Source organism: Myceligenerans cantabricum (assembly GCF_054777735.1).
Window position 1 is genome coordinate 1 of sequence record NZ_BAAHAJ010000009.1, and the last position, 56,080, is coordinate 56,080.

The 56,080-nt window shown below is 72.9% G+C and carries 52 protein-coding genes and 1 pseudogene (1 of these 53 cut by a window edge); 23 read left to right on the plus strand and 30 right to left on the minus strand.

The window, feature by feature from the left end:
- The first annotated feature begins 673 nt into the window (after positions 1-673).
- A complete protein-coding gene (ltrA, locus tag ACYU96_RS09160; RefSeq protein ID WP_460751983.1) occupies positions 674-1,795 on the plus strand; it encodes a group II intron reverse transcriptase/maturase in 1,122 nt (373 codons plus the stop codon).
- Positions 1,796-2,261: 466 nt separating this feature from the next.
- Here the strand turns inward: ltrA and ACYU96_RS09165 are convergent, their stop codons facing one another.
- On the minus strand, positions 2,262-3,302 hold the full coding sequence (locus ACYU96_RS09165) for an SGNH/GDSL hydrolase family protein (protein WP_460751986.1): 1,041 nt from the start codon (positions 3,300-3,302) through the stop codon (positions 2,262-2,264).
- Between the two features lie 221 nt (positions 3,303-3,523).
- Here ACYU96_RS09165 and ACYU96_RS09170 point away from each other — a divergent pair, with 221 nt between their 5' ends.
- On the plus strand, positions 3,524-5,116 hold the full coding sequence (locus ACYU96_RS09170; RefSeq protein WP_460751988.1) for a catalase: 1,593 nt from the start codon (positions 3,524-3,526) through the stop codon (positions 5,114-5,116).
- Positions 5,117-5,168: 52 nt separating this feature from the next.
- On the opposite strand, the gene ACYU96_RS09175 is transcribed toward ACYU96_RS09170, so the two are convergent.
- Both ACYU96_RS09175 and ACYU96_RS09180 read right to left on the minus strand, forming a co-directional pair.
- Positions 5,169-6,641 (minus strand): dihydrolipoyl dehydrogenase family protein, encoded by a 1,473-nt coding sequence (locus tag ACYU96_RS09175; RefSeq protein ID WP_460751991.1) that lies wholly within the window; start codon positions 6,639-6,641, stop codon positions 5,169-5,171.
- A gap of 1 nt (position 6,642) precedes the next feature.
- The gene (locus ACYU96_RS09180; protein WP_460751994.1) at positions 6,643-7,203 is read right to left on the minus strand and encodes a hypothetical protein; all 561 of its coding nucleotides are present in this window, start codon (positions 7,201-7,203) and stop codon (positions 6,643-6,645) included.
- Between the two features lie 154 nt (positions 7,204-7,357).
- On the opposite strand from ACYU96_RS09180, the gene ACYU96_RS09185 reads away from it, so the two are divergent.
- Complete coding sequence (locus ACYU96_RS09185) at positions 7,358-7,948, plus strand: TetR/AcrR family transcriptional regulator (RefSeq protein WP_460751996.1); 591 nt, start codon at positions 7,358-7,360, stop codon at positions 7,946-7,948.
- Positions 7,949-8,011: 63 nt separating this feature from the next.
- Here the strand turns inward: ACYU96_RS09185 and ACYU96_RS09190 are convergent, their stop codons facing one another.
- From ACYU96_RS09190 to ACYU96_RS09200, 3 genes are all read right to left on the minus strand, one after another.
- Positions 8,012-8,260 (minus strand): hypothetical protein, encoded by a 249-nt coding sequence (locus ACYU96_RS09190; protein WP_460751998.1) that lies wholly within the window; start codon positions 8,258-8,260, stop codon positions 8,012-8,014.
- 80 nt (positions 8,261-8,340) lie between these two features.
- The gene (locus tag ACYU96_RS09195; RefSeq protein ID WP_460752000.1) at positions 8,341-8,991 is read right to left on the minus strand and encodes a class I SAM-dependent methyltransferase; all 651 of its coding nucleotides are present in this window, start codon (positions 8,989-8,991) and stop codon (positions 8,341-8,343) included.
- Positions 8,988-10,001 (minus strand): NAD(P)/FAD-dependent oxidoreductase, encoded by a 1,014-nt coding sequence (locus tag ACYU96_RS09200; RefSeq protein ID WP_460752003.1) that lies wholly within the window; start codon positions 9,999-10,001, stop codon positions 8,988-8,990. Before ACYU96_RS09200 ends, ACYU96_RS09195 begins: the two co-directional genes overlap by 4 nt.
- Before the next feature lie 72 nt (positions 10,002-10,073).
- On the opposite strand from ACYU96_RS09200, the gene ACYU96_RS09205 reads away from it, so the two are divergent.
- On the plus strand, positions 10,074-10,634 hold the full coding sequence (locus ACYU96_RS09205) for a helix-turn-helix domain-containing protein (RefSeq protein ID WP_460752006.1): 561 nt from the start codon (positions 10,074-10,076) through the stop codon (positions 10,632-10,634).
- A gap of 81 nt (positions 10,635-10,715) precedes the next feature.
- Here ACYU96_RS09205 and ACYU96_RS09210 read toward each other — a convergent pair whose 3' ends face one another.
- The 3 genes and pseudogenes from ACYU96_RS09210 to ACYU96_RS09220 form a co-directional block, all read right to left on the minus strand.
- Positions 10,716-11,732, minus strand: a complete 1,017-nt coding sequence (locus tag ACYU96_RS09210) for a hemolysin family protein (RefSeq protein WP_460752009.1) — start codon at positions 11,730-11,732, stop codon at positions 10,716-10,718.
- Positions 11,725-13,122 (minus strand): hemolysin family protein, encoded by a 1,398-nt coding sequence (locus ACYU96_RS09215; protein WP_460752013.1) that lies wholly within the window; start codon positions 13,120-13,122, stop codon positions 11,725-11,727. Before ACYU96_RS09215 ends, ACYU96_RS09210 begins: the two co-directional genes overlap by 8 nt.
- A gap of 157 nt (positions 13,123-13,279) precedes the next feature.
- Positions 13,280-13,513, minus strand: a pseudogene (locus tag ACYU96_RS09220) (Rho termination factor N-terminal domain-containing protein); the annotation flags it as partial.
- 21 nt (positions 13,514-13,534) lie between these two features.
- On the opposite strand from ACYU96_RS09220, the gene ACYU96_RS09225 reads away from it, so the two are divergent.
- The 6 genes from ACYU96_RS09225 to ACYU96_RS09250 all read left to right on the plus strand — a co-directional run bounded on the left by ACYU96_RS09225 (position 13,535) and on the right by ACYU96_RS09250 (position 17,688).
- Entirely contained in the window at positions 13,535-13,954 is a 420-nt protein-coding gene (locus tag ACYU96_RS09225; protein WP_460752016.1) for an Hsp20/alpha crystallin family protein, read from the plus strand.
- A gap of 188 nt (positions 13,955-14,142) precedes the next feature.
- Positions 14,143-14,472, plus strand: a complete 330-nt coding sequence (locus ACYU96_RS09230; RefSeq protein WP_460752019.1) for a nuclear transport factor 2 family protein — start codon at positions 14,143-14,145, stop codon at positions 14,470-14,472.
- Positions 14,473-14,580: 108 nt separating this feature from the next.
- A complete protein-coding gene (locus tag ACYU96_RS09235; protein ID WP_460752021.1) occupies positions 14,581-15,108 on the plus strand; it encodes a toxin-antitoxin system HicB family antitoxin in 528 nt (175 codons plus the stop codon).
- A gap of 94 nt (positions 15,109-15,202) precedes the next feature.
- The gene (locus tag ACYU96_RS09240) at positions 15,203-16,045 is read left to right on the plus strand and encodes a DUF4097 family beta strand repeat-containing protein (protein ID WP_460752024.1); all 843 of its coding nucleotides are present in this window, start codon (positions 15,203-15,205) and stop codon (positions 16,043-16,045) included.
- 120 nt (positions 16,046-16,165) lie between these two features.
- Positions 16,166-16,939 (plus strand): ABC transporter ATP-binding protein, encoded by a 774-nt coding sequence (locus ACYU96_RS09245; protein ID WP_460752027.1) that lies wholly within the window; start codon positions 16,166-16,168, stop codon positions 16,937-16,939.
- A gap of 2 nt (positions 16,940-16,941) precedes the next feature.
- A complete protein-coding gene (locus tag ACYU96_RS09250) occupies positions 16,942-17,688 on the plus strand; it encodes an ABC transporter permease (RefSeq protein ID WP_460752030.1) in 747 nt (248 codons plus the stop codon).
- Between the two features lie 82 nt (positions 17,689-17,770).
- Here the strand turns inward: ACYU96_RS09250 and ACYU96_RS09255 are convergent, their stop codons facing one another.
- Positions 17,771-18,739, minus strand: a complete 969-nt coding sequence (locus ACYU96_RS09255; protein ID WP_460752033.1) for a hypothetical protein — start codon at positions 18,737-18,739, stop codon at positions 17,771-17,773.
- 213 nt (positions 18,740-18,952) lie between these two features.
- Positions 18,953-19,387 (minus strand): winged helix-turn-helix transcriptional regulator, encoded by a 435-nt coding sequence (locus ACYU96_RS09260; RefSeq protein WP_460752035.1) that lies wholly within the window; start codon positions 19,385-19,387, stop codon positions 18,953-18,955.
- Between the two features lie 110 nt (positions 19,388-19,497).
- Between ACYU96_RS09260 and ACYU96_RS09265 the strand changes: the two genes are divergently transcribed.
- Entirely contained in the window at positions 19,498-20,355 is an 858-nt protein-coding gene (locus ACYU96_RS09265; RefSeq protein WP_460752039.1) for an SDR family oxidoreductase, read from the plus strand.
- A 23-nt stretch (positions 20,356-20,378) separates the two neighbouring features.
- Here the strand turns inward: ACYU96_RS09265 and ACYU96_RS09270 are convergent, their stop codons facing one another.
- The 6 genes from ACYU96_RS09270 to ACYU96_RS09295 form a co-directional block, all read right to left on the minus strand.
- On the minus strand, positions 20,379-21,359 hold the full coding sequence (locus tag ACYU96_RS09270; protein ID WP_460752042.1) for an NAD(P)/FAD-dependent oxidoreductase: 981 nt from the start codon (positions 21,357-21,359) through the stop codon (positions 20,379-20,381).
- Complete coding sequence (locus ACYU96_RS09275; protein WP_460752045.1) at positions 21,356-22,444, minus strand: glutamate-cysteine ligase family protein; 1,089 nt, start codon at positions 22,442-22,444, stop codon at positions 21,356-21,358. Before ACYU96_RS09275 ends, ACYU96_RS09270 begins: the two co-directional genes overlap by 4 nt.
- Positions 22,445-22,523: 79 nt before the next feature.
- Positions 22,524-24,176 carry an ATP-dependent DNA ligase gene (locus ACYU96_RS09280; protein ID WP_460752047.1) on the minus strand — a complete coding sequence of 551 codons (1,653 nt, stop codon included), beginning with the start codon at positions 24,174-24,176 and terminating at the stop codon, positions 22,524-22,526.
- 57 nt (positions 24,177-24,233) lie between these two features.
- Positions 24,234-25,112, minus strand: coding sequence for a metal ABC transporter permease (locus ACYU96_RS09285; RefSeq protein ID WP_460752050.1), 879 nt, complete (start codon positions 25,110-25,112; stop codon positions 24,234-24,236).
- Complete coding sequence (locus tag ACYU96_RS09290) at positions 25,109-25,861, minus strand: metal ABC transporter ATP-binding protein (protein WP_460752052.1); 753 nt, start codon at positions 25,859-25,861, stop codon at positions 25,109-25,111. The genes ACYU96_RS09285 and ACYU96_RS09290 overlap by 4 nt, the downstream gene beginning before the upstream one ends.
- The gene (locus ACYU96_RS09295) at positions 25,858-26,811 is read right to left on the minus strand and encodes a metal ABC transporter substrate-binding protein (RefSeq protein ID WP_460752055.1); all 954 of its coding nucleotides are present in this window, start codon (positions 26,809-26,811) and stop codon (positions 25,858-25,860) included. The genes ACYU96_RS09290 and ACYU96_RS09295 overlap by 4 nt, the downstream gene beginning before the upstream one ends.
- A gap of 258 nt (positions 26,812-27,069) precedes the next feature.
- Between ACYU96_RS09295 and ACYU96_RS09300 the strand changes: the two genes are divergently transcribed.
- Positions 27,070-28,362: an ABC transporter substrate-binding protein gene (locus tag ACYU96_RS09300; RefSeq protein ID WP_460752058.1), complete on the plus strand. Its 1,293-nt coding sequence runs from the start codon at positions 27,070-27,072 to the stop codon at positions 28,360-28,362.
- 160 nt (positions 28,363-28,522) lie between these two features.
- Entirely contained in the window at positions 28,523-29,299 is a 777-nt protein-coding gene (locus ACYU96_RS09305) for an HAD-IIA family hydrolase (protein ID WP_460752061.1), read from the plus strand.
- 40 nt (positions 29,300-29,339) lie between these two features.
- On the opposite strand, the gene ACYU96_RS09310 is transcribed toward ACYU96_RS09305, so the two are convergent.
- From ACYU96_RS09310 to ACYU96_RS09320, 3 genes are all read right to left on the minus strand, one after another.
- Complete coding sequence (locus ACYU96_RS09310; RefSeq protein WP_460752064.1) at positions 29,340-30,392, minus strand: aldo/keto reductase; 1,053 nt, start codon at positions 30,390-30,392, stop codon at positions 29,340-29,342.
- A 28-nt stretch (positions 30,393-30,420) separates the two neighbouring features.
- The gene (locus ACYU96_RS09315; protein WP_460752067.1) at positions 30,421-31,593 is read right to left on the minus strand and encodes a MarP family serine protease; all 1,173 of its coding nucleotides are present in this window, start codon (positions 31,591-31,593) and stop codon (positions 30,421-30,423) included.
- A 169-nt stretch (positions 31,594-31,762) separates the two neighbouring features.
- Entirely contained in the window at positions 31,763-32,521 is a 759-nt protein-coding gene (locus tag ACYU96_RS09320) for an SDR family NAD(P)-dependent oxidoreductase (protein ID WP_460752070.1), read from the minus strand.
- 251 nt (positions 32,522-32,772) lie between these two features.
- Between ACYU96_RS09320 and ACYU96_RS09325 the strand changes: the two genes are divergently transcribed.
- Positions 32,773-33,417: a choice-of-anchor P family protein gene (locus ACYU96_RS09325; RefSeq protein ID WP_460752073.1), complete on the plus strand. Its 645-nt coding sequence runs from the start codon at positions 32,773-32,775 to the stop codon at positions 33,415-33,417.
- Positions 33,418-33,419: 2 nt separating this feature from the next.
- On the opposite strand, the gene ACYU96_RS09330 is transcribed toward ACYU96_RS09325, so the two are convergent.
- The 5 genes from ACYU96_RS09330 to ACYU96_RS09350 form a co-directional block, all read right to left on the minus strand.
- Positions 33,420-33,683, minus strand: coding sequence for a hypothetical protein (locus ACYU96_RS09330; protein WP_460752075.1), 264 nt, complete (start codon positions 33,681-33,683; stop codon positions 33,420-33,422).
- Positions 33,644-35,734: a glycoside hydrolase family 2 protein gene (locus ACYU96_RS09335; RefSeq protein WP_460752078.1), complete on the minus strand. Its 2,091-nt coding sequence runs from the start codon at positions 35,732-35,734 to the stop codon at positions 33,644-33,646. The genes ACYU96_RS09330 and ACYU96_RS09335 overlap by 40 nt, the downstream gene beginning before the upstream one ends.
- An 86-nt stretch (positions 35,735-35,820) precedes the next feature.
- A complete protein-coding gene (locus ACYU96_RS09340; RefSeq protein WP_460752080.1) occupies positions 35,821-36,744 on the minus strand; it encodes a carbohydrate ABC transporter permease in 924 nt (307 codons plus the stop codon).
- Position 36,745: 1 nt separating this feature from the next.
- Entirely contained in the window at positions 36,746-37,675 is a 930-nt protein-coding gene (locus tag ACYU96_RS09345; protein ID WP_460752083.1) for a carbohydrate ABC transporter permease, read from the minus strand.
- On the minus strand, positions 37,672-39,054 hold the full coding sequence (locus ACYU96_RS09350) for an ABC transporter substrate-binding protein (protein WP_460752085.1): 1,383 nt from the start codon (positions 39,052-39,054) through the stop codon (positions 37,672-37,674). The genes ACYU96_RS09345 and ACYU96_RS09350 overlap by 4 nt, the downstream gene beginning before the upstream one ends.
- Positions 39,055-39,198: 144 nt before the next feature.
- Between ACYU96_RS09350 and ACYU96_RS09355 the strand changes: the two genes are divergently transcribed.
- Positions 39,199-40,209, plus strand: coding sequence for a LacI family DNA-binding transcriptional regulator (locus ACYU96_RS09355; protein ID WP_460752088.1), 1,011 nt, complete (start codon positions 39,199-39,201; stop codon positions 40,207-40,209).
- 106 nt (positions 40,210-40,315) lie between these two features.
- On the opposite strand, the gene ACYU96_RS09360 is transcribed toward ACYU96_RS09355, so the two are convergent.
- Positions 40,316-42,778 (minus strand): hypothetical protein, encoded by a 2,463-nt coding sequence (locus tag ACYU96_RS09360; RefSeq protein WP_460752090.1) that lies wholly within the window; start codon positions 42,776-42,778, stop codon positions 40,316-40,318.
- A gap of 303 nt (positions 42,779-43,081) precedes the next feature.
- On the opposite strand from ACYU96_RS09360, the gene ACYU96_RS09365 reads away from it, so the two are divergent.
- Positions 43,082-44,422, plus strand: a complete 1,341-nt coding sequence (locus tag ACYU96_RS09365) for an Nramp family divalent metal transporter (protein ID WP_460752092.1) — start codon at positions 43,082-43,084, stop codon at positions 44,420-44,422.
- 502 nt (positions 44,423-44,924) lie between these two features.
- Here the strand turns inward: ACYU96_RS09365 and ACYU96_RS09370 are convergent.
- A complete protein-coding gene (locus ACYU96_RS09370) occupies positions 44,925-45,161 on the minus strand; it encodes a hypothetical protein (RefSeq protein WP_460752095.1) in 237 nt (78 codons plus the stop codon).
- 177 nt (positions 45,162-45,338) lie between these two features.
- On the opposite strand from ACYU96_RS09370, the gene ACYU96_RS09375 reads away from it, so the two are divergent.
- Entirely contained in the window at positions 45,339-46,913 is a 1,575-nt protein-coding gene (locus tag ACYU96_RS09375; RefSeq protein ID WP_460752098.1) for a phytoene desaturase family protein, read from the plus strand.
- Between the two features lie 189 nt (positions 46,914-47,102).
- On the opposite strand, the gene ACYU96_RS09380 is transcribed toward ACYU96_RS09375, so the two are convergent.
- Positions 47,103-47,687 (minus strand): multicopper oxidase domain-containing protein, encoded by a 585-nt coding sequence (locus ACYU96_RS09380; protein WP_460752100.1) that lies wholly within the window; start codon positions 47,685-47,687, stop codon positions 47,103-47,105.
- Positions 47,684-48,112 carry a hypothetical protein gene (locus ACYU96_RS09385; protein WP_460752103.1) on the minus strand — a complete coding sequence of 143 codons (429 nt, stop codon included), beginning with the start codon at positions 48,110-48,112 and terminating at the stop codon, positions 47,684-47,686. The genes ACYU96_RS09380 and ACYU96_RS09385 overlap by 4 nt, the downstream gene beginning before the upstream one ends.
- 159 nt (positions 48,113-48,271) lie before the next feature.
- Between ACYU96_RS09385 and ACYU96_RS09390 the strand changes: the two genes are divergently transcribed.
- From ACYU96_RS09390 to ACYU96_RS09410, 5 genes are all read left to right on the plus strand, one after another.
- Entirely contained in the window at positions 48,272-49,462 is a 1,191-nt protein-coding gene (locus ACYU96_RS09390; protein WP_460752105.1) for a sensor histidine kinase, read from the plus strand.
- Positions 49,459-50,124: a response regulator gene (locus tag ACYU96_RS09395; RefSeq protein ID WP_460752108.1), complete on the plus strand. Its 666-nt coding sequence runs from the start codon at positions 49,459-49,461 to the stop codon at positions 50,122-50,124. The genes ACYU96_RS09390 and ACYU96_RS09395 overlap by 4 nt, the downstream gene beginning before the upstream one ends.
- Positions 50,125-50,169: 45 nt before the next feature.
- Positions 50,170-51,444 (plus strand): AI-2E family transporter, encoded by a 1,275-nt coding sequence (locus ACYU96_RS09400; RefSeq protein WP_460752111.1) that lies wholly within the window; start codon positions 50,170-50,172, stop codon positions 51,442-51,444.
- Between the two features lie 131 nt (positions 51,445-51,575).
- On the plus strand, positions 51,576-54,215 hold the full coding sequence (locus tag ACYU96_RS09405; protein ID WP_460752113.1) for a LuxR C-terminal-related transcriptional regulator: 2,640 nt from the start codon (positions 51,576-51,578) through the stop codon (positions 54,213-54,215).
- Between the two features lie 94 nt (positions 54,216-54,309).
- Complete coding sequence (locus ACYU96_RS09410; RefSeq protein ID WP_460752116.1) at positions 54,310-54,534, plus strand: hypothetical protein; 225 nt, start codon at positions 54,310-54,312, stop codon at positions 54,532-54,534.
- Between the two features lie 17 nt (positions 54,535-54,551).
- Here the strand turns inward: ACYU96_RS09410 and ACYU96_RS09415 are convergent, their stop codons facing one another.
- Positions 54,552-55,064 carry a DUF6069 family protein gene (locus ACYU96_RS09415; protein ID WP_460752118.1) on the minus strand — a complete coding sequence of 171 codons (513 nt, stop codon included), beginning with the start codon at positions 55,062-55,064 and terminating at the stop codon, positions 54,552-54,554.
- A 257-nt stretch (positions 55,065-55,321) separates the two neighbouring features.
- Between ACYU96_RS09415 and ACYU96_RS09420 the strand changes: the two genes are divergently transcribed.
- On the plus strand, positions 55,322-56,080 hold the beginning of the coding sequence (locus ACYU96_RS09420) for a SulP family inorganic anion transporter (protein ID WP_460752121.1). Its footprint extends 981 nt past the window's final position; the window shows 759 of its 1,740 coding nt (coding positions 1-759); the start codon lies at positions 55,322-55,324; its stop codon lies beyond the right edge, outside the window.

The following is a 56,080-nucleotide window of genomic DNA, read 5'->3' on the forward strand; positions in this document are numbered from 1 at the left end:
GCCACGAGAACATCGCCGCCGCCCACCGTCACATGATCAGAGACGAAACCCGACCACTCACACTCCTACAGGCATGACTTTGCCGTGACGTGTGCCATGAACGACGAACGGAGTGGCCTATGTAGGTGAGTGACTTCGGAGTCGATGCTGTGCGAGAGATGAGGGTTGGCCCCTCGGAGCCGCTGTTCGGGCGGGGGCTTGAAACCGCCACCTGCTGCGTTGGCTGAAGACCGTCGTGGTGAGCGAGGTGGAAAAGGCGCCGGAGGAGGCGTCAGGTGGGGACCAGGAAGATGAGTGACCCCGAACCGCTGTTGACGTGTCGTTACAAACGAGGTGGCATCAAAACCGTGGCCATGTTTCGGGCTGCGGGAGCAGGGCCTGGCGGGCGTCCCGATGACTGGCCAGGTGGTGCCCGGCATGGAGGCGGCATGAGCCTGGTCTGCGGCTCTCGCACGGAACATGGGAAGGCGCGTCCCGACACCGGTCGACGTGGCCGACAGGGAGTGGTCGCCGGGCTTGGGCCTGGTGGCGTGAGTACCGTCGCGGGGCGCGCTGGCGGACCGGATCGTAGTAGCGGCGAAGCGCCTGTAACGGGCGTGGAGCGAAGGGCCCGGGCTGTCCGTAGTGAGTTCGTCCGGTCAACTCCGGCCTTCGGGTCGGGGGAGGAGCTGTGGTGAGCGATCTGAAAGCAGCAGGGAAGCCGTTCAGCATCTCGAAGGAGGAGGTCTGGAAGGCGTACGAGCAGGTCAAGCAGAACAAGGGCGCGCCCGGCATCGACGGGGTGACGATCGAGGCGTTCGAGGAGGATCTGCGGGGCAACCTGTACAAGATCTGGAACCGGATGTCCTCGGGCAGTTACTTCCCGCCGCCGGTCGCGCAGGTGCTGATCCCCAAGCCGGATGGCGGTCAGCGCGCGTTGGGTGTCCCGACGATCGGGGACCGGATCGCGCAGACCGTCGTGGCCCGGAGGCTGGAGGCGCAGGTCGAGCCTGTGTTCCACCAGGATTCCTACGGGTATCGGCCGGGTCTGTCGGCGTTGGATGCGGTCGGGGTATGTCGACGCCGCTGCTGGAAGTACGACTGGGTCGTGGACCTGGACGTCGAGAAGTTCTTCGACTCCGTCCCGTGGGACCTTGTCGTCAAGGCGGTCCAGGCGCACACCGACCAGCCGTGGATCGTGCTGTATGTGAAACGGTGGCTTGCCGCTCCCGTGCAGCGGCCCGACGGCAGCCTGGTCGAGCGAGACCGGGGAACCCCGCAGGGGTCTGCTGTCTCGCCGGTCCTGGCGAACTTGTTCCTGCACTACGCGTTCGACACGTGGATGGCCCGGGAATTCCCGGGCGTCCCGTTCGAGCGTTACGCCGACGATGCCGTCGTGCACTGCGTCAGCCAGGCGCAGGCTCGGCTCGTGCGGCAGGCCATCGAGGACAGGATGGTCGAAGTCGGGCTGCGGCTGCACCCGGCCAAGACCCGGATCGTGTACTGCAGAGACGGCCGACGCCGTGGTGAGCACGAGACCACGTCGTTCACGTTCCTCGGGTACACGTTCCGCGCTCGCGCGGCCCGGGATCGTCAGGGGAACGTCTTCACGTCGTTCCTGCCGGCGATCAGCAAGGACGCCCTGAAACGGCTGAGTCGCACCGTGCGGCAGTGGAGACTCCACCGCCGCACCGGGCTCAGCTTCACCGACATCGCCAAGACGATCAACCCGATCGTCTCCGGGTGGATGCGGTACTACGGGGCGTTCTATCCCTCAGCGCTCTACACCCTCTGGCCCGGATCAACACCTACCTGATCCGCTGGCTCCGCAAGAAGCACAAACGGCTCCGCGGCCAGCGCCGAGCACGCGAGGCATGGGAGAACGCCGTCCAGCGCACACCCCGATACCTCGCGCACTGGGCCTGGGTCACGCACCCCCTGATGACCAGGACAGCAAGAGCCGTGTGACGGGAGACCGTCACGCACGGTTCCGTGGGAGCCGGGAGGTGCGACCCCTCCCGGCTACCCGACCCTGGGGCCCGCCCTGACTTCGAGTCGGCGATCGAGGCCGCGAACACCGCCGCCAGAGGCGCATAGCTCTCGTGCGGCGCCGAGCACGCGACGAGCCCCGCGCCCGCCGAAGCCCGCCGAAGCCCGCGAAGCCACCGTGCGCTTCACCGTGGCCCCCGCGCTCTCGGCGACGCGGTCCGGCACCAGCGGATCCTGGTGCCGGACCACGTCACCGCGTGCCGTCCTGGCAACGATGCGTGCGATGCGCGGAACTACCTCGCCGTCGCATCCGACAGGGAGGGGGCACCGCGCTTCAGCCACCAGGCGTCGAAGTCGACACCTCGTTCCTTCGCCAGCTCTCGCAGACGGGCCTTGGTCGGGGGCTGGAAGAGCTTCGGCTCGATCGTGCGGTCGACGGCGGCGTACTTGCGCTGAAGCTTCGCCTGCTCGGCGGCCCTCTCCTGCGACTCGGCGAGCACCGCGCCGGTCGCCGTGACGCTCGTGCCGGTCAGTACGCCGCTGACCAGCGGCGTGTAGCCGCCTGAGTGACCGAGCCGGTTGGGGTGGTAGGACTCCCGGACGGGGTTCGAGAACCCGTTGATCCACTCGGTCGAGTCGCACACGGCGTGGCCGGTGAACCGGCTGACCGGGTTGACGAAGGTGAACCCCTCGGCGGAAGCGGCCGCCGAGGTGACCGAGTTGATGAGCGAGACCGCGTTGTTGAGCGCCGTCTGGTCCGCCGGGCTGAAGAAGGTCACCAGGTTGCAGTCCTCGCCCATGAAGATCTTCGGGTAGCCGACGACGACCACCTTGGCGCCCGGCGCCCTCGCCCTGATGGAGGCGTAGAGCGAGCTGAGCCGGCCGGGGAGGGTGTTGGAGATGAACGCGCGTCCCGCGGCGACCGCGCCGGCGCAGTCGCTGGCCCACGACGGGAGGGCGCACTCGGTGAGCACGTCGGTGAATCCGGCGTCGTTGCCGCCGACCGAGACGGTGACGTACCTCGTGCTGGAGCTCAGAGCGCCCAGCTGGTTGTTCGTCACGTCGGCCACGACCGCTCCCGAGCAGGCGCGGAAGTTGAGGCTGTAGTCCTTGGCCGCCGCGGTCAGGCTGGCGTAGGCGTAGGTCGAGCGCAGGCACTGGGTGCCGTCGTCGATGTAGGACCTGGTGCCGGTGCCCGAGGCGTAGGAGTCGCCGAGGGCGACGTAGGACTCGCCGGCGGCGTACGACGGCAGGGCCGGCGTCGTCACCAGCCCGACGGTGGCAAGGCTCGTCGCGGCCACGGCGGCGACGATGCGCAACAGACGTTGCTTCATGGGGCAGCTCCCGAAGGTTCGCCGAGCCGCTCCGGTGCGACTCGATCGCTCCCTTTATAGGCGTTTCCCCTCAACCGTGCAATGTCGGGTAAATGAACATATATAGGCGGAGTGGGTGTGCGAGGGTGGGAGCCTGAGCAGCATCCCGCCGCGCGGTCCCGGGCACTCTGCGTGACCCTGGAGTCGTGCGACGAGTACCCGATCGAGGAGGCGCACGAACCATGCCTGAGCTCCCGCAGCCGAACGACGGCACATCCATCAAGGCGGCCCCGTCCCAGGAGGCCGCGCTCGGTTCCACGACCGACACCGGTGCGCCCGCGCCGAGCGACCGGAACTCGATGACGGTCGGCGCCGACGGCCCGATCGTGCTGCACGACACGCACTTCCTGAACCAGATGGCCCACTTCAACCGGGAGCGCGTCCCGGAGCGGAACGTGCACGCCAAGGGGTCCGGCGCCTTCGGCGTCTTCGAGGCCACCGAGGACGTGTCCGCCTACACTCGGGCCGGCCTGTTCCAGCCGGGAGTCCGGACCGAGATGCTGGCCCGGTTCTCCACCGTCGCGGGTGAGCAGGGGTCGCCCGACACCTGGCGCGACCCGCGCGGCTTCGCGCTGAAGTTCTACACGCAGGAGGGCAACTACGACCTGGTCGGCAACAACACCCCCGTCTTCTTCATCCGCGACACCATGAAGTTCCCGCACTTCATCCGCAGCCAGAAGCGTCGCGGAGGCAACGGCCTGCGGGACAACGAGATGCAGTGGGACTTCTGGACGCTCAACCCCGAGTCGGCCCACCAGGTCACCTACCTCATGGGCGACCGCGGCATCCCGCGCACCTACCGGCACATGAACGGCTACGGTTCCCACACCTACCTGTGGGTCAACGCCGCCGGCGAGAAGCACTGGGTCAAGTACCACTTCCACAGCGACCAGGGCGTCGAGGGGCTCACCGACGAGGACGCCACCCGGATCGCCGGCGAGGACGCGGACTTCCACCGTCGCGACCTGTCCGAGGCCATCGACCGCGGGGACTTCCCCTCCTGGACGCTGTCCGTGCAGGTCATGCCGTACGAGGACGCGAAGACGTACCACACCAACCCGTTCGACCTCACCAAGATCTGGCCGCACGGCGACTACCCGCTCATCAAGGTCGGCACCATGACGCTGAACAAGAACCCGGACAACTTCTTCGCCCAGGTCGAGCAGGCCGCGTTCGAGCCGTCCGCGCTCGTGCCGGGCATCGGGTTCAGCCCGGACAAGATGCTGCTGGGCCGTGCGTTCGCCTACTCCGACACCCATCGGCACCGCATCGGGCCGAACTATCTCCAGCTCCCGGTCAACCGGCCCCGGGTGGAGGTCAACACCTACACCCAGGACGGTGCCATGGCCTACGAGCACCGTGGCGACGCCCCGGTCTACGCGCCCAACTCCTTCGGACGCGGCTACGCCGACCTCACCGGCGAGGTCGACCCCTCCTGGGAGACCGACGGCGCCCTGGTCCGGCAGGCCTACACGCTGCGCGAGAACGACGACGACTTCAGCCAGCCCGGCGCCCTGGTCCGTGAGGTGTGGGACGACGCGCAGCGGGAGGTGTTCGTCAGGACCGTCGCCGGGCACCTGCTCGGCGGCGTGACGGGCGACGTGCTCGAGCGTGCCTTCGACTACTGGAAGCGGGTCGACGCCGACACCGGCGCCGCGATCGAGGACCTGGTGCGAGCCGGGGCCGACCTCGGAGCGCCGGGCGCACGGCCCGGCGACGCCGGGGGGCACGCCGCCGAGCCGATCGTGGAACCGCGGACCAACGCCGAGACCTGACCGGCGGCCCGCGGCCGCGAGCACCCGTCCCGGCAGGCCCGGCGGCGTCTCTCTAGCCCGTCCTCCCGTGGGTCTGGTCCGTCCTCCCGTAGGTCTCCAGGAGGCGGAGCCAGACCTCGCTGACGGTGGGGTAGGCGGGCACGGCGTGCCAGAGGCGGTCGATCGGCACCTCACCCGCGACGGCGATCGTCGCGGCGTGCAGGAGCTCGGCGACGTCTGGGCCGACGACGGTGAACCCGACGAGCACCTTCCTGTCCTCGTCGACGATCATGCCGGCCCGCCCGGTGTACCCGTCGGCGTGCAGGGCGGCGCCGGCGACGGCACCGAGGTCGTACTCGACGGCGCGCACGCGCAGGCCTGCGGCCTCGGCGGTGGCGGCGGTGTGGCCGACGGTCGCGACCTCGGGGTCGGTGAAGATCACCTGAGGCACGGCGCGCTCGTCGGCCGTGGCCGCGTGCCGGCCCCAGGGGGTGGTGTCGACGGGGGTGCCGTGGGCGCGGGCGACGATCGTGTCGCCCACCGCACGGGCCTGGTACTTGCCCTGGTGCGTCAGCGGCGCGCGGTGGTTGACGTCGCCGGCGGCGTAGAGCCAGTCGGGGGCCGGCGTGCTGTCACCGTGGACGACCCGCAGGGACTCGTCCACGTGCAGCCGGTCACCGGGGGCGAGCCCGACGTGCTCGAGGCCGAGGTCGGTGGTGTTGGGCCTGCGGCCGGTGGCGACCAGCACCTCGTCCGCCTCGAGCGTCGTGCCGTCGGTGAGGGCGAGGTGCACGGTCCCGCGATCGTCGCGGCGGACGCTCTCCGGCTCGGTGTGCACGTGCAGCGCCACGCCCTGCGCCGTGAGGGTCTCGGCCACGAGGTCGCTCGCGAACGGCTCCACCTGGGGCAGCAGCCCGCCGCGGGCGATCACCGTCACCCGCGCACCGAGGGCCGCGTAGGCGGTGGCCATCTCGGTCCCCACGACACCGCCGCCGATGATCGCGAGGCGGCGGGGGACGGCCTGGGCCGCCGCGGCCTCCCGGCTGGTCCACGGCGCGGCCTCGGCCAGCCCGGGCACGGGCGGGACGGCGGCGCTGCTGCCGGTGGCGACGACGACGGCGTGCCGGGCGTGCAGCACGACCACACCGCCGTCCGCGCCGGTGACCTCGACGGTGCGTGCCGCACCGATGCGCCCGACGCCGCGGACCAGGGTGATCCCGGCGCCCTGCAGCCAGGCGACCTGGCCGTCGTCGTGCCAGTGCGAGGCGAACGCGTCCCGGCGGCGCAGGACGGCTGCCGGGTCCAGCTCGCCGGTCACGGCGGCTCCTGCTGCGGGCAGGCCGCGTACGGCACGCAGCGCGGCGGCGTCCCGCAGGAGCGCCTTGGTCGGCATGCAGGCCCAGTAGGAGCACTCTCCGCCCACCAGCTCGCGCTCCACGACCGCCGCCGTCAGGCCACCCTCGACGACGCTGCCGGCGACGTTCTCGCCGACCGGGCCCGCGCCGATGACCACCACGTCGAAGACGTTCTCGCTCGTCCCGGTCATGTCAGCTGCCCTTCTTGGCCACGGAGTGCAGGCGCAGCGCGGAGGCGGCGAAGAAGATGCCGCCGAGGGTCGCGTACCCGGCCACCGAGGCCAGCGCGGCGCCCGGCCCGCCGGCCATGGCGATGAAGCTCGACCCGGCCAGCACGGAGATGCCGCCGCTGAGGATCATGGCCCACTGGCCACCCAGCCGGTAGCGGCCGGTCGCCACGACGAGCTGCACGATCCCGGCGGTGATCGCCCAGGCGCCCCAGACACGGAGCACCGCGGGGATCCCCGACGTGACGGCGACGGCCAGCCCGATGGTGGTGAGCAGGCTCAGGGCGATGTTGACGTACAGGCCGACCGCGGGCCGTGCGGCCTTCGAGGACCGGAGGTCGACGACGGCCGCGGCCACGTCGAACAGCGGGTACAGCACGAGCAGCGTCACGGTGGCCGGGCCGAGGCTCGCCCCGACGACGAACATCGCGACCGCCCAGACGACTGCGAAGCCGAACCGGACCAGGTACAGGTTCCGCAACGAGGTGGCGGTGACGACGGCGGGGGATGCCGTGGTGGTGGACATGGAGATTCCTTTCGACGGAGACCGGCGGCACCGCAGGGCGTGCCGGCCCGGTTGCTTGCCCGGAGGCAAGGTAGAATGACTAGTCACTCTACCAACGGCGACAGTACACACCGGCGGCCGTCGGGCGCAAGGGTGGGCACGAGAGGAGCAACGTATGATCGCGACCGTGCAAGGGTCGATGCGAGAACGCCTCCTCGAGGCGGCGAACGAGCTGTTCTACGCCCGGGGGCTGCGCGCGGTGAGCGTGGACAAGGTCATCGACCGCGCCGGGACGACGAAGGTGACGTTCTACCGCCACTTCCGGAGCAAGGACGACCTGATCGTCGCCTACCTCGAGTCCCGCGCGGAGGGTGAGCGCAACGGCGTCGACGCGGCCGTCGCCCACGGCGCCGGCGACGTCGACGCCACGCTGGCCATGATGGCCGAGCACACCGGGACGGCGGCGTGCTCCGCCGGCTTTCGCGGGTGTCCCTTCATCAACGCCGCCGCCGAGTACCCGGACCCCGACAGCCCGGTCCGCAGGATCGTCCACGCCCATCGTGCCTGGTGGGCGAGCGCGCTCGAACGGCTCGTCGCACCGCTGGGACCGGCCGACCCCGCCGCGGTCGCCGACGACCTGATGCTGCTGCGCGACGGGGTCATGGTCGCCGGCTACCTCGGGGACCCGACCAGGATCGCGGCCTCGTTCCTCCGCGGCTGCCAGGCCGTGGTCCACGCCGCGCCCCGGGCGTCCGCGCGGTCGTGAGCACCACGAGCGCCGCGGCGGGCGAGCAGCCGGTGGTGATGCCGTAGGTCTCCGGGCGCCGGCTCACCAGCCGTCGTCGCGCCTGCCGGCCGGGTCCTGGTCGACGCCGTCGCGCTCGGCCGCGTCGGTCGTCCGGCGGACGATGCCGCGCCACAGCCAGACACCGCCGAGGACGATGGCGGCCACGCCCCAGAGGATCGCGGGATCCGCCCGCGTGATCGCGGCGAACTGCAGGATCACGGGGACGAGCAGCGCCAGGATGACCACCCAGCCGAGGACGAGCTTCGTGGTCCGGGACGACCTGATGGACACTCGCAGCTCCTGAGGTAGACGTTCGACAGGAGGAGTCTGTCACGTCCTGCCGCACCGGCCGCGACGCCGCCCGGGCGCGGTCATGCGCCGGTGGCGGTTCCGGTGCGGTGGACCAGCACCACGCTGTCGAGCAGCGTCGCCGGCTCACCGTCGGGGCTTGTGGTGGTGCGCTCGCGGGTCTCCGCCGCGAGGACCGTCCAGCCGGGGCCGAGCGCGAGGGCGGCCAGGTCCCCGTCCGGGTCGGGGAACGGGTAGCCGTGCACCATCTCCGGCGGCGCCCAGGACGGGGCCGCCGCGTGGGCGACGGTGAGCAGCCTGCCGCCTGCGGCGACGAACGTGGCTGCCCGCCGCAGGATGTCGGCGCGCGGGATCTCCACGGGCCACGACTGCAGGAACGACGCCGAGACCAGGTCGTACGTCCCGTCGGGGGCCCAGGTGGCGAGATCGGTGGCGACGAGCTCGAGCCGGTCCCGCGGGATGCAGGCGGCGGCCGCGGCAGCCCGTCCGCGGGCGACTGCGGTGGGGGAGAGGTCGACGCCGGTGACCGTCCAGCCGTGCCGGGCGAGCCAGACGGCGTCACCGCCCTCGCCGCAGCCCAGGTCGAGCGCGCGGCCGGGAGGCAGCTCGCCGGCGATGTCGGCCAGCACCTCGTTGACCCGCCCCGACCAGACCTTGCCGGAGCCCGCGTAGCGCTCCTCCCAGAACTCCGCGGCGGTCGCGGTCTCGGTCATCGCGCTGCCTGCCCGGCGGTGTCCGCGGGCTCCCCGGCGGTGCCGGCGGGCTCGGCGCCGCCGGCCGCGGTCGCGACGGCGAGGTCGAAGTCCTCGGTGACGAGCGCCATGTTCACCGCGCCGCCCGTCTGCGCGCCCGCCCCGACGGCCATCGGCACCGTCGCACCGGGGTTGACGACGTTCCCGACCGCCCAGACGCGCCCGGCGCTCGTCCTGCCGGTCGGGTCCACCTCCAGGAAGCTGCCCATGGGGGTGTCTGACCGGGTCAGGTCCAGCGGGGCGAGGAACGCGTCGTGCGGCACGGACGCGCCGCCGGCGAAGATCGCGTCCACGGCGACGACCGCGCCGTCGGCCGTGCGTACCCCGGTGATCGGGTCGCCGTCGCCGAGAACCTCGGCCACGGGGGAGGTGACGACCTCGACCCCGCGCGCGGCCAGGCGTGCCGCGAGGTCGGGCTCGAGCGTGCCCGACCCGGCGGTGAACACCACGACGTCGTCGCTCCACTGCCGGATCAGCTGCGCCCGGTGCAGGTCCATGGGGGAGGTGGCCAGGATGCCGAGCCGCCGGTCCCGCACCTCCCAGCCGTGGCAGTACGGGCAGTGCAGCACCGTCTTCCCCCAGCGCTCGGCCAGGCCGGGCACGTCCGGGAGCCGGTCGGTCATCCCGGTGGCGACCACGAGCGCCCGCGCGGTCAGGTCCGTCCCGTCGTCGAGGGTGACCCTCACGGGACCGCCTGCCGTGCCCGTCCCGTCCATCTGGTCCACCCGGTCCACCCGGCCGTCGTGGATCTCGACGCCGTACCGGGCGACCTCCTCGCGTCCGCGGGCCAGCAGGCCGGCGGGGTCGGTGCCCTCGTTGCCGAGCACGCCGTGCATGTGCGCGGCGAAGCGGTTGCGGGGGCTCCCGGCGTCGACCACCAGGACCTTCCGCCTGGCCCGGCCCAGCAGCAGCGCCGACGACAGCCCTGCCGCTCCGCCGCCGACCACGATCACGTCCCATGTCTTGTCCATGCGGCCACCATCGCCGGTGCGCTAGGGTCGGTGCAAGAAGCCTTGCAGTATTGGCAAGATGGAGGGGGAGCGATGGCGGAGGAGCTGCGGCAGATCGGCCCGAGGCTGCGCGCGGCCCGGCGGGCGCGCGGCTGGACCCTGGACGAGCTGGCCTCCCTCGCGGGCATGTCGGCCAGCACTCTCTCCCGGCTGGAGTCCGGCAAGCGGCAGGCGAGCCTGGAGCTGCTGCTGCCGCTCACCCGCCGGCTCGGCATCCGCGTGGACGACCTGCTGCCACCCGAGGACACGGACCCGCGGGTGCGGCGCCCCACGATCCGCCGCGACGGGCTGATCATCGCCCCGCTCGCCCCCGAGGGCTCGCCGGTCCACACCTACAAGATCACCTACCCGCCCACGGCGGACCTGCCCGAGCAGCGCGTGCACGACGGCTACGAGTGGCTCTACGTGCTCAGCGGCAGGCTCCGGCTCCGCCTCGGTGCGCAGGACCTGGTGCTCACCCGCGGCGAGGCCGCCGAGTTCGACACCCGCACCCCGCACGCCATGAGCGCGACCGGAGCCAAGCCGGCCCAGGTGATCAGCATCTTCAACGGCGACGGCGCCCGCATCCACACCCGCACGGACACGCCGGACTGACGGCGGCCGGCCGCGCCGGCGCCTGCTCCGTCCGGGGCCCGGGCCGCTCGCCGTCCTGCCCGGGCCGGCCCGGGCACGCCCTCAGACCCTGACGTGCTCGCCGGTCACGCGGGTGACCACGTCGCCGAGCATCGCCGTGCCGAGCACCCGGTCCTCCTCGTCGGTGACCAGGGCGACGTGCGTCGTGCCGGACTGCATCTCGGCCAGCGCCCGGTCGAGCGGCGTCGTGCGGGCGAGGCGGACCAGGGGGCGGATCTCGTCCGACGGAAGCGTGTCCTCCGGGTCGTGGTCGAGCAGGTCCTTGATGTGGACGTAGCCCGCGATCTCGCCGTCGTCGGTCACCGGGAAGCGGGAGTGCCCGGTCTCGACGCACAGGCGCTGGAGGCCGCCCACCGTCGTCTCGGTCTCGGCGGTGACCAGGTCGGCCCGGGGCAGCATGATCGTCTCGACCGTGTCGGCGCCCATGGACAGCGCCCCGGACAGCAGGGCGTGCGCCTCGGCGTCGAGCAGCCCCTCGCGCGTGGACTCGGCGATGAACCCGGCGACCTCCTCGGCGGTGAACGCCGAGGCGACCTCGTCCTTGGGCTCGACCTTCAGCAGCCGCAGGGCGTGGTTGGCGATCCAGTTCACCACGACCAGCAGCGGCTTGAGGACGACGACGACGGCGTACAGGGGCGGACCCAGGACGAGCGCGGCGCGCTCGGGACCGGCGATCGCGATGTTCTTCGGCACCATCTCGCCCACGGTCATGTGGAACGCCACGACGATCGTCAGCGCGATGACCAGCGCGACCGGGTGGAGCAGGCCGGCCGGGACGCCGAGGGCCTCCAGGCCCGGCTCGATCGCGTGCGCGACGGCCGGCTCGGCGACCGCGCCGAGCCCGAGCGAGCACATGGTGATGCCGAGCTGGGCGCCGGCCATCATCAGCGACACCCGTTCCAGGGCGCGCAGGGTCAGGCGCGCCGCACGCCCTCCGGCCGCGGCGCGCGGCTCGATCTGGCTGCGCCGTGCGGAGATCAGCGCGAACTCGGCGCCGACGAAGAACGCGTTGCCGATCAGCAGGGCCACGCCCGCGGTGATGGCTCCCCAGTCACTCACTGTCGTTCTCCTTGGTGGCTGGATCCTTGGCGGCCGGTTCCTTCGTGGCCTGCTCGGTGGTGAGGCGCACGCGGGCGACGCGGCGGCCGTCGATGCCGGTGACCTCGAGCCGCGCCCGCACCGGCGTCGGCAGGCCGTCCTCGTCGAGGTGGGACCCGTCGAGCGCGTCGGTGGTGATCGCGTCCCCGGTGCGGGCGAAGCGCCCGATCTGCTCGGTGACCATGCCGCCGATGGTGTCGGCGTGCTCGGCCTCGGGCAGCGCGATCCCGGTGGCGTCCCCGACCTCGTCGGGGCGCATCAGCCCCGGCAGGCTCCACGCGCCGTCAGGCAGGCGCCGGGTCCTGCCTGCCGGCCGGTCCTGCTCGTCGTCGATCTCGCCCAGGACCTCCTCGACGAGGTCCTCGAGGGTGACGATGCCGTCGGTGCCGCCGTACTCGTCGACCACCACCGCCAGCTGGAGACCGCCGCGCAGCTCGGCGAGCACGTCGTCGAGGGTCATCATCGCGGGGACCTCGGCGACCGGCTGCATGAGGTCGGTCGCCGTCACCTGCTCCCGCCGCGCGGTGGGCACGCCGAGCGCGGCCTTGAAGTGCACGACTCCCGGGATGTCGTCGACGTTCTCGCCCTGGACCGGGAACCGTGCCAGACCGGTCCGGGCGGTCAGCTCCAGCAGGTCCGCGGCGGTGGCGCCGGCCTCCACGAACCGGACGCGCGGGCGCGGGGTCATCACGTCGGCGGCGGTGAGCTGGTCGAACTCGGCGGCCTGTGCCAGCCGCGTGGCCGCCCGCCGGTCCAGCAGCCCCTGCGCGGCCGACCGCGTGGCCAGGGTCGCGAGCTCCTGCGCCGACCGCGCCGACGCCAGCTCTTCCCGCGGCTCGATCCCGAGTGCGCGGACCATCGCGTTCGACGCGCCGTTGAGCACGACGATCAGCGGCCGTGTCACGGCAGTGAACAGCCGCTGCGTCCCGGCGACGGCACGGGCGACGCGCACCGGCTCGCTGATGGCCCAGTTCTTCGGGATCAGCTCGCCGAAGACCATCTGCGCGACGGTCGCGACGACCAGCGCCGCGGTCAGCGCGATGCCGAGGCTGGTCGCCTCGGGCAGCCCGCCAGCCTCGATCGGGACCGCCAGCAGCGTGGCGATCGACGGCTCGGCGATGAAGCCGACGACGAGGCTCGTGACGGTGATGCCCAGCTGCGCCCCCGACAGCTGGGTCGAGAGCGACCTGAGGGCCTTCAGCACCGAGGCCGCGCGCCGGTCGCCGGACTCGGCGGCGCGGGCGATGGCGGGCCGCTCGACGGTCACGAGAGAGAACTCGGCGGCGACGAAGAGCGCGTTGAGCGATATCAGGACGAGGGTCAGCAGAACCAGCAGCCATGCCGCTATCACCGGGCGAGCCTCCCGGGGAGAGGCGACTGCGGGCGGGGTCTGTGTGCGTCGACGTCCATAGCCCGAGAACGTACCCGGAACCGGATCCGTTCCGCGACCGAGCCCCCGCGTGCTGCACGCCACACAGCGTTGGCTCAGCGGTTCGCAGTGCGTCGATCAGCTCCTGCTTGCGCATCGTGGACCGGCCGTCGACGTCGAGCTCGGCGGCTCGGCGGCGGAGCTCTGCGACGGTCCAGTCGTCGTAGGCGGGGGACCGGCCGCCGCGCTCGCCGACGGTGGAGCGGCCCGAGGCCTTGCTCGCGTTGGCGATGCGTGCCGTTCCCGGCCGGGGCGTCCGCCGTCGGCGAACCCGGAAATTGAGTCGGGTCGGCTCAAGTTGTACCGGGCGGATACCCGTTCGAAGGAGGACAGCATGACCACCACCCTGACCCGTTCGCCGTTCGCCGAGGCCTGGCTGCGTGACCTGCGGACCCCGGTCCGCGCGACCGTCGAGGGCGTACGCCCGGCGGTCGACGTCTACCGCGACGGCGAGGACCTCGTCGCACGCCTCGACCTGCCGGGCGTCGACCCCGCCGCGGACGTCACCGTCGAGATCGAGGGACGCCGGCTCGTGGTGCGCGGCGAACGCAAGGACCAGCGCACCGAGGGCGCCGAGGGCCGCCGGATCTCGGAGGTCCGGTTCGGCGAGTTCCGCCGGGTCGTGACCCTGCCGCGGGCCGTGGACGGCGACGCCGCCCGCGCGTCCTACGACGCCGGCGTCCTGACCGTCACGGTCGCCGGTGTGTTCACCGGCACGACGCCGCAGCGGATCGAGGTCACCACGGCCGCCTGACCGGCCACCGGAGACGTCGAACCAGCCGTCTCGGGGCGGTGCCCGGTCCCGTCGGACCGGGCACCGCCCCGTGTCGCGCTACGACAGCGTCCGGCCGCCGACGGCGCCGGGGGAGAGCGGGAGTCCCTGGCAGCCGCCGTCGACGTCGCCTACGGTCGTGAGCGAGCCGTGCGCACCTTGGAGGACAGATGACCACCACCGAGCTTCCCGCCCCGATCCAGGAGTTCGTCGACGCGACGAACGCCGGCGACACCGACCGCTTCCTCGCGACGTTCACCGACGACGCCTACCTGTACGACTGGGGGCGCGAGTTCCACGGCGTCGACGGCGTCGCGGAGTGGAACCAGACCGACAACATCGGCATGAAGAGCCGGTTCGAGGTCGTCTCGCGCGAGGACGGCGACGCCCCGGACGCGTACGTCGTCACGCTGAAGGTGGTCGGCAACCGGTTCAACGGCACCGGCCCGCTGAAGTTCTGGCTGCGCGACGGCAAGGTCGCCCGCGTCGTGATCGAGTGACGGTGCCGCCTCGAGTGCCGGTGCCGCGGCACTGACGCCATCTGCCCCGGACGCAGTGACGCCACTCATGGTGTTGCAATGACACCACAATGGTGTCACAGTAGGCCCATGGACCTCACGCGCTACGTCGACGACCTTCAGCACCGCCTGGTCACCGCGGCCGATCCCGCGAGCGGCGAGGCCCGGCAGCTCGCCGAGCGCCTGACGGCCCCGCTCGACGCCGCCGTGCGCCTCGTCCTGCTCGACGCGCTCTCCGCGGCGGCCGGTGAGATCTCCGCCGAGCTCGCGCCCGGCTCCGTCGACGTGCGCCTGCGCGGCGGCGAGCCGGAGTTCGTCGTCGCGCCCCCCGCCCCTGCCGGACCGGCCGAACCGGCCCCTTCCGAGACCACGTCGTCGCAGGCAGGGGCACCCGTCGCCGACGTGGACGGCGGCGCGACCACCCGCACCACCCTGCGCCTGCCGGACCGCCTGAAGGCGCAGGCCGAGGTGGCCGCGGCGCGCGACGGCGTCTCGGTGAATACCTGGCTCGTCCGCGCGGTCGCCGCCGCGCTCGACCCGTTCGACGGCCGCCCGCCGACGCCGGGGGCCGGGCCCGAGCGTCGCGGGCGCAACCGTCACACCGGCTGGGTGCGCTGAGTTCCGACCACGGCGACACCACCCGGCCCGGCCTGACACCGCGTCGCCCATCCCGACACCACCCCGACACCACTCTCGCTCCCCGGAGGCTCCCATGACCACCTTCCCCGTCACCGGACCTGTCCCGCTGCTCGTGGACGTCCCCTTCGCCAGCCTGCGCGTGGTGGCGGCCGAGCGGGACGACGTCGTCGTCACCGTCCTGCCCACCGACCCCGCCAAGGCCGGCAGCGTGCGCGCCGCGCAGGAGGTCCGCGTCGAGCGCGACGGCGAGTCCGTCTCCGTCACCTACCCGGGATCCTGGAAGCAGTGGGTCCTGCCGTTCGCCGCCGGCACCGCGGACATCACCGTCGAGCTGCCCGAGGGGTCCGACCTCCGGGCCAGGTCCGGCTCGTTCTCCGCGGAGGGGCGGCTCGGCGTCGTCGACCTCGTCGCCTCCGCGGGGGACGCGCGCATCGACACGGCCGCCCGGCTCGACCTCAAGGTGTCCGCGGGGAGCGCCGTCGTCGGCAGGGTCGGCGGGCCCACGAACGTCAAGGTCTCCGCCGGCTCCGTGCGCGTCGAGGAGTTCGCCGGCGACGGCACGCTCAAGGCGGCCAACGGCGCCATCACCGTCGGTGACGTCACCGGGTCGCTGGAGGTGACCGGAGCGCACGCCGAGATCGCCGTGCGCCGCGTGCGCGGCACCCTGACCGCCAGGTCGGCGCACGCCGGCATCCGTGTCGAGGCCGTCGAGTCCGGCAGCGTCTCGCTCACCACGTCCTTCGGCTCGATCGAGGTCGGCGTGCCCGAGGGCACGGCCGCGTTCCTCGACGTCGCCTCCGAGCACGGCGCGGTCCGCAACCAGCTCACCCCCGCCGACGCCCCGGCCGACGACGAGGCCACGGCCGAGATCCACGCCGCCACGGGCTACGGAGACATCATCGTCCGCCGCCCCTGACCCGCCACGGCCGCCCCTGACCCGACCCCGGCGCTCCCCGGACGACCGCCGAGAGCTTCCACCGTGCCCGCGCCCTCCCTGAGCGCGCCCGGAAACCCGCCCCACCACTCTGGAGGAATCATGCCCGCCCCAGTGACCGTCCCCGCGATCGAGGTCGTCGGGCTACGCAAGTCGTTCGGCGACCACGAGGTCCTCAAGGGCGTCACCTTCGACGTCCGGCCGGGTGAGATCTTCGCCCTGCTCGGTTCGAACGGCGCCGGCAAGACCACGACCGTGAACATCTGCACGACGCTCCTCGCGCCCGACGGCGGCCGGGCGTCCCTGGCGGGCGACGACGTCGTCGCACGGCCCGGCAAGGTCCGCCGCTCCATCTCGCTGACGGGGCAGTTCGCCGCCGTCGACGAGGTCCTCACCGGCCGGGAGAACCTGGAGCTGGTCGCGCGGCTCCGCCGGGTCCCCGGCCCGCGGACGGTCGCGACGGGCCTGCTCGCGCAGTTCGGCCTCACCGACGCCGCGGACCGCCGCGCCGCCACCTACTCGGGCGGCATGACACGCCGCCTCGACATCGCCATGAGCCTGGTCGGCTCGCCGGAGATCATCTTCCTCGACGAGCCCACCACCGGCCTGGACCCGGAGGCGCGCCACGAGGTCTGGCGCACCGTCAAGAACCTGGCCGACGGCGGCACCACCGTCCTGCTCACCACCCAGTACCTGGACGAGGCCGAGCAGCTCGCGGACCGCATCGCGATCCTGCACGAGGGCACGATCATCGCGAACGGCACGCTCGCCGAGCTCACGACGATGTTCCCGCCGGCCACTGTCGAGTACGTCGAGAAGCGGCCCACCCTCGAGGAGATCTTTCTCGCCGTCATCGGTCGCAAGGAGGTCGGCTGACCATGCTGCACGACACCTCGGTCCTCACCGGGCGCCTGATGAAGCAGATCCTGCGCAGCCCGGACACGATCATCACGGTCGCCCTCACCCCCATCGCGATCTTCCTGCTGTTCCGGTACGTGTTCGGCGGCGCGATCGACACGGGCGGCGCCAACTACACCAACTACCTGCTGCCCGGGATCCTGCTCATCACCGTCGCGTCCAGCGTGGCGTACACGGCGCTGCGGATCTTCAACGACACCAGCAAGGGCATCACCGCCCGGCTCGGCACGATGCCGATCTCGCGCGCGTCGGTGCTGTGGTCGCACGTGCTGACCTCGCTGGTCTCGAACGGGGCCACCACGGTGCTCATCATCGGCGTCGCGCTCGTGATGGGGTTCCGCCCGGAGGCCGGCCTCCTCGGCTGGCTGGCGGCCCTCGGCGTGCTCGCGCTGTTCACGCTGACCCTGACCTGGATGTCGGTCATCCCCGGCCTGACGGCCACGACCATGGAGGGCGCGGGCGCGTTCTCCTACCCGCTGATCTTCCTGCCGTTCCTCAGCTCGGCGTTCGCACCGACCGGGTCCATGCCCGGCCCGGTCCGCTGGTTCGCCGAGAACCAGCCGGTCACGTCCGTGGTCGAGACGCTGCGGGCGCTGTTCGAGGGGCGGCCGGTCGGCGACGACATCTGGGTCGCGCTGGCCTGGATCCTTGGCGTCGGCATCCTGTGCTATGTGCTCGCGCTGCGCACGTACCGCAGGAAGGTCTGACCGCACGGACCGCACCGGTCCGCAGCGCGCCGCCGGGCGTGGCGAGCACGTGCTCGCCACGCCCGGCCGGTCCCCGGTCCGGTCAGCCGGCCCGGGCGATCGCGATGTTGGTGTTTCCGCGCTGTCCGGCCTCGTAGAACATGTAGAGGTGGCCGTCCTCCTCGGCGAAGCTCGGGGCCGCTGCCCGGGTGGCGACGGGCTCGGTGTACAGGACCCCGAGGTGGTTCTCCCGGTCGAAGCTCGTGCCGACGTCGGCGACGTGCATGGTGCCGGCGCCGCTGTGGTAGACGACGTGGCCGCCGCCGTTGCGCGACCAGTAGTGCGCACCCGAGAGCTGACCGCCCTCGCCCGCTGCCGGCGAGATCAGCGGGTCGGGCTTGAACTGCCAGCCCGAGGCCAGCGAGTGGGACCAGCCGATGAAGATCTTGCGGGTCCCGGACTGGTTGCCCATGAACAGCATGATGTGCACGCCCGGCTGCGTCGGGTGGGGGAACACCCGTGCGTACGACGTCTCGCTGACGTTCGAGGGCATCATCGCGGTGGTCAGGACGGTGTTTCCGTGGGAGAAGCTGCGTCCGTCGGTCGAGGTGGCCACCCGGGTGGTGTCGTTGTCGCCGTGGAAGAACAAGTAGATCTTGCGGTCGGCGGCGTTCCAGACGGCGTGCGGGCTCGAGACGTGGTTCACCGAGTACGGCTCTCGGGCAACGACCGGGTTGCCCGGGGCCTCGTGCCACGGGCCCGCCAGCGAGTCGGCGTACGCCAGGCAGATCCCGCCGGGCGCGTCGTGCGGCGCGTAGTACATGTACCAGGCACCCAGCGGGTTTCGCACCCGCCCGGCGACGCGCCGGATCGACGGGAAGATGATCTCGTCGGTCGGGTTGTAGGAGAGCGCGGACCTGTCCAGGGCCGGGCCCAGGCGGGTGAACGTCGGGAAGCCCGGCACGGCCGCGGCGGCCGGGCGCGCGATCCCCAGCGCGGCGGCCGAGCCGAGGACTGCCCCGCCGACGAGCAGGCCCCGCCGGTCCAGCATGAGCTTTCGGTCGGATTCCATCATGACTCCAGTCCGGCCCGGGCGTGCGCCGCGCTCCAGTGCGCGGCGGCGCGAGATGCCACGCCGGGCCCTTCGGAGTCGAATCTCCGATCAGTGGCGGTGCCTGGTCAACAAGATCATACGGATCATCAACTGGATCACTGATCATCGGCCGGGTAACGGCATCCTCGCCGCCCATCACCAGGACCCGGCACGCGGGCGTCCCCCCGCCGGCTACCGCGCGGGCCGGGCGGCGCCGTCTGCGGCGTCGCTCCGCGCCGCCTCGGCGGCCGTGTCCTCCAGGAGGTCGGCGAGCGCACGCAGCTTCTCGCCGACCTGCGTACCGAGCGGGGTCAGGCCGTACTCGACGCGCGGCGGGATGGTGGTGACGACGTCCCGCGTGACCATGCCGTCGCGTTCGAGCGCCTGCAGGGTCTGGGACAGCATCTTCTCGCTGACCCCCTCGACGCGGCGGCGCAGCGCGTTGAAGCGGTAGCCGCCCTCGGCGAGCGCGAGCAGGGCGAGTGAGGACCACTTGGCCGTGACGATCTCGAAGGACGCGCGCGACGTGCAGCCGCGCGCGAAGACGTCGGTCACCAGGGCGGGCGAGGGCCCGTCGGCCGCGGTGGTGACCGGCGCGGCCGTGGACTCCGGGTCGGTGGGGCTCACGGGGACCAGGATACCGTCGCACGCTCGGAATATGGTGTACTTTCGATTCGTTAGTGCTATCCGCCAGCAACTGCTTGGCGCACGGCAACCACCTGAGCATGGGAGAGTGCATGACCACCTACGCCGTCACCGGGGCCACCGGACACCTCGGCCGTCTCGTCGTCGAGGAGCTGCTGTCCCGCGGCGTCCCCGCCTCCGACCTGGTCGCGATCGTCCGCACTCCCGGCAAGGCCGCCGACCTCGCCGAGCGCGGCGTCCAGGTCCGCGAGGCCGACTACGGGCTCCCCGAGACCCTGCCCGGAGCGCTCGCGGGCGTCGAGCGCCTGCTGCTGGTCTCCGGCAGCGAGGTGGGTGCGCGCGTCGCCCAGCACACCGCGGTGATCGACGCCGCACGGGCCGCCGGTGCGCAGCGCATCGTGTACACCAGCATCCTCAACGCGGACGACACGTCCAACCCGCTGGCCGGCGAGCACCAGGCCACCGAGCAGGCGCTGCGCGCGTCCGGCGTCCCGATCACCCTGCTGCGCAACGGCTGGTACACCGAGAACTACACGGGGCGGCTCGGGGAGTACCTCGAGCGCGGCGAGATCCTCGGTGCCACCGCGGGCGGCAAGGTCTCCGCCGCGCCGCGCGCCGACTTCGCCGCCGCGGCGGCGACCGCGCTGCTGTCCGACGACGGCGCCGAGGTCGTCCACGAGCTCGGCGGGGAGTCGTTCGGCTTCGCCGAGCTCGCCGCGACGATCAGTGAGGTCACCGGCACCGAGGTCGTCTACCGCGACGTGCCGGGCCCCGAGTACGTGGCCGAGCTGCAGCAGGCCGGGCTCGACGCCGGCACGGCGGGCTTCGTCGCCGCCCTGGACGCCACGATCGCGGTCGGCGACCTGGCCACGGACAGCGAGGACCTGGTCCGGCTCCTGGGCCGTCCCGCCACGCCGCTCGCCGACGTCGTCCGCGCCGCGCACGGCTGATCCGCCGGCGCCGGCCGACGGGCCTACCCGTGCCCGCCGGCCAGGCGCCCGGCGAGGTTCCGGCCGATCCACGCCGCCGAACGCACCGCGCTGCCGCAGCTCGCGGCGAGCAGGCCAGGCGCCGGCTCGTCGACGGCGAGCGTCTTGTGCCCGACGTCGCTGCCCCACAGGACCCGCTCCACCCCGGCGTCGCGCAGCCACGGCAGCACGTCGCCGAGGCCGCTGTCCAGCAGCTCGTCCCAGTAGTCCGCCGGGCCGGAGGCGTCCTGGTCCTCGACGACGTCCTCCTGGCCCACGAGCACCCTGGTCCCGTCGGCCGTCCGCTTCACGAAGACGTACGCGAAGCCCTTCCCGACGGGCACGATCGTGTGGGGGAGGTGCTCCCGGTGCTCGTGGACCGGGAGGTCGAGCACGAAGAGCTGGCGCTTCTCGACCTCCGGGCCGTGGGCGGGCAGGACCCGCGGGGTGTGCGCGCCGAGGGCGACGAGCACCTGCCCGGCCCGCACGTCGCCGCGTGCGGTCTCCACGACGTGGGCGCCGTCCCCGGCCCGTACGGCGGTGACGGGCGTGCCCGGGTACCAGGCGACGCCGTCGGCCCGTGCGGCCTGGACGAGGTGGTTCACCAGACGGGCGCCCGAGACGTTCAGGGCCGGGATCAGCTCGCCGGTGTGCAGCAGGTGGTAGGTGTTCTCCAGCGCGTCGAGGTTGACGCCGTCGGCCAGCAGCCCGCGGACGAACCGGGCGGTCTCGCCCGTCATCTCTCGCTTGACCGTGTCGTCCCACGCCCAGCGGATGCTGCCTCCGGAGTAGCGGTAGGTGGCGAGGTGCGCCGGGTCCGCGGACGGCTCGCCCGCCGGGCCGCCGGGGTGCTCGGCGGTGAGCAGCGCGACCCGCAGCGCGGGACGGCGCCGGGCGAGGAAGTGCGCCGTGGCCGCGCCGATCGGGCCGGCGCCGCAGATCGCCACGTCCACGTCACCGGTGATCCGGGTGCTGTCGGTCGTCATCGGAGTCCTCCTGGTTGGAACGTCTGGCCTGTGCGGGCGTGGGCGTCGAGCAGGTCGTCGGCGGGGGTGCGGCCCCGGTCGAGGAGGTCGGCGAACGGGGCGAGGAGGGCTGCCTCGTCCGGCAGTCCGGCGAGTGCCTTGCCCGCGGCCTCCAGGACGTGGGCGGCGCCGTCGGCGATCTCGGGCACCCCGAAGGCGCCGGACGCGGCGCGCTGGTGGAGCTCACGGCTCGGCACGTCGCTGCGCTCCGGCAGCTCGTCGGAGAGGCACACGCCGAGCACCAGGGCGGCGCCGGCCAGGAGGAGGGGCCGGCTCAGGAAGGCGTCGTACGCCTTGAACTCGATCCGGCCGCGCTCGGCCGGCACCCGCGGGCGGCACAGGAAGCCGGGGGACACCGCGGGGTCCGGCTCCCGCTCCACGAAGCAGCGGGCCGCGACCCGCCGCCAGGTGCGTTCGTGGGTCCGCCTGCTCGGACCGCCCCACGTGCCGCCGGCGAAGAAGGGCGAGCTGAAGCTGAACGGCACCAGGTACGGGCTGTAGTGCGTCAGCTTGCGCGTCAGGTCGACGACCCCGGCGTCGTCGAGGCAGGGGAACGAGAGGTTCACGTCCGGTCCGTAGGTCACGTTGGAGACGTTCGCGTGCCCGTACTCGGGGTGCTCGGCGCGCATCGCACGCTCCCAGTCGTTCAGCGGCGGCTCGATCCGGTACTCGGTCAGCGTCGGGTGGAAGCCCACGATGCCGAGGCCGAGTCCGAGCGGGGCCAGACGTTCCTCCAGCAGCCCTTGCAGGCGCACGAGGTGGTCGACCCCCGCCGTGAGGCTCGTGCCGATCGGGGTGCGGATCTCCACGCCCTTGACCCGCAGGTCCTGGAACGTGCCGTCCGGCCCGAACCGCTCGTCGCCCTCCAGGTACCAGTAGCCGGACTTGATGCCGAGGTCGCCGCGGGTGAGCGTGTCGTCGTCCGTACCCTCGCCGCCGGCCAGCGCCGCGCCGAGCTGCCGGAAGTCCAGGTCGGTGAAGCTGCGCATCCTGTGCGAGGTGTCGACCAGGGCATACTCGAACTCGAACCCGCATCTGTACGGCACGGCCCCACAGTAGATCGCTGATGACCGTTTTGTGGCGGTCGGTGCTGGTGTGTCGTCGCTGGCGAGCCGACCGGCCCCGTCAGCCGGCGAGCGAGCGGACCGTCTCGATCGTGTCCGCCTCGGCGGCCGACTTGTCGTCCCGGTATCGCAGGACCCGGGCGAACCGCAGCGCGAGCCCGCCGGGGTAGCGCGTCGAGCGCTGCAGGCCGTCGAAGGCGATCTCCACGACCTGCTCCGGACGCACGTGCACCACGTGCCCCTCGCGCGAGGCCTCCAGCGCGAGGAACCGCCGGGTCTGCCACGCGAGCATCTCGTCCGTCATCCCCTTGAAGGTCTTGCCCAGCATGACGAAGCCGTCGCCGTCCGGGCCGGCCTGCCGGGCGCCGAGGTGGATGTTCGACAACATGCCCCGCCGGCGGCCGGACCCCCACTCGACGGCGAGCACCACCAGGTCGAGCGTCGTGCGCGGCTTCACCTTGACCCACCCCGCACCGCGCCGGCCCGCGGCGTAGCCGGAGTCGAGCGACTTCACGACGACACCCTCCTGCCCCTCGCGGACCGCCCGCTCGAAGAACTCCGTGAACAGCGCGGCCGTGTCCCCGGCCGTGCCACCCGCCCGCGTCAGGCGCCCGACCGTGTGCGGGCCCGCGACCCGGTCGAGCACGGCGAGCCGTTCGCGCAGCGGGGCGTCGATCAGGTCGCGCCCGCCCGCGTGCAGCACGTCGAAGAAGAACGGGGTGAGGGCGACGGCGGCGTCCGGCGCCGGTTCCGGCGCGCCGTCCGGTGAGTCTCCCGCTCTGCCTTCCGCCGTGCTCCTGGCCTCGTGCGTCGCGGACCGCGCCGCGGTCTCCTGGAACGGGCGCGGGGCGCCGTCCGGCCCCAGCACCATCGCCTCGCCGTCCAGGACGAGCCGCGGTTCCGGCAGGGTGCGCACCACGGCGACGATCTCCGGTGCGCGTGCCGTGATGTCGTCCAGGGAGCGGGTGAAGACCCGCACGTCGTCGTCGGCCCGGTGCACCTGGATGCGGACCCCGTCCAGCTTGACGTCCACGCAGACGGCGCCGCTCGGCGACAGCCTGTCGAGCGCGGCGGCCACGTCGGGGGCCGACCGGGCGAGCATGGGCCGCACCGGGCGGCCGACCTGGAGCGAGAAGCCGGCGAGGGCGGCGAGCGGGTCGGGGGAGAGCAGCGCCGCGCGGGCGACGGGCCCGGTCGCGCCGCGCAGCATGACGGCGCGGCGGACTGCGGCGGCGGGGACGACCGCCGCCTCGGCGACGGCGTCCACGACGACCGAGTCGAGCGCACCCTGCCGCAGCTCGCCGGTGATCAGGCCGCGCAGGAACGCCTGCTCACGGCCCGTGGCCGCGCCGAGGAGCGCGGCCGCCGCGGTGGCACGGGCGGTGTCGGACCCGGGGCCGGAGAGCTCGGACAGGGCGGCGAGGGCGGCGTCGACGTCGTGCAGCGTGAGGTTCGCGGACGTGGCCGGCGGCGGGAGGTCGCGGACCGCGGCCCGGCCCAGCCCGGTGCGGCGCTGGCGCAGCGCGCCGGACAGGTAGGCGACGGCGATCTCCAGCTCGTCCGCTCCCGTGGCGTCGGGGCCGGTGTCGGCGCCGGGGCTCGCCGCGTCGGTCGCACCGCGACGCAGGAGGTCCGCGATGGCCGCACGCTTGGCGAGACGCGAGCGCGTGCCGGCGACGGCGTCCGACGTGGCGACGACCTGGGCGAGCAGCATGCCTCCATGGTCGCGCCCTCGGCGTCCGGCCGCTCCCGGACGTGCCAGACGGTGGCGTCAGGCCGCGCCCGGCCGCGACGCGACGCGCCGTCGTCCGGCCGCCAGCCGCCTGCCGAGCAGGCCGTGGCGCGGGGCGAACAGGTAGACGACGGCGAACGCGGCCCCCTGGACGATGACGACGAGCCCGCCCGACGCCGCGTCCAGCCAGAAGCTGGCGTAGATCCCCAGCACCGAGCAGACCGCCGAGATCACCGGGGCGATCACGAGCATCCGCCCGAACCGGTCGGTGAGCAGGTAGGCGGTGGCGCCCGGGATGATCAGCATCGCCACGACCAGGATCACGCCGACCACCTGGAGGGCGACGACGGCGGTCAGGGCGAGGAGCCCCAGCAGCAGCGCCCCGAGGAACCGGGGCGAGAGCCCGATCGCGTGGGCGTGCATGCGGTCGAACGCGTACAGGGTCAGGTCGCGGCGCTTGACGACCAGCACCACGAAGGCGATCGCGGCCAGGACGGCGATCTGGGTCAGGTCCGCGGGGGAGACCCCCAGGATGTTGCCGAAGATGATGTGGTTCAGGTCGGTCTGGCTCGGCGTGACGGAGATGAGCACGAGCCCGAGCGCGAACAAGGTGGTGAACACGATCCCGATCGCCGCGTCCTCCTTGACGCGGCTCGTGCCGCGGATCGCGCCGATCAGGGCGACGGCGAGGAACCCGAACACGAGCGCCCCGAGCGCGAACGGGGCGCCGAGGACGTAGGCGATGACGACGCCGGGCAGCACGGCGTGGGAGACGGCGTCGCCCATCAGCGACCAGCCCACCAGGACGAGCCAGCAGGACAGCAGCGCGCACACGACGGCGGCGATCACGGTCGTCACGGTCGCACGGACCATGAAGTCGTACTGCAGCGGCTCCAGCAGCAGGTCGAGGGGGCTCATGCGGGCTCCTCGCCGCCCAGCACGTCGAGGCCGAAGGCGCGGGCCAGGTTCTCCGGGCGCAGTGCCTCGGTGACCTCGCCGTGGAACAGCACGCGGTGCAGCAGCAGCGCGGCCTCGTCGGCGAGCCGGGGGAGCGCGTGCAGGTCGTGGGTGGAGACCAGGACGGTCCGGCCGTCGCCGGCGAGCTCCTTCAGGAGCCGCACGATGGTGGCCTCGGAACGCTTGTCGACGCCGGCGAACGGCTCGTCCAGCAGCAGGACGCGGGCGTCCTGGGCGATGCCGCGGGCGACGAACGCGCGCTTGCGCTGCCCGCCCGACAGCTGCCCGATCTGCCGGTCGGCGTAGCCGGTGAGCTCCACCCGTTCCAGCGCGTCGGCGACGGCGGCGCGGTCGGCCGGGCGGACGCGGCGCGTGCGGCCCTGGTGCCCGTACCGGCCCATCATCACCACGTCGCGCACGGAGACGGGGAAGGACCAGTCGACCTCCTCGCTCTGCGGCACGTACCCGACCAGGCCGCGACGGCGCGCCGTCGCGGGGTCGGCGCCGTCCAGGACGACACGCCCCCGCTCGGGGCGGACCGTGCCCATGATCGTCCTGAAGAGGGTCGACTTCCCGGACCCGTTCATCCCGATCAGGCCGGTCACCCGGCCGGGCCGGACGCCCAGGGACACGCCGTCGAGCGCCAGCACCTCGCCGTAGCGGACGACGACGTCGTCCACCTGGATCGTGGGGGCGGTCGTGGTGCTCACGAGCCGGCTCCGCCGGAGGCGCCGGCGCCCAGCGCGTCGAGGATGGTCCTGGTGTCGTACCGGATCAGGTCGAGGTAGGTCGGGACGGGCCCGTCGGCCTCGGAGAGGGAGTCGACGTAGAGGGTGCCCCCGAAGGCGGCGCCGGTCGCCTCGACCACCTGCTGCATGGGCTTGTCCGACACGGTCGACTCGCAGAACACCGCGGGGACGTCGTCGGCCTCGACGAACTCGATCATGCCGGCGATCTGCTGCGGGGTGGCCTGCTGCTCGGCGTTCACCGGCCAGATGTACCGCTCGGTCAGCCCCGCGTCGCGGGCGAGGTAGGAGAACGCCCCCTCGCAGGTCGCCAGAGCACGCTCGTTCTCGGGCAGCGCCGAGAGCCCGTCGACGAGCTCGTCCTGCACCTCCTGCAGCTCCGCCTGGTAGGCCCTGCCGGCCGCCTCGAAACCGGTTGCGTGCTCCGGGTCGAGGTCGCTGAACGCGTCGACCATGTTGTCGACGTAGACCTGCACGTTCACCGGGCTCATCCACGCGTGCGGGTTCGGCGTGCCGGCGTACGCGTCCCCGGTGACGTCCATCGGCTCGACGCCGTCCGACACGACCACGTGCGGCACGTCGACCGACTCCACGAACTGGCCGAACCACGCCTCGAGGTTCAGCCCGTTGTCGAGGATCAGGTCCGCCTCGGACGCCTTCGCGATGTCGCCCGGCGTCGGCTCGTACCCGTGGATCTCCGCGCCCGGCTTGGTGATCGACTCCACCCGGAGACGGTCCCCGGCCACGTTCCGCGCGATGTCCGCGAGCACCGTGAACGTCGTCAGCACCATCGGCCGGCCGTCGTCCGCCCCGCGGCTCTCGAGCACCGCCCCGCAGCCGGACAGCGTCCCCGCGACCAGCGCGAGCGGGAGGACCAGGCGGAGCGCGGCGACCGCGCGACGAGCGTTGGGCATACCCAAACTCTAAAAGTTCGCACACCCGAAAACAAGTCCGGCGGCCATCCCGGACCACGGTCCGTGGTCGGCGCCCGGAGGCTGCGGATGCCGCAGGTCAACGCCTTGTCGTGGACGCGCACTACCGGACAATTCGCTATGCTCCAGGGCATCTCACCGCGGCCGCCGCTCGGCGTGCCGTGCACCATGCGTACGACGTCGGAGCCGACTTCATCGTCGGCCCGACCCTCCAACGATGAAGGGAAACCTGGACGCGAGATGCGAACGACACGGAAGACGACGACGGCGGTGGCCGCGGTCGCTGCCCTCGGCCTGGTGCTTGCCGCCTGCGGCGACGGGAGCAGCGGCGCCACGCCGTCCCTCAGGTCGTACGAGGACGTCACGGTCTACACCTGGTGGGCCTCGGGCGTGGAGAAGCAGAGCCTGGACAAGCTGGCGGAGGTCTTCGCGCAGGAGCACCCTGACATCGAGTTCGTCAACGACGGGGTCATGGGCGGCGGGGGCAGCGCGACGTCCAAGGACTCCCTGCAGTCGCGCCTGGAGACGGAGGACCCGCCGGACACGTTCGTCGCCCATGCGGGTGCGGAGCTGCAGGACTACATCGAGGACGGCTACATCCAGGACGTGTCAGGGCTGTACGAGGAGTTCGGCCTGACCACCGCATTCCCCGAGGACCTGATCGAGCGGCTCTCCACGGAGAACGGCAAGATCTACTCGATCCCGGCGAACATCCACCGCGCGAACCTGCTGTGGGCCAACCCGGCGGTGCTGACGAAGCACGGCATCGACCCGTCGGCCGAGTACGACACCATCGACGCCTTCGCCGCGGACCTCGAGAAGCTCAGGAACGCGGGGGTCAAGACCCCGCTGTCGCTCGGGACCACCTGGCCCCAGGTGCACCTGCTCGAGACGGTCCTGCTGGCCGACCTCGGCGTCGAGGCCTACAACGGCCTGTGGAGCGGGAGCACCGACTGGAACAGCCCCGAGGTCACCGCCGCGCTCGAGGACTTCGAGACGCTGCTGGGCTACACCAACACCGACCGCGACGACCTCGAGTGGGACAAGGCCACCGAGCGGCTCATCAAGGGCGAGGCCGGGTTCAACATCATGGGCGACTGGGCCGTGAGCGCGTTCGAGGCCGAGAACAAGAAGTACGGCGAGGACTACGTCGTCGTCCCCTCGCCGGGCACCTCCGGCACGTTCGACTTCCTCGCGGACTCGTTCGTCCTGTCGACGGGCATCCTCGACCAGGAGAACGCGGAGGCCTGGATGGAGACCGTCGGTTCGAAGAAGGGCCAGGTCGAGTTCAACAAGATCAAGGGTTCGATCCCGGCGCGCACCGACATCGACGCCGGGCAGTTCACCGAGTACCAGAAGACGGCGATCAAGTCCTTCCAGGAGGACACGATCGTGTCGTCCGTGGCGCACGGCGCGGCCGTGCCCATCGCCCAGCTCAGCGCGATCTCCGATGCCACGGCGCAGTTCACCGCCGGCGCGACCGACGTCGCCACCTTCCAGGCCGCCCTCGCCGCCTCCGCGACGGCCGACTGAACCCGGCGCGACGGAGCCCGGGCCGCGCGATCGCGCGGCCCGGGCTCCGTCGCGCCGGTCGTCGTGGGACGGCCCGCGTCCTCCCGCGTCCCTGCGCATAGGCTGGGGCCCGGTGGGCGGGTGTCGCGGCCCGCCGTCGACGACGAGGAGCTGCAGCACGATGTCCGAGCGCGTGATCAAGTCCTGGCTCACCGACATGGACGGTGTCCTGGTCCACGAGGGGACCGCCCTGCCCGGCGCGGCCGACTTCCTGAAACGGCTGCGGGACAAGGACGTGCCGTTCCTCATCCTGACGAACAACTCGATCTTCACGGCGCGCGACCTGCGTGCCCGGCTGGCGGCCAGCGGGCTCGACGTGCCGGAGGCGTCGATCTGGACGTCCGCGCTGGCCACGGCCCAGTTTCTGCACGACCAGATCCCGGGCGGCAGCGCCTACGCCATCGGGGAGGCGGGCCTGACGACGGCGCTGTACCAGGTGGGCTACACGCTGACCGAGTCCTCTCCCGACTACGTGGTGCTCGGTGAGACGCGCACCTACTCGTTCGAGGCGATCACCAAGGCGATCCGCCTGATCCTCGGCGGCGCGCGGTTCATCGCGACGAACCCCGACGTCACCGGCCCGTCGCAGGAGGGGCCGCTGCCCGCGACGGGCTCGGTGGCCGCCATGATCACGGCCGCCACGGGCCGCGAGCCCTACTTCGTCGGCAAGCCGAACCCGATCCTGTTCCGCTCGGCGCTCAACCGGATCGGGGCGCACTCCGAGGAGACGGCGATGATCGGGGACCGCATGGACACCGACGTCGTCGGCGGGGTCGAGGCCGGCCTGCAGACGTTCCTCGTGCTCACCGGCTCCACGCAGGCCGACGACGTGCCGAGGTACCCGTTCCGTCCGGGCCACGTGGTCGACTCGGTCGCGGACCTGGTCGAGCTGGTCTGACGCCGGGGGCGACCCGGCCGCCGGCCGGGTCGCCGGGGAGTCAGAGGGCCCGGGCGTGCGGCTCGACGGCGGCGATCTCGTCGGCGGTGAGCGGTGCCGCCGAGAGCGCGCCGACGTTGTCCTCCAGCTGCTGCACCGACGACGCACCGATGAGTGCCGACGTGACGCGCCGGTCCCGCAGCACCCACGCGAGGGCGAGCTGGGCGAGGGTCTGCCCGCGGCCGGCCGCGATCTCGTGCAGCGCCCGGGCGCGCCCGAGGTAGTCGTCGGTGAGGTTGCCCGACGACAGGAACGGCGAGTCCGGGCGCGCGGCGCGGGAGCCGGCCGGCGCCGACCCGGACAGGTACCGGTCGGTGAGCAGCCCCTGCTGCAGCGGGGAGAACACGATGGTGCCGATGCCGAGCTCGCCGACGACGTCGAGCAGCGGCTCGGTCTGCTCGCCGTCGTACGCGTCGGTGTGGGCGGGGTCCTCGATGTGCCGGTTGAACATCGAGTAGGACGGCTGGTGGATGAGCAGCGGCACGCCGAGGCCGTCGAGGATGCGGGCGGCGTCGCGGGTGCGGGCCGGGCTGTAGTTGGAGACGCCGGCGTACAGCGCCTTGCCCTGGCGGACCGCCTGGGCGAGCGCCCCCATCGTCTCCTCGAGCGGGGTGCTCGGGTCGGGGCGGTGGTGGTAGTAGATGTCGACGTAGTCGAGACCGGTGCGACGCAGCGTCTGGTCGAGGCTCGACAGGAGGTACTTGCGCGATCCCCACTCGCCGTACGGGCCGGGCCACATGTCGTACCCGGCCTTGGAGGAGATGATCAGCTCGTCCCGGTACGGGGCGAGGTCGGCGGCCAGGTGGCGGCCGAAGTTCTCTTCGGCGGAGCCGTACGGCGGCCCGTAGTTGTTGGCGAGGTCGAAGTGGGTGATGCCGAGGTCGAACGCTCGCCGGAGCACGGAGCGCTGGGTGTCGAACGGCGTGGTGTCGCCGAAGTTGTGCCAGAGGCCGAGCGACAGCGCCGGCAGGTCGAGGCCGGAACGCCCGGTGCGGCGGTACTGCATGGAGTCGTAGCGGTCCTCGGTGGCGAAGTAGCGGGAGACGAGAGGCATGGCCTCATCCTCTCCCGGCCGGCGCGGGTCAGGCGACGCAGTGCCCCGGTGCGACCGGGTCGGTCAGGTCGGGGGCCCGGGCGGCGACCGGGAGCAGCTCGGCGCTGGTCATCGCGTAGCCCACGGCGTCCTCGGAGTCGCCGCGCGCGAAGACGACGCCGGTGACCTCTCCGCCGGTCGTCAGGAGCGGGCCGCCGGAGTTCCCGGGCCGGACGTCGGCCGCCAGGGCGTAGATCTCCCGGGGCGCGACGCCGGAGCCGTACGCGTCCGGCACCCGGACGGTGTCGACGGCCGTGATCCCGGCGCTCGTCGAGGTGAACGGGCCTCCGAAGGGGTAGCCCTGGACCGCGGCCTGGTCGCCGACCGAGAGCGTCGGGGCCACGGTGAGCGGGCTCGCCGTCAGTCCGTCCACGGCGACCACGGCGAGGTCGTCCACCGGGTCGAAGTACACCACCCGTCCCTCCAGGGCCTGGCTCCCGGGCAGCTCGACGACGGGCCGCTCGACTCCGGCCACGACGTGCGCGTTGGTCACCAGCCGGTCGGGGGCGACGACGAACCCCGACCCGGTCGAGCTCTTGCCGCACGCGTACGCGGTGCCCGAGATCCGGGCCACGGACTGCGCCGCGGCCTCCAGCGCCGGGTCGTCGAGGTCGACGGCGGGGACCGTCTGCGTCGTGGCCGGGGCGAGGAGGCTGTCCAGCCGGGGCAGGCCGTCGTCGAGCACGAACGCGCGCGCCTGCGCGAGCGGGCGGCCCAGCGCAGGCGGGGTCAGGTCGTCGACGGTGCGCAGGATCGCGGACGAGGAGACGGCGGGCGCGATGCCGGGCGTGCCGGTGGTGACGATCGTCGTGCCCACGAAGGACAGTGCGACGGCGACGACCGCCACGTTCGCCGCCCCGCCGAGCAGGCGTTCGAGCGGGCGCAACGGCGTGCGGTCCACCTCCCGGCGCAGGCTGTGCCCCAGCCCGGCACCGAACGAGGCGCCGAACACCGGCAGCAGGATCGCCGCGAGGAGGGACGCCGGGCCACGCCACTGCGAGGTGGGCAGCACGTCGTTGAGCGCCGGGACGGCCCAGAAGGCGACGACGCCGCCGACGATCAGGCCGACGAGCCCGCCGAGCGTGGCCAGCAGGCCGCGGCTCAGGCCGGCGAAGAGGGCGGCCACCAGCAGGACGAGGAGCACGAGGTCGACGGGCGTCACGGGGGGCTCCTTCGGGGGTACGGCGGGCCAGGTGGAGCGACGGTGGCAGAACCTTAGGCGCCGAACCTGGGTGCTGCCTGGCGCGGCCAGCCGCTCAGGTGCGGGAGCCGGTCGGCGTGGGTGCGTCCCGGCGGCCGGGGAACATCAGGACGTCGTAGATCATCGGACGTCAGCCCTCCGGGAACAGGAGCCGCGACGGCCCTGCGAGGATCCCGCCGTCGACGGGGAGCGTGACGCCGGTGATCCACGAGGCGTCGTCGGACACGAGGAAGGCGATGGCGGCCGCGATGTCCTCCGGCTCGCCGACCCGGCCCAGGGGGTAGAGGGGTGCGAGACGTTCGAGCGCTCCGTCCTGGTCGTCCCAGACCCGCGTGCGGACGGTGCCGGGTGCGACGACGTTGAAGCGGACGCCCGCCGGGCCGTACCGGACCGCGTAGTTCTTGGCCAGGACCGACAGGCCGGCCTTGGCGGCCGAGTACGGCTCCTCGCCGAACGCCGCGAGGCCGTTCACCGACGAGACCATGACGACGGCGGGCCGTGCGGACTCCTGCAGCAGCGGCAGCGCGGCGCGGACGCACCGCATGGTCCCGGTGAGGTTGAGGTCCACGATCCGGTCCCACGCCTCGTCCGGGAGCCGCGTCGGGTCGGGTGTGGGCATCGACCCGCCGGCGACGGTCACGAGATGGTCGAGGCGGCCGAGCGCCGAGCGCGTGGCGTCGAGCGCGGCGTCGACGGACGCGCGGTCGTGGACGTCGCACGGGGCCGCGAGGGCGCGCTCGCCGAGGTCGTCGGCCAGCTTGCGGGCGGCATCCCCGTCCTGGTCGGCGACGACGACGGTGGCACCGTCACCGTGCAGGCGCCGCGCGGTCGCGGCACCGATGCCGTGGGCCGCGCCGGTCACGAACGCTGCCTTGCCGTCGAGTCTCACGCGGTCAACCTACCTGGTCACGCGCAATGTCGTGGGCATAATTAACCGCTCTTTCAGTAGTGATCAGGATTATCTGCGGCAACATCATCTCTTGTGCACCCATGACCGTGATACACAAGAATGCGCGGTGCGTCCGATGATTGTTCTGCTGATCGCGGCGCACTCGGCCATCATGTGTTGCCCAGTTTCCCCTTCTGGCTTTTCGCCGCGACGCACGTCCGATGACACCATTCGATGGGGAGGAACTATCGATGCGCATGATTAAGCTGCTGCCTGCCGTGGCACTGCTCGTTGCCGCGACCGCCGCGCCGGCCCAGGCGGCAGAGGCCGAGGCCGAGTACTACACCGGCCAGGCCTACGGGGTTTCTGCTTCGGTCCAGGTCCCGCTGCTCGGCGAGATCACCGTGCCGACGCAGCCGGACACCGGAGAGATCTCCACGTCCGAGGACCTCGTGACGGACACCCCCTGCACGGCCGCGGTGGACGCCGTGGTGCTGGACCTCGCGGCCCTGTGCCCGAGCGTGGTCGTCGACACGGCGACCGACACGGTCACCGCCGAGACCACGATCGAGGAGGCCTCGGTCAACCTGCTGGGCACCCCGGCGATCGTCGTCGAGGACCTCACGGTCACGGCTGCCAGCTCGTGTGAGCAGGTCAGCGGCGATGTGGATCTGACGCTGCGGGTGGGCGACGAGGTCATCCTCGTCGACGACCCGAACGTCGAGATCCAGATCCCCGGCGGCGAGATCGTCGTCAACCGGCAGGTGCCGGCCGAGATGGGCACGGGTATCGAGGTGACCGCCGTGGTGGTCAAGCTCGCGGGTCTTGCCGACATCGAGATCGGTCACGCCGAGTCCGCGGCCCACGGCTGCGTGACGGCGCCGCCGGAGAGCTGAGCTCACCGGCGCGGGCGCTGAACCGCCTCTGGCGGCGGCGCTGAGACCACCTTCGCGGTGGGTCCGATCTTCGGATCGGACCCACCGCGAAGTTTTTTCTCGGGAATGTCGAAGGTGTTCTTTTCCTGGCCTTTCGAGAGCAGCGTGTCGTCGAACCAGGAGAACTGCTCTGGATCGCGGTTCCGGCATTTCCGGTGATGCGGGCGGAATGGGGTGATCTTGTCGGTCAGAACGGCCGGCGGCCCGCGATGGTCCCGCCGGTCCACCGCTCCCCGCGGCGGTTCGGCCGCTCGATCGGTGCCGCGTCGACGAAGGTGCGTGCGCGCACGCCGCCGTCGTCGTCCACGAGCCAGAGCAGGAGGCGGGCAGCGCCGGACGGGGCGGGTGCGGGGACCGTGAGCGGGACGGGCGCGCTGAGCTCGAACGGCTCGGCCGTCACGGCAGGGGACTCGCCGTCGGGCGGCACCGCCTCGGGCCCGAACGGGGTGCCGGCAGCGACCCACGCACCCCGCACGACACCGCTCACCGCGGCCGGCCCGTGGTGCGACACGTGCACGGCCAGGGTCAGGTCCTGCTCCGGCACGGGGACGTCGGCCCCGGCGTGCGCCGGGATCACGTCCACCACCAGCACGGTCTCCGCGTTGACGTCCCGCGCGTCGAGCCCGCCCTGCTCCTTGCCCCGGCGGTCGGCGTCGACCAGCCCGGCCATCTCGTGCTCGACGTCGGACAGCTCCGTGTACACGTACCCGGCGAACCGGTCGTGACGCCGCAGCTCCTGTGTCTGCCAGCGCAGGTGCCAGGCCCGCTCCAGGCTGGTGAACCCGGCTCCGTACTCGCTGTTCAGGATCGGCACCCCGGCCCGCGGGTGGTCCGCCGCGCCGTACAGCGACTTGCGCGACACGAAGTCCGGCGCGAGCCGCACGGGGAAGCCCTCCAGGCTGCCGTCGGCGAGCGCGGCGACGTTCGCCGCCCAGGCCTCGGGGTCCTCGTCGTAGTAGTGCCAGTCGACGAGGTCGGTGCGCACGTGTGCCCAGCCGGAGTTCTCGACGACCGGCCGCGTGTCGTCGAGGCCGCGCAGCAGGTCGTAGGCGCGGGAGGCCGCCTCGGCGGCCCCGCGACGTCCGGGGAGGTCCCAGTCGAGACCCCACTCCTCGTTGTAGAGGCCCCAGACCACGATGCTGGGGTGGTTGCCGTCGCGCGTGACCATCGGCTCGATCTGTGCTTCCATCGCCGCGGCGGCCTCGGGTCCGAAACGGCTCGGGCCCGGCGGCTCGGCCCAGACCAGCATGCCCGCCCGGTCGGCGTGGTGCAGCCAGCGGGGCTCCTCGAGCTTGATGTGCTTGCGCACGAGGTTGTAGCCGAGGTCGCGGGCGAGCTCCAGGTCGGCACGGAGCGCTTCGTCGTCGGGGGCGGTGAGGCCGGTGCGGGGCCAGTAGCCCTGGTCGAGGACGCCGCGGACGTAGAGCCGCTCGTCGTTGAGGAACAGCTGCTCGCCGCGGGTCTCGATGCGGCGCAGCCCGGCGGTGACGGTGACGGTGTCCGGTGCGCTGTCGGCGCGGGTGGTCACCCGCAGCCGGTACAGGTGGGGGTCGGCAGGGCTCCAGAGCCGCGGCGTGGTGAGGTCCAGCCGCCCACGGCCGCGGCCGGAGCCGTCGGCGACGATCCGGAGCGTCTCGCCGTGAGCGGACCCCTCCGTGACGGTCACGTCGAGGACGGCGCCCGCCGGTGCGGCGCCGTCGGCCCGCACCTCGACGTCGAACCCGGTGAGGCTGTCGCCGCGGACGGTGACGTCGGCCGCGTACGTGCGTCCGCGCGCCTCCAGCCAGACGGGCTGCCAGATGCCCGACGTCGGGGCGAACGAGACACCGTCGTAGTCGTCGCGGGGGACGGAGCGCTGCTTGCCGTGCGCGATGGCGCGCTTGTCGGACGGCGCGGACACCTCGACCCGCAGGTCTGCGGGGGTCCCGGGAGCGAGCAGGCCGGTGAGGTCGGCCTCGAACGGTGTGTGACCGCCCGCGTGCTCGGCGACGACCACGCCGTCGAGGCGCACGACGGCGTGGTGGTGGACCGCCCCGAAGCACAGCATCACGCGGGCCCCGCTCCACCCGGCGGGCGCGGTGACGGTGCGGCGGTAGGTGGCGTGCTCGAGCCACGTGCGCCCGACGCCGGACGCCTCGGTCTCCCACGCGAAGGGGACGACGACGGGCACCGTGCCCTCGGGGAGGTCCAGCTCCCAGATCCCGTTGAGGCTGAGCCACCGGTCGGAACGGTCGCGGTCGGGCCGCGGGTACTCGGGGCGTGGCGTGGACGTGGTCATGGAGAGGGGTTCCTTACGTGGGGCTCGGGACCGGGCGGGAGTCCGGCGGGCTGAGGGGAGGCGATGGTGTGGCGAGCCGGCGCCGGTCAGCCCTTGACGCTGCCGGCGAGGATGCCGTTCATGAAGTGCCGCTGGAACACCATGAAGACGATGAGCAGCGGGATCAGCGCGATCGAGGCGGCGGCCAGCAGCTCGCCGGTGACGGTGGCGTAGTCGGCGCCGATCCGGTTCCCGCTGATGTTCTGCGCCAGCGTGGACAGCACGACCTGGAGGGTGGCCATCCGCTCGGAGCTTGCGGCCACCACGGGCCACACGAAGTCGTTGTAGATGTTCATGACGGTCAGCACCGCCAGCCCCGCGAGCGCCGGCCGGATGACGGGCAGCACGATGCGCGTGAACGTGCCGAGCTCGCCGCAGCCGTCGATCCGGGCGGCGTCGAGGAGCTCGTCCGGGACCGCGGCGATGACCTGCCGCATCCAGAACACGGCGAACGCGTCGACGGCGCCGGGCAGGACGAGGGCCTGGTACGTGTTCACCCAGCCCAGCGACTTCATCTCCAGCAGCAGCGGGATGATGAGGACGATCTGGGGGAGCATCAGGGTCAGGAGCACCGTGCCGAACAGCAGGTCGCGTCCGGGGAAGCGGTGCTTGGCGAACGCGTAGGCGGCCAGGGGCGCGCAGAACAGCGTGATCGAGCCCTTGGCGACGAGCACGACGGCGGTGTTGACGAAGCCCTGCCCGAGCGGGACGTCGTCGAACATGCGCCGGTAGTTCTCGAGGCCGAGCGTGGCCGGGTCGAGGCCGAGCGGGTCGGACACGATCGCGGTGGCGGGCTTGAACGAGGAGATCAGTGCCCAGGCGACCGGGGCGAGGAACGCGACGGCGAGCAGCACGAGGAAGGCGTGCGGGGCGAGGGCGCCGAGGAGCCGTCCGCGGCGCCGCCGGGTGCGTGCCCCCGGGCCGCGAGGTGCGGTGGCCGGCGGGGTGGGGGTGGTGGTCGTGGCGGCCATGTCAGTCCTCCGTCCGCAGCAGCCGAACGAACAGCAGCGACAGGGCCATGACGATGACGACCAGCAGGAAGGAGTTCGCCGCTCCCGTACCGAGGTCGGCGCGGCCGATGTGGTCGTACAGGAAGAGCCCTGCCGTGGTGGTCGAGTTGTAGGGGCCGCCGTCGGTCACGACGTACGGCTCGGCGAACATCTGGAAGACCGCGAGGGTCTGGAGCACGACCGAGAACATGAGGGTGCGGCGCACCAGCGGCACGGTGATGCTCCACAGCGTGCGGAGGCGGGACGCGCCGTCGAGCTCGGCCGCCTCGTAGACCGTGCCGTCGATCGACTGCAGCCCGGAGAGCAGGATGATGACGACGAAGCCTGTCGTCTTCCAGAGGAAGAGCAGGGCCAGGGTGGGCTTGGCCCAGGCGCTGGTGGTGAGCCAGCCGACGTCGGGCAGGCCGAACAGGTTCAGCATGCTGTTCACGGCGCCGTAGTCCTGGTCGAACACCACCACCCAGATCTGCGCCACGGCGACCAGCGGCGTCACGAACGGGACGATGAACGACACCCGGAACACCGCCCGCATGCGGATCTTCGCGCTGTTCAGCAGGACCGCCACGACGAGCCCGAGGCTGAGCTGGACCGGGACGACCAGGAGCCACAGCACCGCCGAGTTGGCGAGCGAGCCCCAGAACGCCGGGTTGCCCAGCAGGTACGTGTAGTTGTCCCAGCCGACCCAGGTCGCCGCGCCCGCACCGTGCCAGTCCGTGAAGCTCAGCTGCAGCGTGAACAGCATCGGGTAGGCGCTGAACGCCGCGAAGACCGCCACGAACGGCAGCACGAAGAGGTACGGCGCGATCCTCCGGGACAGGCGTGAGCGGCCCGGTCGCGCGCGGTGCTGTGGAGCCGGGGAGGGTGGCGCGGCGGCCAGGGTCGGCGTGGTCACTGGCGGTCGACCAGGTTCGACTGGATGTCGGACGTCGACCGCTCGATCACCTCGTCGGGCGTGAGGTCACCGTCGTACATGCGCTGCACGTCGGTGCCGAGGTAGTCGACGGCGCCGGCCCACCACGGCGGGATCGGCGCGCCGCCGGGGATCTCGGCGCCCGCCTCGACCGCCGTGGTCCACAGGTCCTGGCCGCCCAGACCCTCGACCGGGCCGAACAACGGGTTCGCCGGGTCCGCGGCGGGCGTGTAGGCGGGGATCGACGTCGCCAGGCCGTTGGGGTAGGTGTCGTTCTCGCCCCAGACGGCGGTCCAGCCGGCCTCGTCGTACATGAGGAACTCGTAGAAGAGCCACGCCAGCTCCGAGTTCTCGCCGTCCTTGGGCAGCACGAACGACGAGCCGCCCATGGCGCCGCTGCGGGCGCCGCCGGGCTCCCAGGCGGGCAGGGGCATGGCGCGCCAGTCGCCGGCGGTCCTGGTCAGCTGCTGCTCGGGGGCGAAGCTGAACCAGATCGCCCACGGGTAGAACACCTGGTCGCCGCTCTCCAGGGCGCCGACATCGCTGGGGGAGAGGTACTCGGCACGGGTGCCCAGGCCCTCCTGGCGGACGGTGTCCAGCCAGGTGAGGATGGTGTCGTACGCCGCGGAGTCGAGGCGCAGCTCACCGTTCTCGTCGGCGATGCTCGTGCCGAGCTGGCTCGCGTACATCTCGAGCTGCAGCTGCCCCAGGAACGCGCTCTGCTCGAGGTGGACGGGGGCCGAGCCGGGCACCGCCTCCTGGTACTCGCGCGCCGCGTCGAGGAGGTCGTCGTAGGTCTCGATCTCGGACGGGTCCACGCCCGCGTCCTCGAGGGCCGTCGCGTTGTAGTAGAGCAGGCCCGGGTCGAGGTCGAACGGGACGCCGTAGAGGGCGCCGTCGACGGTGTTGACGTCGATCTTCTGCGGTGCGACGTCGTCCGCGTACGGCTCCAGCACCTGGTCCAGGTCCCACAGGTGGTCCGCGACGCCGGCCACGACGGCGTCGTCGACGAACACGCCGTCGGGTACGTCGGTGCCGGTGATCAGCGTGTTCTGCAGCTTGGCGTCGATGTCGACGGCCTCGTGGTGGACCGTGATGTCCGGGTAGACCTCGTTGAAGTCGTCGATGGCGGCGTCGAACACGTCGAACAGGTCGCCGGAGCGGTCCCAGACGGTGATCTCGCCCGACGGCGAGTCCTCGGCCGGCGGCTGGAGCACGTCCGCGTCGGGGCCGTCCTCGGGGGCGCCGGACGTGATCTCGGGGCCGCAGGCGGCCAGGACGGCGGCCGTGGCGAGGGCGGCGACGACGCCGGCGCCGGTGCGCCCGGCGCGACGGCGTGCGGTGGTGGAGGTCGGGTGCATCTGGGGCACTCCCTTGTGCGTTCTGGAGCGGGGCGCGTGATGCTCCCCGCGCTTTTCCAACGTGTGCAAACGTAGCCTACACTTGCACACGTTGCAACAACCCTGGTGCGGCACCCCGAGCACCCCCGAGCAAAGGAGCGACGCATGCCGGTGACGCTGCGCGACGTGGCCGAACGGGCCGAGGTCTCGGTCCGGACCGTGTCCAACGTGGTGAGCGGGTTCGTCCACGTCAGCGAGCGGACGCGGCAGCGCGTCGAGCGGGCGATCGAGGAGCTGGACTACCGGCCGAACCCCGTCGCCCGCACGCTGCGCACCGGCCGGACCGGGGTGCTCGCGCTCGTGGTGCCGGAGATCGACGTGCCGTACTTCGCCGACCTGGCGCGCGCGGTCATCGACGCCGCCGCGGCGGAGGGTTATCGCGTGATGGTCGACCAGACCGGGCACGACCACGAGCGGGAACGGCGGCTCCTGACCGGCGCGGACCGCAACATGCTGTTCGACGGCGTGCTGTTCAGCCCTCTGGTGACGCGCTCCGAGCTGCTCGAGATGCAGTCGAGCAGCACGCTCCCGCTCGTGCTGCTCGGCGAGCACGAGTTCGACGGGCGCTACGACCACGTCGCGATCGACAACGTCCAGGCGGCCTACGACGCCGTCGAGCACCTCGTGGCGTGCGGGCGGACGCGGATCGCCGCCATCGGCGCCCAGCCCGAGGAGGGCTACGCGACGCCGGAGCACCGCACGGCCGGGTACGAGCGCGCCCTGCGCGACGCCGGGCTGGAGCCCGCCGGTGAGCTGCTGCGGCCCGCGCCGCACTACCGGCGCGCCGACGGCTACGAGGCCGCCACGGCGCTGCTGACGCTGGACACGCCTCCGGACGCGATCTTCTGCTACTCCGACCTGCTGGCGATGGGCGCGATGCGGGCGGTCTTCGACGCCGGCCTGCGGGTTCCTGACGACGTCGCCGTGGTCGGCATCGACGACATCGGGGAGGGGCGGTACTCCCGGCCCAGCCTGACGACGGTCTCCCTGGACACGCCGTTCATCGCGGAGCAGGCCGTCGCCCGCATCGTGGCGCGGCTCGGCGACCCCGGCTCGCCGGCGGTCGAGGTCACGGCGCCGCACGTCCTGCGCGTCCGGGAGAGCACCGCCGGCTGACGGCGGCCGGACGTCTCGACGATCTCGCCGAACACGCCCGGCGCGGACCTGCAGATCTACGACTGCGACGGCGAGTGGCCGCAGGCCTGGGTGCTCCCGGCGCCTCCTACCGCCTTCTGAACCGCACCGACTTGTTGTCGCTGTCGTAGTCGTAGCTGCCCGTGAAGCCCCAGTTGATCCAGCCCCCGTCGCCCTTGTTCTTGACCGTCCCCTCGTCGATGGCGATGACGTCCATGCCGTCGACGGTCGCCAGGTGCTCCCAGCCGGTGGCGCCGCGGAAGGAGAAGTTCCCGAAGTCCTTGACGACCAGGATGTTTGTGTCCGGGAAGGCCGCGGAGTACTCGTCCAGCAGCGAGTGGACGCGCTCGGCGCGGTCGCCCGGCACGTCACCGTCGTAGTCGGTACCCGGGTAGGTGCCGTCCGTGTACTTCGGCGTCTCGTTGTCGTAGTACTCCGCACCGAGGTCGTGCTCGGAGTCGGCGTTCGCCGTCGGAGGGTCCGAGAAGTCGTCGGAGTAGTAGCCCTCGGGCTCCTCGAAGTCCTTCGCCCGGCACTGCGGCGCCGGTGAGGTGGTCTGCTTGCCGCCCTCGACGTCGGTCACCTCGAACGAGGACTCCGAGAGCGTCTTCTCCTCGTCCACGGAGGTCCACTCCACGGAGAACAGGTTCAGGCCCTCCCAGCTCAGGCCGAGGTCACCACCCTCGGTGGTCTTGCTCGCGTCGTACTTCAGCTCACGGACGTTCGCGTAGTCCTCGGCGGCCTCGTAGAACTCGCCACCGTCCTCGTCGTTCCCGTCGATCTCGACGTCGTCCTTGATCAGCCGGCCCTCGTCGTCGCGGGGGAAGACCTCGTCGATCTCAGGGCCGAGCCGGTCCCGCAGCTCCGGGTACTGGTTGAAGTCGATGATGAGCTGGCGCGTCGAGATCGTGCCCGCCTCCTCGGACTTCTTGTACCCGCCGCCCACGGAGAAGCCGTAGGGCAGCGCCACGTCGACGTTGATGCCGGCGTTGTACAGGGTCCGCATCACCTGGTCGTCCATGGTGATGATGAGCTTCGACAGCTCGCCGTCCTTGTCCCAGGCGACCGTGGTGCTCGTGGTGCCCTTCCACTCCATGCCGACCTTGCCGCCGGCACCGCCGCCACCGCTGCTGGTCGTCTTGTCGCCCTGCTTGGTGAAGGGCTGCTTGCCGCCGAGCTTCGCGCCGATCAGGAAGCCGCCGATGTCCGACGACGTCGAGGTGGCGGTCTGGCTCCCGTCGGAGAACAGCCGTTCCTCGACCTGGACCTCTCCCTCGTAGCCGCCCTCGATGCTGCCCTTCAGGCTGAACTGGCCGGCCTCGCCCGTCATGCTCAGCCCGCCCTTGAACTTCACCTTCCGGGTGTCGCTGTCCGCCTCGGCGAGCTCGTGGTGCTCCGGCTCCTGCTGGGCGAGCTCGTCGGCGGCCTCCTCGTCGCTGTGGTCGCAGTGCACGGCGGGGATGGTGCCCGACGTCCAGCAGTAGGGCGCGTTGCCGTTCACGTTGTCGTACTTCTTGTACCAGTCGATCCACTCCTGGGCCGTGGACATGTCAGTGAACTCATAGGTCTTGTCCTTCGAGTAGCCCGTGATCCCGGCGATGTCGAAGCTCACGGGGGAGCCGCCGACGCCGTCGCCGCTCGCGCCCACGCCGAACTCGACGCCCCGCAGGACGTGGATGCGGATCCGCCCGTCGCCGAGCTTCTCGACGAGCGTGCCGTTGCTGCCGCCCCAGCGGAAGAACAGGAACGAGATCTTGGTGTCGTCCACGTGTCCGGTGGCTTCCACGACGCACGTGGGCTCCATGGACTCGTACCGGTCCGCCACGCAGTTGGCCAGCCAGCCCGACGCCCCGGCGCGCTCCTTCTCGCTCGCCGCGTCCTCGTACTGCTCCCACTCCTCCTCGCAGCCGCGGGGCACCGGGAGCTCCTTGCAGCCCACCTGGACCTTCGGGGGAGCGTCCGGGTCCAGCTCGCCGCTGGCGGGCACCGCGTCGACGCAGCTCTCGTCGTTCGGATCCTCGCTCGGACCGCCGCGGCCGCCGGTCACGCAGTCGACGAAGTCCTGGATCTCGTCCGCCCGGTAGACGCGGTCACCCTCGCCGCGGTCCAGCCAGCCGGCCGGCAGGTTCACGAACAGGCAGGTCGCCGGGACCGGCTGCCACTCGCAGCCGATCTGCACCACGGACGACGTCCAGTCGGCGTCGACCTGGACGTGGTCGAAGGTGACGTCCTCCTCGCAGTCGCCCGCCGGAGGGCTGTACTCGTCCGCGGCACCGCCCTCGCCGCCGGGGCGGTCGCCCGGGGCCCCGCCGGCTCCGTCGCCGCAGTCGTCCTGCCCATCCTCCTTGACGATCGGGGAGACCGCGCAGATCAGCTGCTCGCTCACGTCGGCGCCCACCGGCGTCGCGGCGGCGAGCACGACTCCGACGACCAGCAGCATCACCCCGATCACGCCCACGTACTCCGGCAGCGCCTGGCCGGCGTCGTCGGGCGTACGGGCGTGCGGGCGCGTCCAGGGGCGGGCGGCGGCACCAGCGTCTGCGGCGGTCACGGACCCGAAGGTACGGGCCCGTCCTCGCAGGCCACGACGGTCCAGCGGCTCAACCCGGGGCCCAGTGCGGGGGGTCCCCGGGCCCAGCGGGGCCGGGCCCGGGGACCTGTCCGGCGCGACGCCGTCGTCGGGCGCGTCCTCAGGCGCTCAGGCCGAGCAGCTCCCCGGTCACGACCTGCCGCGCCGCCGGGCAGGATCCAGCGGTTGCCCGCCGCCACCACCTCCTCCCGCCGACGGGCGTGAGCCGCGCGGGAGGAGGTAGCGGGGTTCCGGCGGCCGGGAGGTGGTGGGTACAGTCACCGGATGAAAAAGGACAATGAGGTCTCTGCGGAGGTGAACGACGGGTCTGCGGACGCGACGGCCCGCCCGGCTGGCGGTGGGGCCGACGGCACCGTTCCCCGCTGGAGCATCGTCGGCCCCGGGATCGTCGTGGCGGCCACCGGGATCGGTGCCGGCGATCTCGTCGCCACGATGGTGGCCGGCAGCCAGTACGGCTACGCCTTGCTGTGGGCGGCGATCGCGGGCGTGCTGATCAAGATCGTGCTCGTCGAGGGTGCCGGGCGCTGGACGCTCGCGACCGGCCGCACGATCTTCGACGGCTGGAAGCAGCTCGGGCTGTGGGCCACCGTCTACTTCGGGATCTACATCGTGGTGTGGGGGTTCAGCTTCGGCGCGGCCGCGATGTCGGGGACCGGCCTGGCGCTGAACGCGCTCCTGCCCGGGGTCGAGCTGCGCTGGTGGGCGATGGCGTCCGGCGTCGCCGGCCTCCTGCTGGTCTGGTTCGGCAGGTACAAGCCGTTCGAGAAGATCATCGCCGTGCTGGTGGGCGTCATGTTCGTGACGGTCGTCGGCTCCGCGCTGCTGACCACGCCGAACCTCGGCGACGTCGCGAGCGGCCTCGTCCCGCGGATCCCCGAGGGCGGCGTGATCTACACGCTCGGCCTGGCGGGCGGCGTCGGCGGCACGATCACGCTCGCGGCCTACGGCTACTGGCTCTCCGAGAAGGGCTGGTCGACGCCGCGCTGGATGCGTGTCATGCGGATCGACAACGCGTGGGCGTACGTCATGTCCGGCGTCTTCGTCATCGCCATGCTCGTCGTGGGCGCCGAGCTGCTGTACTCGTCGGGGCTCACGGTGGGCGACGGCGAGGCGGGGCTCGTCGACCTGGCCGACGTACTGGCCGAGCGCTACGGCGCCTACCTGGCGCCGGTCTTCCTGGTCGGTTTCGCCGCGGCGACGTTCTCGTCGCTGCTCGGCGTCTGGCACGGGGTGTCCCTGATGTTCGCGGACTTCGTCGCGACGTCGCGCGGCGTACCCGACGGCGACCCGCGGCGCGGCGCCGGCGGCCCCTACTACCGCGCCTACATCCTGTGGCTCACGCTGCCGCCGATGGCGCTGCTGTTCCTGGACCGGCCCATCGCCCTGGTGATCGCCTACGGCGCGCTGGGATCGCTGTTCATGCCGTTCCTCGCCATCACGCTGCTGTTCCTGAACAACTCGTCGAGCGTGCCCCGCGAGTGGCGCAGCCGCTGGTGGGTCAACGTGCTCCTGGTGCTGGTGGCGGTGATGTTCCTGACGCTCGGCTACAACCAGCTCGCCGGTGCTCTGGCGGACGTGGTACCGCTGCCGACGCTCGGGTTCTGACCCGCGCTCGGGTCCTGGCCGGCACGAGGAAGCCGGGGCGCTCCCGTCAGGAGGCCCCGGCTTCTCACGCCATGCCTGGCCGAGTCCGAGGAGACGGCGAAGGCGAGGTCAGGGGAGCGGCACCGGCGGCACCGGCAGCGGAACGCCCAGGCCCTCGAAGATCGCGATGATCGCCGCGAGGAGTCCGTCCAGAATGCCCATGATCCATCTCCTTCGTGTGTCGGAACGACGGCCTCAGCACTATGCCGCCGGATATCACGGTAGGCGCGCCGGGATCATGGGGAACTTCACAGCACAGGCGTGCGGCAGCCTGAACGCAGGCGTATTGCACCTGGCTTACACGTCGATTACAGATGAGACAAGTCACGACGGTGATGAACGAAAAAAAAGATTCACCCGATACGCGCTGGTGTCACGCGACGACGGCGCCGGGGCACCCTCCCCGTGAGGGAGGACGCCCCGGCGGCAGGTCGTGGCCAGGTCGTGGCGCTGTCGGCCAGGATCAGGACAGCGGACCCAGGAAGATCTCCAGGGCGGCCGACAGGTCGAGGTTCAGCGTGAGAAAAAGGTCGACCAGAGCGCTCATGATGTCTCTCCATTCGTGTCGGGATGGCGACATGTCGGTTTGTCGCCGGTAGAGACCGTAGGTGAACTGCGTTCGTAATGCCTTCACGGCGTGGGTATGCGACATCTTGCCGGGTGAAGTATTGGTCTTGCCCTCCGGATCGCGTGATGCCATTCACCGTGGATTCCCCGCGGTGCGGAATCGCCATTTTCGTGATACGCGCTAAAGCGAATCCCCGACGGTGTTCCTGGTGTCCCCGGTGTCCGTGGCCTCGCCGGCGTCGTCTCCGCTGCGGGCACCGTCGGGCAGGATGGCCTGGCACGCGACAGCCGAGGATGCCGGAGGCCCGCCATGACCAGTGACCGCGCGACCCGAGCCGAGTACGACGTCGTGGTCGTCGGAGGTGGCCACAACGGCCTCACCGCTGCCGCCTACCTGGCGCGTGCCGGGCTGTCCGTGGCGGTGCTCGAACGCCTCGGCCACACCGGCGGCGCCGCGGTCTCCGCCCAGGCGTTCCCCGGGCGCCCGACCCGGCTGTCGCGGTACTCGTACCTGGTCTCCCTGCTGCCCGACGAGGTGGTGCGGGACCTCGGACTCGACCTGCGCACGGCGCCGCGCGTCACGGCGTCCTACACGCCCGTCGTGCGCGACGGGCTGCCTGGCGGGCTGCTGGTGGAGCGCCCGGAGGGTCCCGCGACCGCGGCCGCGTTCCGTTCCCTGACCGGGTCGGACGCCGAGTACGACGCGTGGCGCGCCTTCTACGCGTCGGTCGGCGAGCTGGCCGGCGTCGTCGCCCCGACCCTCACGGGGCCGCTGCCCCGGGAGCGGGAGCTGCGCGCCCGGGCGGACGCCGGTCTCTGGCGCGACCTGGTGGAGCGCCCCCTGGGCGAGGCGCTGGAGCGGCGGTTCGCGGACGACACCGTGCGCGGCGTCGTCGCGACGGACGCTCTGATCGGGACGTTCGCGAGCCTGCACGCCGCCTCCCTGGTGCAGAACCGGTGCTTCCTCTATCACCTGATCGGGAACGGGACGGGGGAGTGGCACGTCCCGGTCGGGGGCATGGGCGCGGTCACGGACGCCCTGGCCGCGGCCGCCGTGGCGGCGGGCGCCGAGCTGGTCACGGGCGCGGAGGTCACGGCGGTCCGGCCGGGGGACGACGGCGCGGAGGTCACGGTGGCGGGGCAGACGCTCCGTGCACGGTTCGTGCTGGCGAACGTCGCCCCGTGGGTGCTGGACGCCCTGCTCGGCGAGGCCCCGGGGCCGGTGGCCAAGCCGGTGGGCGCGCAGCTCAAGGTGAACTTCCTGCTGGACCGGCTGCCGCGGCTGCGGTCCGGCGCGGACCCGCGGGTGGCCTTCGCCGGCACGCTGCACCTCAGCGAGGACTACCACGAGCTGGAGGCCGCGTACGCCCAGGCCGCGGCCGGGCAGGTGCCCGCCCGCATGCCCGGCGAGGTCTACTGCCACTCCCTGACCGACCCGTCGGTCCTCGGCGACGTCCCCGCCGGGACGCAGACGCTGACCTACTTCGGCCTGCACCTGCCCGCCACGCTGTTCGACGACCCCGCCACCCGCGAGGAGCGCAAGGCCCGGGCCGTGGCCCGCGCCATCGCCTCCCTGGACGAGCACCTGGTGGACCCCGTCGCGTCCGTGGTCGCCCGGGACGCCGACGGCACGCCCTGCATCGAGGCGAAGATCCCGCAGGACATCGAGGCGGACCTGAACATGCCGGGCGGCCACATCTTCCACGGCGACCTCGCCTGGCCGTGGGCCGACGACGACGCCGACCTCACGACCCCGGCGGCTCGCTGGGGCGTGGCGACGGCACACCGCCCCGTGCTGCTGTGCGGCGCGGGCGCCCGGCGCGGCGGTGCCGTCTCGGGCCTCGGCGGCCACAACGCGGCCCGGGCGGTCCTGGAGACGGCGTGAGCCGGCCCTCGCGCCGCCGGTGCTCGTGACCGGCCGCGGCTCCGCCCGGGGCGGTGGCCGCGCCCGGTGCGACGTCGTCGCCCGGCCCCACCACGAGGAACTGCCCCATCATCCCCTCGTCCTCGTGCAGCAGCATGTGGCAGTGGTACATGTACGGCACCTCGGTGTCCGTGTAGTCCTCGAACCGCATCAGCAGGCGGTATGTCGTCCCCGGCTCCAGGTAGACCGTGTCCTTCGGCCCGGTGAGGCGTCGTCGTCCAGGAGGAACAGGCCGGCCAGCCCGCGGTACACATGCTCCTCGGTGGTGCCGTGCGGGTGCGGGTGGTACCAGAGAGTGGCCGCCGGCTGGTCGATCCGCCAGGTGGGCTCCCACGTCCCGCCCGGAGCGATCTCCTGGTGCGGCCCGCCGTCCATGGCGGGCGGCAGGTGCATGCCGTGCCAGTGCACGCTCGTGGGCTCGTCGAGCTCGTTGGTGACGTGGACCGCGACCTGCTCGCCCCGCTCGGCCCGCAGGGTCGGGCCGAGGTACGGGCCGTCGAAGCCCCAGGTGGGGGTCTCGACGCCCGGCCGGAACTCGGTGGTGCCGGACTGTGCGGTGAGGTCGAACGTCCGCACGCCGTCGACGACCCAGGACCGGGCGAGCGGCGGGATCGCGAGCGCGGTGTCGAACTCCGCGGCGCGTACCGGCGTCACCGAGCCTCCGAGCGCGCCGCACCCGGAGACGGCGAGCGCGACGCCGAGCGTCGCGGCGGCCGGTGCGTCGCGGCCGCTCATCTCGCCTCCCCGCGCGCCTTCTGGACACCGAGCGCGATCAGCCCCGCCACGCACCCCCAGAACGCGTCCATGGCGAGCGCGGGCAGGGCCGTCCAGGCCGCGCCGCCGCCGAACCCGACGGCCGCGCCGTCGACGCTCGCGAACACCAGCGACAGGAGCAGCGTCAGGACGCCGAACGCGACGCCCGTCAGGGTGAGGGTGAGCACCGGGCGGGCGACGCGGCCGAACCCGGCCACGCCGATCCACACGGCCGCGGTGGTCCCGACGATCGCCAGCGCGCGCGGCGCTCCGGAGCCGAGCCCGGTCAGGGCGGTCAGCGGCCACAGCAGGGCCAGGGACGCCAGGCCGGCGACCAGCACCCACGGGATGCGGCCGGGCGCGGGCAGGGCCGGCGGGACGGGCTGAGGTGTCTCGTGCGAGGTCATGCCCCGACGATCGCCCGCCGCGCCCGCCCGCCACATCGGCCCGCAGGCGTCATCTCACGCCGTCGTCGGACGACGCCGGATGTCGCCCGGGGGCGACACCTGCCCCGGGAACTGCCCTGACCCACCTCACGGCCGGTGGGCGGGACCTAGGGTGGGGTCGTGGCCGGAACCAGCGCGTCCGAACCGGCGGCCGGTGCGGCCGCGAGGCCCAGGCCTTGGGTCGCCGACGTCGTGCTGGCGCTCGCGATGGGGCTCGTGATCGCGGTGGTCGTCGCCGTCGCCTCCGAGGGCGGCGACGCCGCGGAGCCCGCCGCCTACGCGTTCGCGGCCGGGCTGGGCGCGACGGTGCTGCTGCGTCGGCGCGCGCCGCGCCTCGTGCTGCTGCTCACGGTGCTCGGGATCTTCACCTACTACGCGCTCGGGTTCGTGCCCATCGGCATGGCACTCCCGGCCGTGGCGGCCCTGTACTCGGCGGCGGAGCTGCACCGCACGGGGTGGGCGGTCGGGGCCGGCGTCGTCCTCCTGGCCGTCGCCACCTACTACCGTGTCGGCGACCCCGACCCGGACGCCTACCTGACGGTGTACGACCTCCTGACCAACGTCGCGCTCGTCGCCGCCGCGATCGCGCTCGGGGTCGCCGTACGGCTCGCGCGCGAGGCCCGGGAACGGGCCGCGCAGGTCCGTGCGCTCACCGCCGCGCAGGAGGGGCGCGCCGCCGAGCGGCGGATGCAGGCCGAGCGCCTGCGGATCGCACGCGACCTGCACGACGTCGTCGGGCACGACCTGGCCGTGGTCGCGCTGCACGCGAACGTCGCCGCCGAGGCCGTGGGCCGGGACGACAGGGCCGCGCTGGAGGCGCTGGAGCACGTGCGGTCCGCGACGTCGGGCACCCTGCACGAGCTGCGCGCCACGGTGAGGGTGCTGCGCGGCGCGGCGCGCCCCCCTGGCCACGACGCCCCGCCGGCGGGCGTGACCGGCCTGGCGGGGATCGGCGAGCTGGTCGCGCCCGCGCGGAGCACGGGGCTCGACGTGGTGGTGGACGTGGACGTGCCGCCCGGGTCGGTCGCCGCCGCCGTGGACGCCATGGCGTCCAGGATCGTGACCGAGGCGCTGACGAACGTGCTGCGGCACGCCGGCGCGCGCCGTGCGCACGTCGTGGCCACCGTCGGGAAGAGCCTGCGGGTCGAGGTCTCCGACGACGGCGGCGGCGCGCGCGGCGCTCCCGAGGGCGCCGGGATCGCGGGGATGCGCGAGCGCGCCGGGCTGCTCGGCGGGACGTTGCGCGCGGGCGACGCACCGGGCGGCGGGTTCGCCGTCGTCGCCGACCTTCCGGCGAGACTGGACGCATGATCCGGATCGTGCTGGTCGACGACCAGGAGCTGGTGCGCGCCGGGCTGCGCCCGCTGGCGGAGCTCGACGGCGACATCGAGGTGGTGGGCGAGGCGCCCGACGGCCGTGCCGGGCTGGGGCTCGTGCGGTCGCTGCGGCCCGACGTCGTGCTCATGGACGTGCGCATGCCGCGGCTCGACGGCATCGTGGCGACGCGGGAGATCGTCGCCGACCCGGACCTGGACGGCGTGCGGGTGCTCGTGCTGACGACGTTCGACGAGGACGAGCACGTGTTCGCCGCGATCCGGGCGGGCGCGTCCGGCTACCTGCTGAAGGACGTGGCGCCGCCGGACCTGCGCGCCGCGGTCCGCACGGTCGCGGCGGGGGACCCGCTGTTGTCGCCGGCGGTGACGGCCACGGTCATGCGGGCGGTCGCGGACGCGCCGGGCGCGGCGGACGAGCGGCTCGCCGGGCAGGTGGCCCGGCTGACCGGACGCGAGCGGGAGGTGCTCGAGCAGGTCGGGCGCGGGCTGACGAACGACGAGATCGCCCGGGAGCTGTACCTGTCGCCCGCCACGGCGCGGACCTACGTGTCCCGGCTGCTGGCGAAGCTCGGCGCGCGGGACCGCGCGGCGCTCGTCGTGCTCGCCTACGAGACGGGGCTGGTGACGCCGGGAGCCTGAGGAGCGCGCCCCGCCGCCGAGCGCGTGGCGTGCCCGGCGGGTAGCGTGCGAACCAGCGGCGCGGTCCGGATCCTGCGTCCGCTCGGGTTCCGGGAACGGGGGACGACGATGACGCGGCCCGTCCCGGAACCTCCTGCCGGCGAGACTCCTGCCGGCGAGCGGCCCTCCGCCGGGCCCGCCCGCGACGGCCCGCCACGCCGCGTCCCGCGCTGGGTGCCCGCGGCCCTGTTCCTCACGGTGGTGGCGGTGTTCGTCGCGATCTTCGCGTGGAACGCGCTGGGCAAGCTGCAGGGCCTCGGCGTCAGCCTCCTGGTCGCGTTCTTCCTGACGCAGGCCCTCGAACCGTTCGTGCTGCGGCTCGTGCGCCGCCGCTGGCGCCGCGGGGTCGCCGCGGGCGTCGTGCTGACGACCGCGGTGACCGCGGCGGCCGTGCTCCTCGCGCTGTTCGGCAACCTGTTCGCCCGGCAGCTCGTGGCGCTCCTCCGCGCCGTGCCCGGCCTCTACACGAGCCTGGTCGACACGGCGACCGCGCGGTTCGGCGTCGATCTCCCGGCGTCCGACGAGCTCGTCCACCAGGCGGTGGGGGAGTACGGGGACGACGTCGCGTCCGGCGCGCTGCTGGTCGGTACCACCGCGCTCGGGGCGCTGTTCGCGAGCTTCACGGTCCTGCTCGTCGCCTACTACCTGCTGGCCGCCGGGCCGCGGTTCCGCGCCGCCGTCTGCCGGTGGCTGCGTCCCGGCCGGCAGCAGGAGGTCCTGCGGCTGTGGGAGATCTCGCAGCGCAAGATCTCGGACTTCATCACCTCGCGCATCGTCCTGGCCGCGCTCTCCAGCGTCTTCACCACCGTCTTCCTGATGATCCTCGGGACGCCCTACGCCGTCCCCCTCGGCGTCTTCACCGGCGTGGTGTCCCAGTTCGTCCCGACGATCGGCACCTACATCGGGGGCGCGCTGCCCGTCGCCGTCTCCCTCACCTCCCAGGGCCTGCCGCAGGCGCTCGGGGTGCTCGCGTTCGTCATCGGGTACCAGCAGCTCGAGAACCTCTACTTCGCACCGAAGGTCTCGGCACGCGCGCTCGAGATGAACCCCGCGGTGAGCTTCGTCGCCGTGCTCGCGTTCGGTGCCGTGTTCGGTCCGCTCGGGGCGTTCCTGGCGCTCCCCGTCGCGGCGACCATCCAGGCGGTCGCGTCGACCTACCTGGAGCGTCATGAGCTCGTCGAGTCCCCGCTCTTCCAGGACCCGCAGGCGCACCCCCCGCGGCGTCCGGAAGAACGCCCGGAACGGCACCGGGAAGAACGCCCGCGACGACGCTCCGAATAGCGGCCGGAAAACTCCGGGGTTACCGTTTCGAAAGGATCACCCGAGGAGTTGAAACCGGCACGGAACGCCGGGATTTCGGGGATCTCGTGGTCGCAGGTGCATTCAGGGCGACTGAGGGGACAGGCCCGGCGATGAACGACGGAATCGGTGCCCGCGTGCTGGTGACACCGCATCGACGGCACATTCCCCCCGAACCCGCCGGAGCGGTCCGCAGGGGCCGCCTCGTCGCCGGCCGCGTCGGCGCACGCCCCGTGACCCTGGTGTGCGCCCCGGCCGGAGCCGGCAAGACCGTGCTCGTCGCCGACTGGGCCCGCCGTTCCGCCCGGCACGGCGAGGCCGTCGCCTGGCTCGCGCTCGAACCCCGCGACGACCGCCCGGACGAGTTCTGGTCCGCGCTCCTCGCCGCGCTCGCCGAGGCCGCCACCGGAGACTCCCGCGCACACCTCGACGCGCTGAGCCCGCCGCACGACGGCGAGGAGGCCGCGTTCGTCACCACTCTGCGCGACGTCGTCACCCGCCGGACCCCCGTGCGCCGCCTCGTGCTCGACGACGTGCACCATCTGCGCACCCCCGCCGTCCTGCGGGCGCTCGACACCTTCCTCGCCGGGCTCCCGCCCGAGCTCCGCATCGTCCTGGTCAGCCGGTCCGACCCCGTGCTCGCCCTGCACCGCCGCCGCCTCGACGGCACCCTCGCGGAGGTCCGCGGCACCGACCTGGCCTTCACCGACGACGAGGCGGCCGAGCTGCTCACCGCCCTCGGGACACCCCTGCCCGCCGCGGACGTCTCCCGCATCGTGGCCCGGACCGAGGGCTGGGCCGCCGGCCTGCGGCTCGCCCAGGTCACGCTCGCCGCCGTCGGCGACCCGGCCACCTTCATCGCCGCGTTCGAGGGCGACCAGCGCGCCGTCGCCGACTACCTGTTCGCCGAGATCGTGCAGTACCTGCCGGTCGGCCTGCACGAGTTCCTCCTGTCCACCTGCGTGCCCGAACAGCTCACGGTGGAGCTCGCCGCCCACCTGTCCGGCCGCGCCGACGCCGGCGACCTGCTCGACCGGCTGAGCCGCGAGAACGCCCTCGTCACCGGGCTCGCCGACACCTCCGGGTACCGCTACCACGGCCTCCTGCGCAGCTACCTCGCCTCGACCCTGGCCCACCGCGACGCCGCCGCGCCCCGCCGCCAGCACGCCGCCGCCGCACGGTGGTTCGCCACGCACGGCAACCCCGCCGCGGCCCTCGACCACGCCGCCAGGGCCGGCGACGACGGCCACCTCGCCGAGCTGCTCCGCATCCGCGGCCCGGCGATGATCCTGTCCGGCCGCGCCCGGCTGGTCACCGACACCGTCGACGCCGCCGGCCCCGCCGTCCGGGACGACGTCGCCGTCGCGACCGTGGCGGCGCTCGCAGCCCTCGACCTGCCCGACCTGGCCTCCGCCGACGCCCGGCTGGCGAAGGTGGACGCCCTCGGGCCCTCCCGGGAGCCGCGGGTCGCCGCGCTGCGCTGCGCCGCGGTCGTCGAGCGGGCGCTGGCCGACGGCGACGTCGGGCAGGCCCTGGCGTCCACGGGCCTCCTCGGGCTGGAGTCCACCGGGGACGCCGACGTCGACCTGCTCGTGCTGCACAAGCGGGCGCCGGCACGCATGCGCGGCGGCGACTACGCCTGCGCGATCGGCGACCTGGAGCGGGCGCTGCGGCTCGCCCGCGCCGGCCGCTACGACCAGTTCGTCCTGTCGACGATGTCGCAGCTCGCGGGCCTCACGGGCGCCGCGTCGGACTTCGCCGCGTCCCGCGGGTGGGCCCTGGCCGCCATCGAGTTCGCGACGCCGCGCGGCTGGGCGTCGTCGCCGCGCCTCGCGTACGCCTACGCGATGGCGGCGTGGACGTCCTTCCTGACCGGGGACGACAGCGGGCAGGCGCGGTACGCGGGGCTCGGCCTGCGCTCCGTGGACGACGTGAACAACGCCGAGGTCGAGCTCGGCGTGCGCTCGATGTACTGGCTCGCCGCCTACGAGGCGGCGAGCGGGCGGGCGCGGCACCGCGCCGTCGAGGCGTTCCACGACGTGTGGCGCTCGCCGCTCGCGGAGCGGGTCTCGCCGATGATGGTCGGCTCGGCCGTCGGGCAGCTGCGGCGCGTGACCGTCGCCGTCGGCGAGCACGCCTGGGCGAACGAGGCGACGGACCTCATGGAGCGCCTGCTCCCGCAGAGCGCGGAGGCCTGCACGGCCCGCGGCTCGCTCGTCGCCGCCCGGGGCCGGGCCGCCGAGGCGCGCCGGATGCTCGAACCCGTGCTGCACGGCGACCTGCCCATGCACGTGCCCACCACGGCCGTGTACGCGGACGTGCTCGCTGCCACGCTGGACGCGGAGGGCGACCGGACCACGCACGCCTTCGACGAGCTGCGGCGCGCGCTCGACCGGGCCGCGCCGCAGAACTTCCGTCGGCCCTTCATCGACTCGTGGAAGTCGGTGCTGCCGATGCTGGTGGCGCACCAGGGCCGGTTCGGCCGCGCGGAGGGGTTCGTCGCCGACCTGCTGCGCGCCCTGCCCCGGCAGTCCGCCGCCACCGGGCACCAGATGGTCGCGCCGACGCTGACGCAGCGCGAGAGCGAGCTCCTGCGGGACCTGCCCTCACCGATGTCGGTCCAGGAGATCGCCGACGCCCGCGGGGTGAGCCTCAACACCGTCAAGACGCACCTGGGGTCCGTCTACCGCAAGCTCGGCGTCTCGCGGCGCCGCGGCGCCGTGCTCGAGGCCCGCCGCCGCGGGCTGCTCTGAGACGCACCGGATCACCCCCGCCGGGCGAGGCGCCCGCCGGGAGCCCCGGGCGAACCTGGTGGTGAACCACGACGGCCGTCCTCGGGGGGCATCCATGCGGTACCGATTCGCGCTGGCGAACCCCGTGTCGTCGGTCCTGCTGAGCAGCTTCCCGGACCTCGAGTACACCGAGGAGCCGGACGGCGCGGCTCTCGCGGGGCCGATCACCGACCAGGCGCAGCTGCACGGCGTCATCAACCGGATCGAGGAGCTCGGCCTGACGCTCGTGGAGGTGCGGCGGCTCCCCGAGCACGAGGAGCCGTCGCGGTCCCGGACCTGACGCGCCGCGCGGTCCGCTCAGGCCGGCCCGGCCGGCGGGTACGCACCGGGCGGCCGGGCCGCCGACGGGTTCTCCCAGCGCGACGCGCCGCGGCCGACGGCGGTCACCAGGCTGCCGATCGCGGCGCCGAGGACCAGGTTGAGCACGGCGGTGGCGATCTTGGCGTCGAGCCCCGCACCGGTGGTGAACGGCAGCAGGACCGCGATCACCGTGGCCACGCCGACGATCCAGCCGAAGAACTTCTGCGGCTCGGGCGTCGTGAGGATCAGCGCGTGCACCACGGCGGTGGCCGCCAGCGCGGCGAGGGCCGCCGCCCCGGCGTACCACCAGGTGGTCGCGTCGCCCCAGGCGCCGTCCTCCTCGCGCGCGAGGATCGGGATGCCGAAGACGCCACGGGACAGCAGGACTCCCGCGATCGCCACGAGCGCGGCGACGAGCGCGGCGGCGGCACCGCCCGCCCAGAGCCGTCCCGCGTTCACCCTCGGCCGTGGTTGCTGGGGTACCGGCTGCGCCGGGATCCGCTGTGACATGTGGTGCCTCCTGTTCGGGTGCCGGGGTGCCGGCTCACTCGGGCGACGCGGTGACCATGGCAGCTCTCCTCGGTGCGGTGTCGGCACCACTCTCGCGCCCGGGCGCGCGGACGGGGTCACCCGAACCGGGTGACGCGCACGGGGCGGTCCGGCGGCGACGGTGGGATTCCGGTACGTCCTGGGAGCGTCATGTCCGACGAGGAGAGCGGCCGCGGGGAGCATGCCCTGGAGGATCTGGCCGGCCCCGAGGAGAGGTCATGACCCGTCCGTTCGCGCCCTCGTTCGCCGGCCTCGGGCGCCTCCGCCCGCGCCCCGACCTGCTGGCCGGGCTGACCGTGTGGGCGGTGCTCGTGCCCGAGTCGCTCGCCTACGCGACCATCGCCGGCGTCCCGCCCGTCGTCGGCCTGTACGCGGCCTTCCCGGCCCTCGTGGTCTACGCGCTCGTCGGTACCTCCCGGCACCTCGTCGTCGCGCCGATGTCGGCGACCGCCGCGCTGTCCGCCGGCGTCGTGGGCGCGACGGCGGCCGGGACCGACGACGCCGTCGTCCTGTCCGCCGGGCTCGCCGTCGCGACCGGCGTCGTCGCTGTCCTGGCAGGCCTTCTGCGGTTCGGCTTCGTCGCCACGCTCATCTCGCAGCCGGTGCTCAAGGGGTTCATCGTCGGGCTGGCCCTGACGATCATGATCGGCCAGGTCCCGGACCTGATCGGCGTGGCCGGCGGCTCCGGGGACTTCTTCGAGAAGCTCGGGGCGGTGCTCCGCGGCCTGGGGACCGTGGACCCGCTGACGCTCACCGTCGGGGTCGGCAGCCTCGCCGCCGTCCTCCTCCTGCGGCGCGTGGTCCCGTTCCTGCCCGGGGCCCTGCTGGTCACCCTCGCGGCGATCGCCGTGGCGGTCATCGCGCGCCTCGACGAGCACGGGCTGGCCGTCGTGGGCGAGATCGAGGCCGGGCTGCCCGGCCTCGGCGTTCCGGACGTCACCCTGACGCAGGCGGGGGAGCTGCTCGCGGGCGCGGTC

Bases quoted from the DNA above. Each gene is read 5' to 3' on its own strand.
- ACYU96_RS09355 (WP_460752088.1), top strand. From the start codon at position 39,199: ATGCCGGTGACGCTGCGCGACGTGGCCGAACGGGCCGAGGTCTCGGTC.
- ACYU96_RS09230 (WP_460752019.1), top strand. From the start codon at position 14,143: ATGACCACCACCGAGCTTCCCGCCCCGATCCAGGAGTTCGTCGACGCG.
- ACYU96_RS09365 (WP_460752092.1), top strand. From the start codon at position 43,082: ATGAAAAAGGACAATGAGGTCTCTGCGGAGGTGAACGACGGGTCTGCG.
- ACYU96_RS09255 (WP_460752033.1), bottom strand. From the start codon at position 18,739: ATGGAATCCGACCGAAAGCTCATGCTGGACCGGCGGGGCCTGCTCGTC.
- ACYU96_RS09295 (WP_460752055.1), bottom strand. From the start codon at position 26,811: ATGCCCAACGCTCGTCGCGCGGTCGCCGCGCTCCGCCTGGTCCTCCCG.
- ACYU96_RS09270 (WP_460752042.1), bottom strand. From the start codon at position 21,359: ATGACGACCGACAGCACCCGGATCACCGGTGACGTGGACGTGGCGATC.
- ACYU96_RS09175 (WP_460751991.1), bottom strand. From the start codon at position 6,641: ATGACCGGGACGAGCGAGAACGTCTTCGACGTGGTGGTCATCGGCGCG.
- ACYU96_RS09340 (WP_460752080.1), bottom strand. From the start codon at position 36,744: ATGGCCGCCACGACCACCACCCCCACCCCGCCGGCCACCGCACCTCGC.
- ACYU96_RS09300 (WP_460752058.1), top strand. From the start codon at position 27,070: ATGCGAACGACACGGAAGACGACGACGGCGGTGGCCGCGGTCGCTGCC.
- ACYU96_RS09265 (WP_460752039.1), top strand. From the start codon at position 19,498: ATGACCACCTACGCCGTCACCGGGGCCACCGGACACCTCGGCCGTCTC.
- ACYU96_RS09385 (WP_460752103.1), bottom strand. From the start codon at position 48,112: ATGACCTCGCACGAGACACCTCAGCCCGTCCCGCCGGCCCTGCCCGCG.
- ACYU96_RS09280 (WP_460752047.1), bottom strand. From the start codon at position 24,176: ATGCTGCTCGCCCAGGTCGTCGCCACGTCGGACGCCGTCGCCGGCACG.
- ACYU96_RS09375 (WP_460752098.1), top strand. From the start codon at position 45,339: ATGACCAGTGACCGCGCGACCCGAGCCGAGTACGACGTCGTGGTCGTC.
- ACYU96_RS09395 (WP_460752108.1), top strand. From the start codon at position 49,459: ATGATCCGGATCGTGCTGGTCGACGACCAGGAGCTGGTGCGCGCCGGG.
- ACYU96_RS09195 (WP_460752000.1), bottom strand. From the start codon at position 8,991: ATGACCGAGACCGCGACCGCCGCGGAGTTCTGGGAGGAGCGCTACGCG.
- ACYU96_RS09165 (WP_460751986.1), bottom strand. From the start codon at position 3,302: ATGAAGCAACGTCTGTTGCGCATCGTCGCCGCCGTGGCCGCGACGAGC.
- ACYU96_RS09380 (WP_460752100.1), bottom strand. From the start codon at position 47,687: ATGAGCGGCCGCGACGCACCGGCCGCCGCGACGCTCGGCGTCGCGCTC.
- ACYU96_RS09185 (WP_460751996.1), top strand. From the start codon at position 7,358: ATGATCGCGACCGTGCAAGGGTCGATGCGAGAACGCCTCCTCGAGGCG.
- ACYU96_RS09200 (WP_460752003.1), bottom strand. From the start codon at position 10,001: ATGGACAAGACATGGGACGTGATCGTGGTCGGCGGCGGAGCGGCAGGG.
- ACYU96_RS09370 (WP_460752095.1), bottom strand. From the start codon at position 45,161: ATGGCATCACGCGATCCGGAGGGCAAGACCAATACTTCACCCGGCAAG.
- ACYU96_RS09335 (WP_460752078.1), bottom strand. From the start codon at position 35,734: ATGACCACGTCCACGCCACGCCCCGAGTACCCGCGGCCCGACCGCGAC.
- ACYU96_RS09240 (WP_460752024.1), top strand. From the start codon at position 15,203: ATGACCACCTTCCCCGTCACCGGACCTGTCCCGCTGCTCGTGGACGTC.
- ACYU96_RS09170 (WP_460751988.1), top strand. From the start codon at position 3,524: ATGCCTGAGCTCCCGCAGCCGAACGACGGCACATCCATCAAGGCGGCC.
- ACYU96_RS09180 (WP_460751994.1), bottom strand. From the start codon at position 7,203: ATGTCCACCACCACGGCATCCCCCGCCGTCGTCACCGCCACCTCGTTG.
- ACYU96_RS09225 (WP_460752016.1), top strand. From the start codon at position 13,535: ATGACCACCACCCTGACCCGTTCGCCGTTCGCCGAGGCCTGGCTGCGT.
- ACYU96_RS09305 (WP_460752061.1), top strand. From the start codon at position 28,523: ATGTCCGAGCGCGTGATCAAGTCCTGGCTCACCGACATGGACGGTGTC.
- ACYU96_RS09250 (WP_460752030.1), top strand. From the start codon at position 16,942: ATGCTGCACGACACCTCGGTCCTCACCGGGCGCCTGATGAAGCAGATC.
- ACYU96_RS09325 (WP_460752073.1), top strand. From the start codon at position 32,773: ATGCGCATGATTAAGCTGCTGCCTGCCGTGGCACTGCTCGTTGCCGCG.
- ACYU96_RS09410 (WP_460752116.1), top strand. From the start codon at position 54,310: ATGCGGTACCGATTCGCGCTGGCGAACCCCGTGTCGTCGGTCCTGCTG.
- ACYU96_RS09310 (WP_460752064.1), bottom strand. From the start codon at position 30,392: ATGCCTCTCGTCTCCCGCTACTTCGCCACCGAGGACCGCTACGACTCC.
- ACYU96_RS09235 (WP_460752021.1), top strand. From the start codon at position 14,581: ATGGACCTCACGCGCTACGTCGACGACCTTCAGCACCGCCTGGTCACC.
- ACYU96_RS09205 (WP_460752006.1), top strand. From the start codon at position 10,074: ATGGCGGAGGAGCTGCGGCAGATCGGCCCGAGGCTGCGCGCGGCCCGG.
- ACYU96_RS09405 (WP_460752113.1), top strand. From the start codon at position 51,576: ATGAACGACGGAATCGGTGCCCGCGTGCTGGTGACACCGCATCGACGG.
- ACYU96_RS09415 (WP_460752118.1), bottom strand. From the start codon at position 55,064: ATGTCACAGCGGATCCCGGCGCAGCCGGTACCCCAGCAACCACGGCCG.
- ACYU96_RS09245 (WP_460752027.1), top strand. From the start codon at position 16,166: ATGCCCGCCCCAGTGACCGTCCCCGCGATCGAGGTCGTCGGGCTACGC.
- ACYU96_RS09285 (WP_460752050.1), bottom strand. From the start codon at position 25,112: ATGAGCCCCCTCGACCTGCTGCTGGAGCCGCTGCAGTACGACTTCATG.
- ACYU96_RS09350 (WP_460752085.1), bottom strand. From the start codon at position 39,054: ATGCACCCGACCTCCACCACCGCACGCCGTCGCGCCGGGCGCACCGGC.